The sequence below is a fragment of the Streptomyces sp. NRRL F-2580 genome, assembly GCF_000720115.1.
Taxonomy (GTDB): domain Bacteria; phylum Actinomycetota; class Actinomycetes; order Streptomycetales; family Streptomycetaceae; genus Streptomyces.
Map to the genome: position 1 here is coordinate 1 of NZ_JOIR01000026.1, position 57,358 is coordinate 57,358.

The following is a 57,358-nucleotide window of genomic DNA, read 5'->3' on the forward strand; positions in this document are numbered from 1 at the left end:
TCAGCGGTCAGGCCCCCACCCTCCGGATAACGCATACCACCGGCATACCGCAGGGATCATGAACCGTCACCACCCGACGACAACCCGAAAAGCTCAGTATCCAATGCCTACAAGATCGCGTATGTGGCGCAAGTGCCAGGATGGGAGTCATTCGAGAGCTTGCTCACTAATCGCCGCCGGAACACGATTGGGCACGCGACAGCACATCACGACCTCCAGACAGGCCGCATCTTCAGCGATGAGAGCCCCTCCGGGATGACGTATCTCGAGTTCCTCAGCGAGGTCCTCGGTGTCTTCGAAGCACTATCGACCCTTGCCCAGGTGCTCAGGGCCAGCCGTGCTTCCTCGCCAGACTTCGACTCCTGACGCGAAAGATCATTCCGTTAGGAGTTCGAGTAGTGAGCTTCACCTACTGATGGCGGAAGCGAGACCGGCCGGTCCCGGCGACCTTGATCGCGAGGTTCTGGCACAGCACCATTTCGAAGCTTCAGCGGCACTCGCGGTTCGCCAGGCACTCTGGTGCACTATGAGCTCGTAACGCGATCACGAGTCGGGCTTGTTGAGGCGTCTCCAGCAGATGAGGCTGCAGGCAAGGGAGACGAACGTGTCGTGGAGTTCCGTGCGCCGTTCCCATCGGACGGCGAGTCGTTTGAACTGGTGGAGCAGGGCGAAGGTCTGTTCAACGACGTAGCGGAGCTTGCCCATGCCCTTGATGTTCGGGGCGCCCTTGCGGGAGATGACGGGTAGGATCCGGCGTTTGCGCAGCTCATCGCGGTTGGGATTGGAGTCGTAGCCCTTGTCTCCGAGCAGGGCGTCCGGCCGTCTGCGGGGCCGGCCGGGCCGGCCCGCCACTGGCGGGATACCGTCGACCAGGGCGAGGGTCTGGTTGACGTCGTTGACGTTCGCCGCGGTGGTGATGACTTTGAGTGGGGTGCCGCGTCCGTCGCAGATCAGGTGATGTTTGCTGCCTGTCTTCCGCCGGTCGACCGGCGACGGGCCGGTGTCAGCGCCCCCTTTTTCGCGCGGATGTGTGAGCCGTCCACGCAGGCCCTGGACCAGTCGAGGCGGCCGGCCGCGTTCAGTTCGGCGAGCAGGATCCGGTGGAGCTGGTCGAAGACCCCGGCCTTCTGTCACCGCTCCAGGCGCCGCCAGCAGGTCTGCCCCGAGCCGAACCCAAGCTCAGGGGGCAGGAGTTGCCACGCGATGTCGTTGCAGAGGACGTACAGGATGCCCTGCAGACACAGCCGGTCAGCTACCGGTCGCGGCGCTGGTGACCTCGCCGGCCAGGGCGGCAGCAGCGGCTCGAAATCCTGCTTTCAACGTCGTGATTCCTGGCGCGTATCGGTCGCCCAGTTTTCTCCGATGCTGTCCGAAATTCACTTACGGAGACGGGGTGAGCCGTATCGGTTCTGCAACAGATTCGCGAACATATGCCAATCACCCGGCGGTCGTCGCGCCTCGTCGACGGTGTGGCGCAGAAGCGATCTCATCCATGCCGACACAGACGTCCGACGCCGCGGCAACCCACAGGCCAGGCGCCCCACTTGGTTCTCCTGGAAGAAACCCAGCTCCAGACCGCGTTGCGGTCCGTCGCCATGATCTGGTGACCCGGCTCAGTCGTTCAGGCGCCGCTTGCCGAACTGGCCCACCACGGCAGGGTCGCGGTGGTCGAAGAACAGGAAGGACCCGGTGTCCAGAGTGGCGATGGCCGCCATCTGGTCGTCGGTGAGCTCGAAGTCGAAGACGTCGATGTTCTCCGCCATGCGCTCGGCGCGGACCGACTTGGGGTTCGCGACGACGCCGCGCCGGGTCAGCCGGGGGAGCGCGGCCTGCGCCCCCGACTTCCCGTGCTTCGCACCGATCTCGCTCAGCAGCGGGTGCGCGAAGAGGTTATTGCAGCCTTCGGCGAACCCGCCCCAGGACTGGATCTGGACCCTGTGCTCGAGCATCACTTCATGGTCGGCGGTGCGCTGGAAGAACGGGTGCGTCTCGATCAGGTCGACGAGCCGATCGGGGTAGAAGTTGGCGACGCCGTCGCCCTGGTGAGGCCTTCGCGGGTCCTCTCATGGCGCGCCACTGGCCGTACACGTCGCCGTAACAGCGGGAAGTTCATCTTCACCGTGGGGTACTGGGGGGCACCCACGCGGGAGACGGTGCCGCCGGCGCGGACGACGCCGAAGGCGGTGTCCAGGGCGGTTCCGGGCCGACGCATTCCAGCACGGTGTGGGTGCCGTCGCCGCCGGTCAGCGCTCGTACCTTCTCGATGCCCTCGGCGCCGCGCTCGGCGACGATGTCGGTGGCGCCGAACGCGCGGCCCAGGTCGGTGCGGTCCTTGTGCCGGCCCATGAGGGTGATCCGCTCCGCGCCGAGGCGCTTGGCGGCGAGCACGGCGGACAGGCCGACCGCGCCGTCGCCTATGACGGTGACGGTGGTGCGCTCGTTCACGCTGGCGGTGACCGCGCAGTGGTGGCCGGTAGGGAACACATCGGAGAGCGTCAGCAGGGAAGGCAGCAGGGCGGAGTCCTCGCCGACGGGGAGCTTGACCAGGGTGCCGACGGCCTGCGGGACGCGCACGGCGAGGGCGTCGGTGGGCTGCTGGATGCGCGGGTCCGGGACGTTCTCGACGCGGACGTCGCCGGCACCGTAGATCAGGCACCGCCGGCGGTGCCGGCGCGCTCGGCGGGTACCCGGTCCAGCAGCACGGTCAGCCCAGGGTTGCCGCCGGCGCGCCCAGGAGGAGCCGTAGCGCTGTCTCCGGATGGTGTGGGGCTGGGGGAATCCCACGCCATGCGTGGGGCCGTCCGGCAGGCCTTGACCGGGGTCGGAGGCGCGCGGAGACTGGACGTAGTACGTGTGCATCGTAGGTGTACGCCGGTACCTCCCGTCTCATGGACGCCGGCGGCGGTGGGGTCGCGGCTCCGCGACCCGAACCCTTACCCCGAGCCGGTGGCCCCGCACGGGCGGCGCACCGGCGCAGTCACAGAGGGGAGGCCGCGCGATGGCCCTCCACAGACTCCAGCACCACCCCACGGGCCCGGTCCGCACGCGCTTCTGGGCGGAGACCGCCCTGGGAACCCTGTCCGGGCTGCTCTTCCTGGTCACGCTGGTCTGGCGCGACTGGATCGAGCTCCTCTTCGGCGTCGAGCCCGATGCCGGGAGCGGCGTGCTCGAGTGGCTCATCGTGGCCATCACGGCCCTGGTCACCGTCCTGTGCGCCCTCGGCGCGCGGATGGAGTGGCGCAGAACCCACCCAGCCGGCGCGCACGCCTTGCGGTAGCGGAGCCGGGCTGAGGCGAGAGGAGGATCGCCATGCCTGAGGACGCGAGGGAGCTCATCCGGAAGGCGCCGCTGAGCTTCGTCGGTACGGTCACGCAGCTCGGCGACGCGCGAGTGGCGGACGTACCGGTCGACGAACGGACCGCCGTGGTCCAGGTGGACGCGGTGTTGCACGCACCCGACGCCTTCAAGAAGCTCGCCGGCAGCGAGGTCACCGTCCAGCTGTCGGCGGAACTCGACCCGCCGGCCGTCGGCGACGCGGTCGCGTTCTTCACCAACGGAACGGTCTACGGACGGGGGCTCGCCGTCCAGGAGATCGGACGGCTGCCCGCGGACGCGGTCCAGCCGCACCTCTCCCGTGCCGCCAGAACCGCCGACGCGATGCCGTTCTCCGCGCTGGAGCGCGACATCGAGGATGAAGACATGGTCACGCACGCCGACGAAGCGGACGCGGTCGTGATCGGCGTCGTCGTGGGCTTGCAGCAGGCGGGCAGCAGGCAGGCCGGCGGTGAGCGGGCGCGCGACGAGCACGTCTCGGAGCACACCCCCAACTGGTGGATCGCGCAGCTCGACGTGGGTCACGTGGAGCAGGGGCAGGTCACCGAGGGGCGGATCAACGTGCTCTACCCCAACAGCCGGGACTTCCGCTGGTTCCAGGCGCCGAAGCCGCATGCCTCGCAGGAGGGGATGTGGTTCCTGCACGCCACCGAGGGCGCCCTGGCCGAGTGGGCCCCGTTCCAGATCGTCCACCCCGATGACTACCAGCCGGTGCAGAAGCTTCAAACGCTGCAGGCACGGAGGTGAGCGGACATGCCCACGCTCAAAGTCGTCAACATCACTCCCGTCGCGCTGAGCGGCAGCCGTTCCCAGGACGCCGAGCCCGACCTCGCCGTCAATCCTGAGCACCCCAACGAGGTGGTCGCGACCGCGTTCACCCCCGACCCGATGGGAGGCTCCCTCGCCCCGATCTACGTGTCGACCGACGGCGGCGACACCTGGATGCTGAGAAGCGTCGTCCCCGGCGGTACCCCGAGGCTGGGCACAGGGGACATTTCGGTCAGCTTCGCGTCCAAGGGAGGCGCCCTCTACGCGGGCATCCTCAACGCCCAGGCCTCCCTGCAGAACATCCTGCGCATGCAGATCCTGCGTTCGCCGGGCATCTCCTCGGCGGCGCCCATGGAGGTCCTCCTCTCCCGTGACAGGCCGGACCAGCCGTCGGTCGTGGCAGGGAGCTTCCAGGACAACGGAGTCACCCGCGACCGCGTCTACGTCGCCAACAACGACTTGGGGCTCCGCCCCAGGTCCGCCGCCGTGGACGTCTCCGACGACGCCCGCTCGGCACCGGCGCCCGCCGGATTCGCGCGCAACCGCGTCGAACAGCGCACCCCGGACGGCCAGGACGGGCCGCCGGTACGGATCGCACTCCACCCTGACGGGACGGTCTACGCGGCGTTCGAGAGCTGGCAGAACGCCACCGACGGCGGGGGCGACATCGTGAACGTCACCTTCGACGTCGTGGTCACCCGTGACGACAGAGGAGGCGTCGGGGCGAACCCCTTCCAGGGCCTGAAGGACGCCGACGACTCGGCCATCGGCCAGCGCGTGGCGACGGAGCGGTTCGAGACGTTCAACGCGTTCATGGGCCAGGAGCGCCTCGGCGGCGATCTCGCGATCGCGGTGGACCCCACGGACGCGGCCGGCGTCCGGGTGGCCTGGTGCGACCGTGTCGGCGCGACGGCGGGGGTCGGCTGCATCCTGCACGTCCGCCACTCGACGGACTTCGGGCAGACCTGGTCGGACGACGTCCGTACCGTCAGCAACGCCAAGAACCCGGCGCTGGCCGTGAACACGGACGCTTTGCTCGGACTGGCCTACCAGCAGTTCAGTCAGGGGCAGTGGGCGACGGTGCTGGAGCTGACGGCCGACGACTGGCAGACCCCGCCGGAGCGCCACGTGCTGCACCAGGCGCCGGCCAGTGTACCCACGGCGCGCTTCCTGCCGTTCCTGGGCGACTACATCCGGCTGCTCACGGTCGGCCGCGACTTCTACGGGGTGTTCTCGGGCAACAACACGCCCGACCACGCCAACTTCCCCGAGGGTGTGACGTACCAGCGTCACGCCGACTTCGTGAGCCACCAGTTGCTCGACCTCGACAACGTGACGCGGGTATCCCCGTCCATCGACCCGTTCTTCTACCACCGGACCGCATAGGCCCGGGCTTGGCTGAGGCGCCCGCCACACGGGCGCCTCAACCACGTACGGCACGGCGCTAGATGATCTAGGTGCGAGCGGTCAGGCAGAACTGCACGAGCCCGGCGTCGACTTCGAGGACGATCTTCTTCATCTCCGCCCACGGCGGGTGGAAGCTCTTGCCCCACTCGACCGTGAAGGCCAGGATCTTGCCCTTCTGCGAGTCGACGATGTGGCGCGCGTAGGCGTAGTCGTCGCTGGTCCCGCAGGTCGGGTACAGGTCGAAGGCGGACTGCGGGGTGTACTCCTTGCCCCGTACGCCCTTCAGCGCCTTGCAGAACTGCTCGGCGAGCACGGCGGAGTCGTCGGCGTCGGTCTTCGCGACGAACTCCGCGTAGAGCAGGTCCTGCTTCAGTCCGCGCTTGCCGTCGAAGGCGGGGTTCCGGAAGTTCCTGGTCGGGTCGATGGACTGGTTGTTGTCGTCGCCCCACACGTAGAGCATGTCCTGGGTGTAGCTGTGCACGTCGACGAACCAGCGGGTCCGCGGGAACTCGTCGAGCAGCCAGCGGACGTTGCGGGTCTCGGGCTCCGAGAAGGCACTGGGTCCCTGGTACACCTGATCGAGGTCGGCCGGGTCGGCCGAGACCCGGACCGGGGCGTCCGGGTGGAAGGCGGTCTCGAAGTCGAATAGGTGGTCGTAGTTGCGGTTGATGTCGACGCCGATCGCGGCCGGGTCGCCGCCGGACTGGACCGGATTGCGGTTCCTGCGCCACATCGGTTCGACGGTCTGGCTGTAGTGCCGACCGTCGGGATTGACGAGCGGGAACACGACGACGTCGAGTCCGTCGAGGATGCTGTGCACCTGGGTGGAGGTGAAGCTCGTACCGCCGTAGGCGAGGCCCGTACCGCCGCTGTGCGCGTGCAGCAGGTCGGCCGCGAGGTTGACGAGGATTTCGCAGCTGCCCCATTCCCGGGCATGTGCGCCGCCGATCAGTACGATGGCGTCGTTGGCCCCTCGCTCGGTGGTGCCGATCCGCAGAGCCTGGGCGGCCCGGCCCTCGAAGGTGAGCTCGGGCAGGTCGATGAGTTCGCATTCGCCCGGGAACGCGGCGGCCAGGCTGGTCACGCCGGACGCGACCTCGGTGATATTCAGGTACGGCATGGCGTCCCTCCTAGGTGTCCTTCACCTTGAGGGCGAGTCCCTGCGGAACCGCGTCCTCGGGAGCAAATCGGTCTCCCTCGCCGACCTCGGCCTGACGGGCGCGTCCGGTGGCGGCGGCGTCCTCCAGGGTCGTGACCGTCACGCCCTCGCGTACGAGGGCTTCGGCCTTCTCGGGGGATACGTAGGCGTCGAAGCTGAGACTGCCGTCCTCGTCCTGGCCGACCCGTCCGCCGACGTCGGGACGGGTATCGCGAAGCAGCGCGCGCAGGGTGTCGGGGTCCTTCGCCGTGACCCGGACGCGGAGGATCGTGTACTCCTTGGACATGACGGGCCTCCTTCGGGCGCCGTCGGCCTCACATCAGCGGTGCCAAAGCTGCCGGGACGGCGCGCACGCTGGCGTATACGCGGGGGGAAACACGTACATGTATGTCTGATGTGTACCTCGTACCCTCAGCCTGCGCTTCCGCCGTAGAACGAGTCAAGCGGCGCCTCGGGCATCCGGCTCAGCAGGCAGTCGAGGCCCGCGATCAGCTCCTGCTCGTCGTCGTAATCGGCCAGTCGCGGGACGAGTGCGCGCAGCCGCGGGTACTCGGCGGCGGGCATCCGGTGCAGGCCCAGGCGCAGCATGAGGTCCGGCTCCTCGGGGTTGTCGACCGCCTGGCGCTTGTCCACGAGGAGGCAGCCGAGGATCCAGGCCACGAAGGCGCGGTAGATCGTCAGCGTCGTGGCGTCGTCGAAGCCGGCGCGGCCGAGTACCTCGAGGATGTGCTCGGTGAGCTTGAGCACCGGCGCGGGGCGCCGGGCCACCGGTACGCTGAGCGGGCGCGTGGCCACCACGGGCAGTATCTCGGGGTGGGCGTGCACCGTGGCCGCGAAGGCGCGGGCGATCCGGCGCAGTTCGGCGCGCCAGGACGGGTCGCTCGATGTGATCTCCCGGTCGGTGGAGATCCTTTCGGCCAAAGTCCGCAGCCGGTCGTTGACCTCGGCGAAGAAGGCCTCGACCAGGCCGTCGAGCAGGGCCTCCTTGCCGGCGGTGTACCGGTAGATAGCCATCGGCTCCACACCGAGGTCGGAGGCGAGGCGCCGCATGGTCAGCCGGGCGAGCCCTTCCCGGTCGACCAGGGCGACGGCCGCGGTGAGCACCAGCGGGCGGCTCAGATGTCCCCGCCTCTCCGGGGTGTCCCGCTCAACCATGTCAGCACTCCCCTCGCGGGCGGCCTGCGAACGTAGGGATATCAACTAAATATAGTCCATAATTGTACGGAATATCCGGCTGCTGCTCGCCGGTGTCTGGGCACGGTTTGGCGCTCCAGCTGCAGATCGAGATCTTGAGGTCCGATCCGGTGCGCGTCCAGCGCTCCTGGACAGGTGGCCCCACTGTGCCGGGCACGGCCCTCCAAGGCCCTTGTCGCACCGAAGGGAAACGACGTTCCGGGCGGGTCGGCCACCAGGGGCCTGGCCCGGCAATTGCCCGCCCCAAGGGGCGGTGTTCGAACTCACCGGAGCAGTCCTGGCCTGCCGCCACGCACATCGGCTGCTGCGGGACCCGGACGCGGAGCGACTGGCCATGCACGCCGTCAACGGCCTGATCGCCGGCCGCCAGGCTGCCGGTCACGACTGAAGCGGTATCGTCGCCTGGCAGATCGCCGGGCGCCACCCGGATGCGCTCGATGGCCTCACCGAGTCGCCCGCAGAACAGGTGGCCGGAGGGTCGGGACCTGGATGCTGCTCACGTCGGCTGTTCGTCGAACGCGGTTGCCCGGTAGTAGCTCAAGCTCGCGGTCAGCGCCCGTCGGTCGCAAAGCACCGCGAGATAGTCGGGGTACGTCTGGTCGACAGAGGACTAGTTCCTCGGCAAGGAAGCCGCACGCGCGATCGCGCAGCACGTCGCCGCGCCGATGACCTACGTAGAGCTGGAAGGCGTCTCGCACTGGATCCCCGACACGGCGGCGGCACAGTTCAACGCCCTGCTACAGCAACACATACACACGACTGGCGCGCCGATCCAACGTGAGGCGTTCCCGCAGAGGGGTGTACCGCAAGACGGAGTCGTCTCGATGGCGGCGGAGGGGCGGCACGTAGCGCTCAACCCGGGGAGCGGCTTCCGGGGCGACCGGTGTACTCGTCGAGCGACAACTCCGTGAAGCCGTGGAGACCCGTGCGCAACTGCTCGACAGACGGGAAGGGAACGGCATCTCCGCTCACTGAGGCGCAGGGGGGCGCGTCGGCCCGTTTCGTCAGGAATGCGTGCTGCCGCTGGCGGTGTGCCAAGGCACGAATGCGTTCTTCAGCCCCGCGAGAGCCGTGCGCAGCTCCGGGTAGTGACGCAGCAGCACGGTGACCATGCTGTTGTCGTCGATCCAGGCCATGCCGGCCTTGGAGTACACCTCGGGGGTGTAGTAGTCGGTGAAGAAGCGGTCGCTGTTCAGCCGGCGCGAGGCCATCAGGATGAAGATGCGAAATGCCGTGTCGCTGAAGGCGAATCCGGTCGGAGGCCTCTCCGCATACATCCCGATGGTCAGGTCGACCTTTTCGAGATCTCCTTGGCCCACACGGCGTTGTCCGTCAGGTCCTCGAAGCTCGCCGCGGGCTTCAGCCGCAGCAGTCGCCGGATTCGTTGTAGCGGGGGACGCCCAGTTCCCGGTTGCGCAGGATGTCCGTGGCAGCGAGGTCCTGCCGTTTTCCGTCGGGGCGCTCGAAGTCCTGCACAACTTGGGGAAGTTGTGCAGGGTCACCAGTCCCGGGTGGAGGGTGCCGAAGCTGTAGAACAGGTTGGCCATCCCTTTGGTCTTCAGTACGTTGAGTGCCTCGGGCCCGGCGAGGTCGCGGAAGGTGCATTCGCTGAGGGTGGAGTCGTCGGTGACGGAGCGCAGGTGCCAGTTGTCGCGGATGAGCGGGTGCATACGGTAGACGGCCGCGAATTCCTCCGTGAGGGCGTACGGGACGCCGTAGTGGTCCGTCTTGGTACCGGGGATGCCGCTGATGGTCTCGCTCTCCGAGATCCGGCCGTAGAAGTTGTGGACGCGCTCGCCCGCGATGCCCCACCAGTTGGACCGCAGGGCCGTGACGGTGGTGGGGTGGCTGATGACGGCCGGCGTCCACTCCACCGTATGGATCTTGGCGAGGAGCGCGGCGTTGACGAGCCGGGCCCGCTGGAACAGCTCCTCGTCGTCCCAGGACGGGTAGGCGGCGTGCAGGTGGTCGCAGATCGCGTTGTGCTCGTGGGCGAACAGATTCTGCATCATGACGAGGCCCAGCCAGAAGCCGGGAACGCGCGACGGATCGCGAGAACCGTCGGACGGGCGCGGGGTCGGCTCGTCGTCGAAGAGGTGCAGTTTGCCCGTCTTGCCGGTGCGCACCTGGAGCTGTTCCGCCTCGTTCGTCCCGTAGATCTGGGACGCGTCCCACCAGTGGGACGAGACGTTGATGCGGATGTCGGGAGTCCCGGCGGGTGACGAGGGTCCCGGGTCGGGTCGTCCGGTGTCCGCATGATCCGCATCGGGTGTTCCGGCCACGGATCGTCGTCCATGAGGGGTACTTCCCAGGGCCGTTCCGTGGGACTGGTTCCGTGACTGAACCAGTTGTGGACCATGAACTGCAGCCAGGCGGCCACCAGGGAGTTGACCGACTCGGCCGGGATCAGCTCGTGGCGGGTGAGGAGGGCGCGGCTGACCTCGCGCGGGTTCGGCCGCGACAGAACGCTCTCGGGCGTAGCCGGGGCGATCTTGTCCAGTGGGATGTTCCGGCCGAAGCGAGTCCCCGCCATGCCCATGCGCGGTTCGTCGAGGTCGTTGTGGCTGCCGTCGGCAGTCCGGTTGACCCGGTGGCTCTCGGAGGGCGGCGCGGGGTCGGGAAGGTTGACGGAGGGCAGTTGGGAGGTGTCGTGGAGGTTCTTCTGACGGAGTTTGACCCGCAGCCCGAGAAGGACCAGCAGGCCGGGCGTGACCGCCAGGTTGTTCCATCCGGTGCGTCGGTCGACGAACTCGGCGATGCGGGTGATGATCCGCCAGGGTACGGATGAGCGGTATCCAGAGCCGGATCGCCGGGGGACGGCGCGTCGTTGCGTACTCATCGTGGTGCTCCTCGGATTGGGTCCGGTCAGGTCGGGTGTCGCGATGCGGCCGCGGCGGTTCGCGTGCGCGACGCGTCGCCGAGGATCACGTCGCTCGCCTTCTCGCTGATCATGTAGATCGGAAGGGCGATGAAGAAGCCGGGAATTCGGGGGAAGACCGAGGCGTCGACGATCCGCAGGCGGTCCACACCGCGTACCCGGAATAGGCTGTCCACGACCGCCGAGGGATCATCGGCCCCGGCCCATCCTGCAACTGCAGGACGCGTGATGGCCCCATGCCTCGTCCTGTACCAAAGCGGCGGACGCTCTCGGTGTCGCCGACCTCCTCGCCGGGCCACAGCTCCTTGCGGATCACGGAGTCGGCACTGCGGTTCATGCTGCGTACGAACTTCACGGCGGAGACCATTGCGTCGAGGTCCCGAGCCTCCTCGTCCGTGCCCTTGGCGAAGTAGTGGAAGTTCACCAGCGGAGTGTCCCGGGGGTCGGTGGAGCGCAGTCGCACCCGGCCGTTGGTGTTGTGGGTCCGGCTCTTGAGGATGGCCCACGTGAAGCGGTCCCGGTGGCGTGTCAGTTCGCGTGAGTAGCCGGGATAGTAGCCGCGGAAGTCGAAGGGGCCGCCGAAGATGAACAGATCGGGGGTGTCCAGCGACGGGTGGGACTTGCGGGTGATGCCGACGACGGCGGTCGTGTACAGGCCCTCGCCGCACTGCCAGGCCCGGTAGCAGCGGTCCGGTTCGGCTCCGGGCTCCGGCGCCTGGAAGTCGCAGTCCTTGATGACCGGGAACTCGCGGTCCACGCCGATCTCGTACCGGTCCTGCAGGTTCGCGCCCACGCCATGGAGCGGGACGCGTACGGGAATGCCGTGCCGTTCCAGCTTCTCACGCGGCCCGATGCCCGAAAGCATCAGCAGCTGAGGCGTGTTGAAAGTCCCTGCGGCCAGGACCACCTCACGGGCAGCGAGCGCCCTGCGCGGGACCGGCAGCGCGAGAGCGTCGTGGGCGGCGGGGTCGGCGCGGTAGGCGTGCGGCTGGTCCAGGTAGTCGACACCCGGTCGCCGCCCCGTCCTCGTCCAGCACGACCCGCGTCACCAACGCGTTCGTCTGGACGACCAGGTTGTCCGGGTGGCTGCGCTGTACGGCCCGCACGCGTTCGCGGGCGGCACTGCGCCGCCCGTCGGCCGTGGAGATCGGGATCTGCCACAGCCCTTGCAGGCTCTCAGTCTGCACGCGCCAGTCATTGGGATCGACGAAGGATCCGAGCCCCTCCAGAGGGGAGAGCGGCCGGCCGATGAAGTCGGTGAGCGTGTCCTCTGCGGCGGACAGGATGACTGTCAACAACTCCTTGTCCTGGATGACCAGTTCGGGGTTGGCGAGGTGGGTCGGCAGCCAGCCGTCGAACCCGTGCCGCGAGTTGTTGCGGTACCGGGCGGCGGCGAAGGGGAGAAGCTCCAGGAAGGCGGCCAGCAGCCGATTGCCGGGGGGCTCCTTGGGCCGGGGGCGATACGTGCAGCGCTCCAGCCGCTCGAAGTACCGGCGCATGGCTGTGCTGCGCCATGACGCGTCGCCGGTCTCCCGCGCGATCTCGTCCCAGTCGCGGTTGTACGGATAGACGGTGATCAGCGCGTGATGCGCGGTGCAGCCGCCGACCGTCCCGGCCCGCGGATAGAGGATGCCCTCGCCCGGCACGAGCTTGCTGTCGCGCTGGTGCTGCTGTTCGTCCGCGTAATGCCGTACGAAGTGGTCCCAGCGCTGGACGGGGTCCTCGGAGGCATCGGCGTGGAAGGCGGGCACCAGGTAGTTGTCGTTCTCCCCGGCACCGCCCGCGTCGAGCAGCAGGACGCGCATGCCCGCGGCGGCGAGGTTGGCCGCCAGAGGTCCACCGCCGGCGCCCGCGCCGACGACGATGTAGTCGAAGCCCGTCTCGGCCGGCGGGGCACCGGACTCCGTCGTCACTTTCCTTTCCTCTTCCCGAAGCCGGCCGCGCTGGCGGCCAGGGTCGTATTGACGGCCGAGATGAGCGCGTCAGGGCGGCGGTGCGGGGCGGCAGTTGGCCGCGGATGCCGAGCAAGGCGGCGGTTGCGGTGTCACTGCCGTGGATCAGGACGCCCTCGCGAAGGTCTTTCTGGAGCCGCTGGCCGTGGTTGGTGAGCAGATCGAGACCGAGCAGGATCGTACGGATCCCGAAGAGCCGGAAAGCGTAGACAGCCGCCGGACTGAGGTCACGCTCGGGGTCGAGGCGCCGGATGAGCACGGTGGGCGTCAGCAGTCCGGTGACGCCGTTGAAGAGCCGGATGCCGGCCAGTGCGTAAACCGAGGCCGGACGGCGGGCAGCGCGTTGCTGGGCCATGGTGTCTCCCTGGAGTGCAGCCGCTTCTGCGGCACAACTGGCCCCCGGGAACGAACTCAAACTACCCCAAACAATACTAATGGGATGGCCGTGCGCGTGCACCCTGAGGCCGACCGACCGACCGACCGACCGACGCGGCCGCGGCCTGCCGCGTGCGCTACCCATTCGGCGGCTTACGCCTGATCATCACCGGCGACCACGATGTGGCGTGTCGACCGAGTGGGAGCCCCCATATGCCCGAGGTAGTGAAGCGGTGGCCGCAGAGGGTGCGGTGGTGGGTCGCGCCGGCACTGGTCCTGTTGATGATCCTCTTCATCGCCGCGGGCCGGGTGGACGCCGGTCTCGGCCGGATCGAGGCACCGGGATCCCCGTCCGCGACCTGGGGCAGCCTGGTCTCACTCAACCCCAGCTCCGGGGAAGCCCGCTCGGAGGCCGGCACGGCCTGGTGCGTCTGGTTCAGCACTCTCCCCGACCGGCAGAAGCCGCTCATCACCCAGGACACGGACAAGGGCTCCGATCCGGGGCCGCGCGTGCAGTCCTGCCTCGACGCGTTCACGAGCGAGGGGCACGGCCAGGTCGTCAGGCCACCGACCGGGGGAGCGGAGGCGCGACTACTGATCCGCTGGTATGTCGGAATCGACGCGGTTCTCGTCCTGCTGTACGTCCTGTTGCTCTCCCGGGCCCTGATTGGCCTCCGCGCCCGGATCCCTCAGCCGGTGGACCCGGCGAGCGCGTCTCAGCCCGTGGACCCGACGAGCGTCTCTCTGCGCTGGGCCGCCGCGCCCTCCCGGCGTCGGCTCCTGATCGGTGCTCTGCTGCTGACGGAAGCGGTGGAGGACGTAAGTCAGTGGAAGCTGTCCGAGAACGACCTGACACCGGATCGGATCGATGACCTCTACCAGGTGGTGGGCTGGTCGGCCCTCTTCAAATGGGTCCTGGTGGGGCTGGCCGCGCTGCTGCTGATTGTGTTGATCGTCCGGACCCAGGTGCTGGCGATGCTGCCCTGGCGGGAGAACCTCGCGGTCCTGCGCGTGCAGGTCTTCGTTTCCGCCGTGCTGTTGCTGCTCATGGCCGGAGTCGGGATCAATCAGGTGCCGGACATCCTGCTGAGCCTGCTCGACCACATGCCCACCGCGGTCGCCACACCGGTCGCGGTCTTCACCCTCTCGCTCCTGCTCTGGCGCAGCGTGCACCGTACCGCCCTCACCCAGGACAAGGCGCTGGCCCCGGTCAAGCAGTGGTGGGTGCTGGGCTCGGCACTCGTCTTCGCGGCCCTGGGTTTCACCCTCGCCCGCGGCCTGCTGGGACTCGCGATCGTCCTAGGCTTCGTCTTCCTCCTGTCCTGGATCGGAGGTGCGACGTTCGGGTCCGACGCGCGCCGCGCCGCCGCGGCGGCCGCGGCCACGACGGCGACGCAGAAGCGCGCCGACATGATCACGGGCAGGCGACGGAAGAGTCTGAGGACCACTGCACGGCTGCTCGCCGCGCTGCCGCTGCTGGTCCTCGGAGTGTTCGCCGTACGTTCCGCCGTGGCGCCGGCCATCGTGGGACCCCGCCGCTGGTCGGCGGTCGTCCTCATTCTGCTCGGACTGCTCGCGGCCGGGGCCGGCCTCGTCCTGCCGTACCTGTTGAAGCTGGCTCACTGGAAGCGGTGGCGCTGGGCGATGCCGCCGTCGAAGAATCACGGCAGATACGGGCTTCATCTCGTACTCTCCCTCGTCTGCGGGCTGTTCGTCGCCGTCTCGATCGCCACGCTCGTCTGGGACCGGACGTGGAACCTGCCGATCTGGGCGGGGCCGATGGCCGTGCTGTCGGTGTTCCTAGGTGTGGCGCTGGTGGGGCTGAACGAACTGCAGCGGTGGTCCGAACGGGCCACACCGGTCACGGGCTTCCGGGCCCTGACGCTGGAACGCACCCCCGTCTTCGTCCTGTTGGCGGCCTGGTTCCCGATCGCCTCGGTGGTCGACCAGCACGGCCATCACCAGGTGCGCATCCGGAAGGTGGAGGCCGGGTCACCGGTCCTGTCGAACGGCATGGACCTGGACGTGGCGTTCCAGAGATGGGCCGCTGCCAACTGCGCGACCTGCCGTCCCCCGCCGATGTGACGGGTGATCCGAAGACCACCCCGTCCGTGCCACTGGTGATCGTCGCCGCATCGGGTGGCGGTGTCCGTGCGGCTTACTGGACCAGTTCCGTGCTCGACGAGCTGTTCCCCCCGGGGCCCGTCCGGTCGGCTGCCGGGTCCGGGTGCACCCCGTCGGACGGACGGGCCCCGGTCTTCGCCGCCAGCGGCATTTCGGGCGGCAGCCTCGGAGTGATGTCGTGGATCTCACGGACCTCACCCGATGTCCCGAGCCAGATGCAGAGCCCCAAGGTGGTCTTCGGGAACGACCACCTTTCCGGAGCGGTGGCCTGGCTGACGTACGTCGACCTGCCGCGGGCGTTCATCGGATTCGGCGGGAAGGACCGGGCAGCCGTGCTGGAGCAGTCCTGGGAGCACCGGCAGAAGGAGCTGAAGGACCCGTTCTACGCGACCTGGCAGACCTCCACCGCTACCTGGACACCGCTGGCGCTGCTCAATGGCACCGCGGTCGAAAGCGGATGCCGAGTGCTGACCTCCCCCGTCCAGCTCGGCGCCTTCGACCGGCCTGTCGGGGCGACCTCCTGTACGCAGCGCCCCGAGCAGCCCCTTCGGCCCGGCGCTCGTCAGGAAGAACCCCAGGTGGGCGGGCCTACCCTGATCGACCTGCGCGGCGGATTCCTGTGTGGGAAGCAGGACGTCAAGCGGTCCACCGCCGCGCTGCTGTCCGCGCGCTTCCCCTGGATCACGCCCTCCGGAAGACTCATCAACGGCACATGCGGGTACCCGGGAGCCGGGCTGTCCGTGGTCGACGGCGGCTATGTCGAAGGGACCGGCAGCATGACCGCCGTCGATCTGCGTGAGCAGCTCGACCGGGTGATCGCCTGCCACAACCAACGGGCGAAGGGCGGCCCGGCCGTGGCGGGCTGCAAGGCCGCCGGCGGCGCCGTCGCGGCCCGCCCGGTGGAGATGGTGCTCGTCCAGATCGACAACGGCTACAACAGCGTGGCGACGGCCCCCGCGCCGGGCCGGCCGCGGGAGCTCCTGGTACCGCTCCAGGGCAAGGCAGCAGCGGTGAACACGACGGACGCGAACGTACGCCAGCGGGCCTTCGAGGCGTTCGGCTGCGCCAATTATCTGCCGTTCGCCAACGTGCGGGGCCCCGGCACGCAGGCACCCCTGGGCTGGGTGCTGTCGAAGAGCGCCCAGCAGGACCTGGACGACCAGTTGAAGAGGCTGAAGAACAAGGAAGCGGGTAACAGGCTGACGTTTAGCGGTCAACGTGCCGACACCGCGGCGGCTTGCAGGTCTCACGGACAGGTCGTCGACACCCGGTGACGTGACACCGGACCATCGCGGAGAGCGCCTTGAGAGTGCACCGCCTGCTGCGGACTCGTCGGTCCCGGCCCGATCGAACGGGCCAGGACACTGCCCTTATACGTGTCAGAGAATGCGCCACGCGACGGCGTAGGGCTGGGCGAACCGGGTGATCCGGTGGGCGATGACGACGGCCTCGGCCTCACCGGCGGGGTCCGTCCACACGAGGGTGATCTTCAGGGTGTGGCCCGCGGGGGACGTACTGACCTTGAGCTCATCGGCACCGTTGATCGGCGGGGCGGGGAACCGGATCGGTCGGTTGCCCAGATCGCCGTACCTGAAGGGGACTGCAGGACCAGTCTCACCCCGGGAGCCGTGGCCGGTGATGGCGCCGCCCATCGACGCCGACGTCCCGTCGCCGAGGACCGAGCCAGCCACATGGGTGCCGTGCCCGTCGGGGTCGTCCGTCCGCGCGGGGCTCGTACGTCCCAGGGCGACCAGGCGCTTGACCCGGCCGGTGAAGGCAGGGTGCACGTTCGTGGCCGAACTCTTGTCGAAGCCGGTGTGCCAGGTTGATCGGCCAGGGAGAGCGGAACAGGCACGGCTTCCAAGATCATGGAGTTCTCGACGCCCCGTGACCTGCCTGGAAGACCGTGCCTGCCGAAGCATCATCGCTGATCCCGTCTGCCCTTGACCAACTCCGCGAGCATCCAGAGGTCGCGCCGGAAGAAGTGCCCGGGCTGCTGGACCGCCTCGCCCAGGTGCCTGATCCTCGTAATCCCCGTGGAGTGCGCCACGCTCTGGTCGGCGTCCTCCACGTGCTGGAACACGTCGGCGTGCGGCTCGCCCCCCTGTTCCCCAAACGGCCCCTACCTGCGGAAACGACGGTTCGACGACTGCTGGCCCGGATCGACGGCGACGCACTGGACCTGGCGGTCGGCCGCTGGCTCGCCGACCGCCGCAACCGAGCCGAGGGCCGGCTGCGTGGCTTGGCGGTCGACGGCAAGAGCCTTCGAGGAGCGGCCAGGGCCAACGGCCGCAAGATCCACCTGCTCGCAGCCCTGGACCACACCACCGACCTGGTCCTGGCCCAACTGGACGTGCAGGAAAAGACGAACGAAATCACCTGCTTCCAGCCGTTGCTGGAGACCATGGCCGACCTGGCCGGGGTGGTCGTCACCAGCGACGCCATGCACACCCAACGCGAGCACGCCGACTACCTCCTCGGCCGCGAAGCCCACTACATCGTGATCGTGAAAGGCAACCAGAAGAAACTCCGGAAGCAGCTCAAATCCCTTCCGTGGACAGAGATCCCGCTGCAGGGCCGCGTGAGGGGCACCGGCCACGGACGCGCGGAGATCCGACGGATCAAGGTGGCCACGGTCAACAGCCTGCTCTTCCCCGGAGCCCGGCAGGCCGTCCAGATCAAGCGCCGCCGCACCGACCGTAAGACCGGCAAGACCACTATCAAGACCGTCTACGCCGTCACCAGCCTCACCGCTGAGCAAGCCGACCCCACTCACCTGCCGACCCTGGTCCGTGGTCATAGCGCTAGTGTCACAAGATCTGTGACACGCTTGCACGACACCTGTTGCACTCGATAGCCTCCGAAGCGTAGGGCATCTGAGCTGCACTTATTGAGACTCATTCAGCCACGCAGAGCCGCGCTCCCCGACGGAAGCAGCGTGGCCCGGGTGACCGTGGACCCGTCGATGTCCACCGGTTCGAGTACGGCCGTCGGGGCCAGTACGCCGGTCCGGCCCACGTCCCAGACCACCTCCTTCAGAACCGTCTGTCGCTCGACTGCCGGAAGCTTGAAGGCGATCGCCCAGTACGGGAACCTGCTGCCGAACCCGGCCGCGGCCTGCTCGGCCGCGTCGTTCGCCTTGATCACCACCCCGTCGATGCCGAACGGCAGGGCGGGCCGCAGCGCGGCGATTCCGTCGACCTTCCGCTGCGCCTCGGCGAGGGTCGCGACCACGTGCAGACCGGCGGGTGTGCCGGCCGTCGTCTGGACTCCGGCCTCGGCGACGGCGGCCAGGACCTCGGAGTGCGTGGCCCCGGAAGGCACGAAGTCGACCCCGTCGAGCTCGACCGCCCCGTATGCCCAGAACGTCATCGCGAGCCGGTACGGACGGTCCTTCGCGCGCAGGGTGCCGGCCGTGCCGTTGCGCGGGTTCGCGAAGACCTGCGCGCCGTGCGCGCTGCGGACGTCGTTCGCGGTCTCGAACTGCGCCTGCGTGAACAGGACCTCGCCGCGCACCTCGAACGTGGCCGGCACGGGCAGCCGCTCGGGCAGGCCCTCGATGGTGCCGATGACGTGGCTGACGTCCTCGCCGTGCGTGCCGTTGCCGCGGGTGATGATCTGCTCCAGCCGCCCGGCCCGGTAGCGGGCGGCGACGGCCGCTCCGTCCATCTTCGGCTCGACCGTGTACCCGCCGGCGGGCGGGTGGCCCAGGCGGCGCTGGAGCGAGGCCTCCCACGCCACCAGGCCGACCGGGTCGAAGACGTTGTCGAGGCTGAGCAGCCGGGTGGTGTGCGCTATGTCGCCGACCGGGGCGGCGCCGTCACCGACCAGGCCTGTCGGGGAGTCCCGGGCGACCTCGTCCGGGTGCTCCGCTTCCCAGGCGAGCACGGACAGGCGCAGCCGGTCGTAAGTGGCGTCGTCCAGCGGGGTGTTCTCGCCGCCGTAGTAGGCGTGGGAGGCCTCGTGCAACTGTCGCAGCGCGGCACGGTAGTCGGCCTGGTCGGACACGCCGGACGCGCCGGGCATGCCGGACGCGCCGGGCATGCCGGACGCGCCGGGCATGCCGGGCATGCCGGGCGCGCTGGGCATGCTGGACAACGCCTCATCGGCGGGAAGGATCGTCATGAGGATGATCCTCTCGCAGGGGTCTGACAACGCCCCTCGGCCGTGACCGCGGGTAGTGCACGGGCGGGCGAAGTCGTCCGAAACCGACGAGCCGACCACGGAATCTACGGGTCCGCCTCCGGGGCAACGGCGCGGACAGGCTAGATTGCACCGGGCCGGGAGCCGCCCCGGACGTCCGCCACCGGCGGCGACAGGTCGGCGCCCTGCCGTAGTTGCCCCACGGCCGCAAGGCCGTTCCGGGCATATGGGACGAGAACGGGCAGGAGTGGGCTGGACATGGCGCGACGCGAACGCGCGGAGACGGGCCGGGGCGTCATCTCCGCCACGCCCGCGGTTCCGGGCTCCGAGATAGCCGCGGCAGCCGACGGCGGGCTCGCGGCCCGGGGTTGGCTCCGCCTGGGGCGGGACGGCCGGCTGACCGCCTACGCGAGCTGTGCCGAGGGCCTGGTGCGCTGGACCGAGTCGGCCCCCGGCTCGGACGTCTGGCACGGGCCCGACCTGTTCCCCGTCGAGGGGTGGGCGGGCCGGTTCACGCTGGCCCAGGACGCGGGCGGTTTCGTCTGGTTCGCCGGCACCCGCTACCGGGACGACGCACCGGGCGGCCGCGAGCTGGTCATCGCCGCCCAGTATCAGACCGGCCGCCCGCTCAGCGACTGGCGCGCCCTGGGCAATCCGTTCCCGGAGCGGGAGCAGGAGGGCGAGCCACCGGTCCCGCCGGGAGACCCGATGGTGCTGCCCGACGGCGCCGGATCGCTCCACGTCGTCGCCACCCGGTTCGGGGTCGGCGTACGGGGCCGTACCCGGGGCGCTGACGGCAAATGGGGCAATTGGGTGGACTATCAGGGCAAATGGGCGCGAGGTGCCGTCGTCCCCCTGGTCACGGCCCACGGCCGGGCCGAGTTCCTCGCACCCTTCCGGGGCGGCGCCGCGTACTGGGGCCAGGACGGCCCCGGCAGCGACTTCAGGTGGCTCGGACGCCTGGAGGCCGACGCCGTCGAAGGGACGTACAGCGCCTACGAGACGGGCCCCGGCACCGGCACCTACTTCTGGCGCCACCCGGCGGACGGCGGCGTGATCGCCTACCGCCCGATGGCCCCCGCCGGAGCGCCACGCGTGCCCATGCCGCTGGGCGGGGCGGGCGGCGCCGGCCCGGTGGGCATCGCCCGTACGCGCATCAACGGCTACGACTGCACCGTGCTGCTGCAGCGGGGTGCCGAGGGGTGTCCCGAGATCGCCGCCTATCCCACGGAGGGTGAGCAGTACGGCGCGTGGTGGGCCCCCGTGGGAGACCGGTGTGCCGGACTGCCGGCCATCGCCCTCGACGCCCGTGGTGCGGTCACGATCGCGATGATCGACACGAATGGCGGGCTGCGGATCGCCCGTCAGGACCTCATGGACGCGGGTCTCGCCTTCGAGCCCTGGTGCCGCGTGGGGTGACCTACCTCACCGGGCATGAGGGTGTTCCGACAGGTGACGGTCCGTGCTTTCGCGCGTCACCCCGAACCGGAGGGAGTTGGTGCGCCCTCGGCGTTGTGACGGATATCGCTCATTCGCAGACGTGAAGCTTCGGAAGCCTTGCGCGCTTGTGAATAGTTGCTCGCCGTTGCGCAGTTGCCCTACGCTGCGCACACCCTGTGAGGCTCGTATAAGTGTGCGGGTCGAGGGTGGGGGAGGGTCGAGTGCGCGGGGAGCGGTGGGTGACCAGATTCAGGGGCGGGTCTGGCGGCGCGCCGTGGCGATTCCCGGCGCGCTGTGAGAAGTGTGTCTACCAAGGAGTTTTCTGAGTGGCAGGTATGCCCCGCCTGAGCGTCGTCGTGCCCTTTCAGGACGTCGAGATCTACCTCGAGGAGTGCCTCGAGTCGATAGCCAGGCAGACGTTCCGCGACCTTGAAGTGATCATGGTCGACGACGGCTCGACCGACTCCTCGACCGCGATCGCCGCGGACTTCGCCCGCCGGGACCCGCGGTTCCGGCTGCTGCGGCAGGAGTCGATGGGACCGGGCCACGCCAGGAACGTCGGCATCCGCGCCGCCCACCCCCAGGCGGAGTTCCTCGCGTTCGTCGACGGCGACGACGTGATACCCGAGTACGCCTACGAGTTGCTCGTGCGGACCCTCGAATCCTCCGGCTCCGACTTCGTCTCCGGCAACGTGCAGATGATGAACTCCACCAAGAGGTGGCAGTCCCCGCTGCACAAGGCCCCCATGCGCAGCAGCAAGCGCGGCACGCACATCACCAAGCTGCCCGACCTCATCTATGACCGCACGGTGTGGAACAAGGTGTTCCGGCGGTCCTTCTGGGACTACCACTACATCGCGTTCCCCGAGGGCGTGATGTACGAGGACTCCTGGGTCAACATGTTCGCCCACTTCCGGGCCGCCAAGGTCGACATCCTCACGGACATCGTCTACTTCTGGCGCCGCCGCGAGGGCGGCGCCGCACCCTCCATCACCCAGCGGCACACCGAGTTCAGCAACCTCCGGGACCGCGTCGCCGCGGTGCAGTCGGTCAGCCGCTTCCTCGCCGGACACCGTGCGCGCTCCTACTCCGACCACAAGCGCAAGTACGATCTCGCCTGTCTCAAGTCGGACTTGATGCTGCACCTGAAGGTGCTCCCGGACGCCGACGAGGAGTACCGGGACGCCTTCATGCGGTGGGGGAACGAGTTCCTGGACGAGGCCGACGCGGACATCATCCACGAACTGCCCGCCGACGCCCGGGTCAAGTGGCTCCTGGTGCGCGAGGGGCGGCTCAAGGAGCTGCTCGACGTCGTCGAGTTCGAGCGCAAGGGCGGCCCCCTGCCCGTGCAGCGGCGCTTCCACCGCTACCTCAACTACCCCTACCTCGGCGACCGTTCGATCGGGATAGACAAGAGCGCCTACCGGCTCGACAAGGAACTCTCGCTGCACGGCTCGCTGTCCGGCGCGCGCTGGGACGACTCCGAGCACCTGACCCTCGAGGGGTCCGCGTACGTCCGCTTCATCAACGTGCACAAGCGGCACATGTCGATGAAGGCGATCGCCCTGCGGAACAAGAAGCAGGGCAGGGTGGTCGTCGCCAAGGCGAAGACCACGTACTACCCGCAGGCCACCGAATACTCCCAGCAGAGCCGCTACTGCTACGACTGGTCCGGATTCCAGGTCCGCTTCGACGTCTCCCGCCTCAAGCGCAAGGGCGAGTGGGTGGAGGGGACGTGGGACGTGGCGGCCGGCGTCCTCAGCCGCGGGCTCTTCCGCTACAAGGGCATAGCCCGGGGCGGTGCGGGCAGTGCGGCCAATCCGCCCTACCAGTATGTGGAGAAGAACACCCGCGTGGTGCCGCTCTTCCTGCAGGGCAAGCTCAAACTCCGGGTGGAGAGGGTGCGTTGCCGCATCACGCGGCACCGGGTCGTCGGCGACCACCTGGAGCTCCGAGGCGTCTACCTCGGTCCGAAGCTCCCCGAGTGGGGCAAGTTCCGGGTCACCAGCATGGGCGGCGCCGGCCGGCACGACGCGTGGGTCCAGTTCCAGCCGGGCGGCGAGGGATGGTTCACTTTCGTGACCCGCATCCCGGCCAAGGCCCTCGTCCCCGGTCACCGCACCACCTCCTCCGACGGGGTCCCGGAGTCCTGGAACACCGGGGCCAACGGCTGGAAGACCACCCTGCACGTCGAGGGACGCAAGGCGGCCATCTACCCCGTCATGGCGGAGGACGCCACCGACGGCCACTACCGGATGCCGGCCGCGCTGCAGACCGAGCGCGGGGACCGCGAGGTCTTCGTGCACCGCAACGGCTCCGGCTACGTCGTGCTGTTCGAGCGCGACACCCTGCCGCTGGCCAAGTCCGCCACCTGGCGCCCCGACGGCTCCCTGGAGGTCACCGTCGGCTACGCCGCGCAGGACAAGCTCGACTCCGCCGAGTTCGCCGCGGCGCACATCGTCGTACGCTCCCGGGCCCACGGCGCGGAGCGCGTGGTCCCCATCACCTGGTACGGCGAGGAGTTCCGCTTCGTCGTCACCCCCGCGGCCATGCGCAACCTGGCCGGGGAGGTCCCGCTGGCCGCCGGCCGCTGGGACTTCTTCCTGCGCCGCCAGGACCCGTCCGCCGTCACCGCGGAGAACCGTTCCAACGACCTCATGGTCAAGATGACGCAGGAGCTGATCCCCGCCTTCCCCAGCGAGATGACCAGCAACGAGCGGCGCTACGAGCTCCAGGCGGAGGCCTACGACAGGCTCTCGCTCCTGGTGCACTCGGCGATGCCAGACGAGGCCCGCGGCCCGTACCGGCAGAAGCTGATGCGCACCAAGACCTACCCGGAGGCCCGCCGCAAGCCGCTGACCCGGGCCGTGCTGTTCGACGCCTTCAAGGGCACCCAGTACTCCGACAGCCCCCGCGCCCTCCACGAGGAGATGGTCCGCCGCGGCGTGGACCTCGAGCACCTGTGGGTGGTGCGCGACGACCAGGTCGCCGTACCGCCCACCGCACGCCCCGTCCGCATGTGGTCGCCCGACTGGTACGAGGCCATGGGCCGGGCGAAGTACGTCGTCGCCAACAACCACCTGCCCGACTGGTTCGAGAAGCGGGACGGCCAGACCGTCGTGCAGACCTGGCACGGCACCCCGCTCAAGCGGATCGGCCACGACATCGAGGCCGTGCACTTCGCGGACAAGCGGTACCTGGAACGCGTGGAGAAGGAGGTGCGGAACTGGGACATGCTGGTGTCCCCGAACAGCTTCAGCACCCCGATCCTCAAGCGGGCCTTCCAGTTCCCGGGCGAGATGGTCGAGAGCGGCTATCCGCGCAACGACATCCTGCGCCGGGCGGACTCCGGCCGGCGGGCGGCTGAAGTGCGCCGCCGCATCGGGCTCCCGCCGGGCAAGAAGGTCATCATGTACGCGCCGACCTGGCGCGACGACCAGTTCTACGCACCCGGAAAGTACAAGCTCGACTTCCGCATCGACCTCGACGAGGCCAAGGCGCAGCTGAGCCACGACCACGTCCTGCTCGTGCGGCGCCACCCCAACGTGGTGGACCCGGTGCCCGGCGCCGGCGACGGCTTCGTCTACGACGTGTCCGACTACCCGGACATGGCGGACCTCTCGCTCATCACCGACGTGATGATCACGGACTACTCCTCCCTGATGTTCGACTTCGTCAACACCGGGCGGCCGATCCTCTTCTTCACGTACGACCTGGACCACTACCGGGACACCCTGCGCGGCTTCTACTTCGACTTCGAGCAGTCCGCACCCGGCCCGCTCGTGTACACCTCCCCCGAGCTGATCGGGGCGATCCGCAACATCGACCGCATCCAGCACGGCTACGCCGCCCGCTACCGCTGGTTCCAGCAGGAGTTCTGCGATCTGGACGACGGCTACGCCTCGGCCAGACTGACCGACCGCATCCTGATCGCCGGAGGAGACCTCGACCCCGCGCGGGCCCAGGCACCGGCCGTCGGCGCGGCGGGCGGCCGCGCCGCGGGCCAGGGGGACCCGGCGGGCCACTCGGGTCAGCCAGGTCCCTGGAACGGGGGCACCCTCGGCCAGGTGCCGCGCCAGCCGGTGAGAAGAATGGATTCCGAGCATGTCTAAGGCAGCAGCCCAGAACGCGCGCCGCGTCTTCACCGGCGTCGACACCTCCGGGGCGGTGCCCATCGAGTACCGGTTCTCCCACGCGAGGAACGGCAACCGCCATCTGGTCGTGGTCTTCGCGAACTTCACCGCGCCCGGTGAGTACGGCTGGTCGAACGGCGTGCTCGACAAGGTCCGGTCGAACATCCTCTGGGTCCGCGACCTCTTCGACGGCGCGAACACCTACTACCTGTGCAAGGGGATGGACTTCTCCCTGGAGCAGTCCGTCGCCGGGCTCATCTCGCGGGTCATGAACGCCCTGTCCCTCTCGCCGGACGAAGTGACCATGTTCGGCAGCTCCAAGGGCGGCAGCGCGGCCCTGTTCTTCGGATTGAAGTACGGTTTCAGGAACATCGTGGCCAGCGTGCCCCAGTTCCTGATCGGGACGTACGTCAAGGAGGGCATCCCCGGCGCGGCCCAGGTGATGATGGGCGAGGTGACGGAGCAGAACGTCCGCACCCTCGACTCGGTCCTCCCGGACCTGGTGCGCAGCGGCGCCAACCACGCGGCCAACATCTACATGATCACGTCGCCCCAGGACGAGCAGTACAAGCGGCAGGTGGAACCGTTCCTCGGGCTGTTCCAGGGGCGGGAGAACTTCAACTTCGTCTACAACGACTCCTCCCTGATCACCGACCACGGCAAGGTCACGCTGCGCAACCTGCCCACCATCATGGGGCTGCTGAACCTCCTCGTCGACGGAATCACCCCGCGGTTCGGCATGATCCGCAACGGCTTCGAACAGCCGGAGCGCGACACCTCGGCCATCGACGCGTACCTGACGCAGACCTCCCAGGTGAGGGCCGACGACTCCTTCCCCAAGCCGGTGGTGCTGACGCCAGGGCCGGAGGAGCGGGTGCCCGCCAACACCGTCCGCTTCACGGGGACCGCCCAGGGTGCTGTGCGGGTCAGCTTCTGGCAGGACGGCAAGTACCAGGGCGCCTCGCCCGTCGCCGCCGACGGCACCTGGGTCTGGGAGCGCACCAGCCCGTGGCCCATGGGCCGACACGTCGTCAGGCTCTTCGGCGCGGACGCGAACAACTACCAGACCGAGCGCACCGAAGTGGTCTTCACCGCCGTGGAGCACGCTTCCGAGCCCCTGCCCGAGTACGTACCGGCGCCTCCGCCGCCGCCGAGGCCGGCCCAGCCCCTCGCGCTCTCGGTGACGGCCCCGGCGGCGCACCAGCAGGTGCAGGGCCCTGCCGTCGGCTTCGCCGGCTACGCCCCCGGCGCCGTGCGCGTGGACTTCCAGGAGGGCGGCGTGACCCTGGGCACCTGCGAGGTGAGGGCCGACGGCAGCTGGGTGTGGGAGTCGGGCTGGGCCTGGAACGAGGGCGACCACTTCGTCGAGGCCATCGCGGTGGACGCCGTCGGCAACGCCTCCCCGTGGACGGCCGTCCCCTTCACCTCGGTGAACGGCTACTCCGTGCCCGCCCAGCAGGGCAACTACTTCAACTCGCGCTACTGACGCCGGGATCGGCGGAGGGAGCGGAGGGAGCGGGCGACGGATCGGCGGCGGGGCGGCTCACCCGCATCACCAGCGGCCGGTGGTCGGAGGCCTTGGTCTCCACCACCTCGCAGCCGGTGCGGGGCAGCTGCGTGAAGAGGTAGTCGATCTTAGTGCCGTCCTTGTGCGTGGCGCGCCCCTTGCGGGAGTCGCCCTTCTGATCGCACTCGCGGTACGTGTCGTAGGCCTCCGACGGCCAGATCCAGGCGGAGGTGTTCCGGCCGCCCACCGGCGGCGGAGCGTTGAAGTCCCCGCCGAAGACCGTACGGGCGTCGGTCGCCGCGGTGGCGACCAGCGAGCTCAGCTGGTCGTCGCGGAAGTCCCAGTCGGGGTGCTCGCCGTCGCTCTCCCGCAGCGACAGGTGCGCGTTGCACACCCGCAGCCCCTGCGCAGGGACCCGCGCGCACAGGATCCCGCGGTGCAGGCCCACCGTCGGCTGCTCGGTCGGGACCACCTCCACATCGGTGAGCCGGGAGGCGGCCAGCAGCCCGTAGCCGGCCTGGCCGCGCCCCTGCCCGGTGCAGTCCACGGAGGTGCGCCGGCCCGCCGCGTCCACGTCGGCGTACGGTTCGAAGACCGAGTGCCACTCCGGGCCCAGGCGCACGGCCGAGGACAGCAGGTCCTCCGAGCACACCTCCTGTAGCAGCAGGACCCGTACGCCGGAGTCGCCGACCAGGTCGCGCAGCTGCTGGAACTTGTCCTTCGGGCTGCCGGTCTCCTCGCAGCTCCACTGCCGCACCCCGCACATGTTCCAGGTCGCCACGGAGACCTGGTCCCCGCTCCCGGCGCCAGGGACCGGAGCCGGAGCCTGCGCGGACGTACACGCCACCACCGAGGTCAGCAGGCTCAGGGTCGCCACCGCGCGGCCGAACCGGCGGCCGGACGGCCTCCGCCCGGTCTCCATATGTCTTTCCATGCGGACATCATTGAGTATCCGCCGGTCAGACCGTGCATCGGCCCGGGTGTGAAGGGCTGGGGGACGCGCAGAGCTCGCGCACCGTGGACATGTCGCTGAAGGGGAGCAGCTCCTCGCCCACGATCTGGTACGGCTCGCTGCCCTTTCCGGCGATCAGGACGACGTCCTCGGGACCCGCGGCCGACAGGGCGAACTCGATGGCCCGTCGGCGGTCGGCGAAGCGCTCGAAGGGGGTGCCGGTCGCCACGAGGCCCTGGGCGACCTGGTCCAAAATGGCCTCGGGGTCTTCGTTGCGGGGGTTGTCCGAGGTGAGGACACAGAGGTCGGAGTGGGTTCCGGCGATCCTCCCCATGTCGGCCCGCTTGGTGGTGTCGCGGTCCCCGCCACAGCCGAAGACGGTGACGACCCGGCCGCGCGCGAAGCCGCGGATGGTGGTCAGGACCTTGTCCAGGGAATCCGGCGAGTGGGCGTAGTCCACGATCACGGAGGTGCCGAGCGGGGTCCGGAAGCGTTCGAACCGGCCCGGTACGGGAGGCATCCGGTCGAGTGCGTCGACCAGGGCGCCCAGGTCGTGGCCCAGGACGTGACAGGCGGCCACGGTGGCCAGCGCGTTGGCCACCGAGAACTTCCCCGGAACGGGGATCGACGCCGGATACGCGCGCCCGCCGTGGTGGAGGGTGAACCGTGTGCCGGAAGCGCTCACGGCGAGGCCGGTGGCCCGGTAGTCCGCCGGGGCGTCGATCGCGTACGTGGTCACGGCCCCGGGCATCATCGACCGGATTCCGGCGCCCACGGGATCGTCGGCATTGACCACGGCGTGCCGGCACAGGCCCTGGAACAGCCGGAGCTTGGCGTCCCGGTAGTTCTCCATCGTGCCGTGGTCGTCCAGATGGTCCTGCGTCAGGTTGGTGAAGACGCCGACGTCGATGAAGGTCCGGTCGACGCGGTGCGTCAGCAGGGCCATCGAGGTGGCCTCCAGGACCACGCTGCCGGCGCCGCGGTCGCGCATGCACCCCAGCAGGTACTGGAGGTCCGGTGACTCCGGAGTGGTCAGCACCGAACGCGGCATCGGGATCAGCTCGTCCCCGATGCGGCTGCCGGCGGTCCCGATGACCCCCACCTTCGCGCCCTCGGAGATCCGCAGGGCGGACTCGACCATGTACGACACGGACGTCTTGCCGTTGGTGCCGGTGATCGCGACCATGTCCATCTGCCGCCCGGGCTCGCCGAAGTAGCGCGAGGTCACGACCGCGGCCGCCGTCCGGGTGTCGGGCACCCGTACTGCGCAGGCACCCGGCGGCCACACCGATGCCGGAAGGGCGGGTTCCCGGCCGTCGACGAGCACCGCGGCCGCGCCGCGGGCGAGTGCGGGCGACACGGCGTCCGGTCCGCCCTCCCGGTGCCCGGGGACGGCGATGAACAGAGAGCCCGGCATCACCCGATCCGCGTCGAACGTCGTCGCCGCGGTGATCGACGTCGTCTCCGGGTCACCCCGGAGTACGTGGTGCTCCTGCCCGGCCAGCAACTCGCTCAGCTTCACAATGTTCCCTTCGAGGGGGCTCGGCCCGGGCGTGCGGCCGTAGCCGGGCGGCAGCGCCGGCGGCATGCCGGGAAGCTGCGGTGGTGACGTGGAGCGGGGCGGGCGATCGTCCGACGGGAACAGTCCGGCGGGAACAGTCCGGCGGGAACAGGACGACGAGGTGGCTCGGCCCGGCGGGAGAGCCGCGATCACCGCGTGGAACAGCGGCGGGCCGAGCGGAGGAGGAAGGAGAGGAAGCGCTAGCCGTGGCCGTGCAGGGCGACCCGACGGGTCTCGGGCGCCTCGACGCCGGCCGCGGCGGCGGGGTCGACGACGACCGGGCCCGGCCCGGAGGCGGCCCGCCGCGCGCACTGCCTCGTCGAACCCATGCGACCCATGGCCCGAGTGTACGGCCGATCGGACGACGCGAAGCCCACGTCGGACACGCCAGGACAAGGGCCTAGGGTGGGGGCGTGGCGACGGACGGGAGTGCGGGTGTGAGCGGTGACCGGGTGCTGTACGGGTGCATGGGCCTCGGCGGGAGCTGGGAGCCCGGTGCGTACGGGCCCGGCGACATCGATGCCGCCGAGGCGGCGATCTCCGCCGCGCTCGACAGCGGGATCACCGCCTTCGACCACGCCGACATCTACCGGCACGGGAAGGCCGAGGCCGTCTTCGGCGAGGTGCTCGCCCGCACGCCGGGGCTGCGCGAACGCATCACGCTCCAGACCAAGTGCGGGATCCGGCTCGGCGACGCGGACCGCCCGGGGATCTACGACCTCCGCGGGGAGAGCATCACGCGGCGGGTGGAGGAGAGCCTGACCCGGCTGCGCACCGACGTGATCGACGTCCTCCTGCTGCACCGCCCCGATCCGCTGGCGGACGTGGACTCGATCGCCTCGGCGCTGACGTCCCTGCACCGGCAGGGCCTCGTACGGCGCTTCGGCGTGTCCAACATGGGCGCCGCGCAGATCGCCCACCTCCAGGCGCGTCTCGACGTGCCGCTGGTGGCCAACCAGCTGGAGATGAGCCTGCACAGCCGCGACTGGGTCGAGGCCGGAGTCCTGCTCAACACGCCCGGGTCCGCGGCCAACGGCTTCCCGTTCGGCACGCTGGAACACTGCCGCGACCACGGCATCCGCCTCCAGGCCTGGGGCGCGCTGGCGCAGGGCCGGTTCACCGGCCGCGAGCAGACGCCGGCCGAACGGGCCACCGCGGAGCTGCTGGCCGGGCTGGCCCGGCGCAAGGGCACGACGCCCGAGACGGTGCTGCTGTGGTGGCTGATCCGGCACCCCGCCGGGATCGCGCCCGTCATCGGCACCGCCCGCCCCGACCGGATCCGAGCCTGCCGCGACGCGGCCGTGCGGGAGCCCGACCTCACGCACGAGGAGTGGTACGAGCTCTGGATCGCGGCCCGCGGGGTCCCGCTGCCCTGATCTCCGTACGTCTCCGTACGCCGGCGCGGGGGTTATCCCCACTGGGGCCGACATGCCTGCCGGATGGGACGCCGACGCGAGATCACCAAGGCTTGCGCCATGACGACTTACCCGAAGAAGGCCCTGCTCCTCACTCTCGCCGCGGCCTCCGTGGCCGCCGGTCTGACCACCGCGGGCGCCGCGAGCGCCGCGCCGGCGGCCGCCCGGCCCACGCCGGCCGCCCCGCAGCTCCGTTGGCACGCCTGCGCCGATCCGGAGGTCCCCGCCGGCCAGGAGTGCGCCGAGCTGCCGGTCCCGCTCGACTACGAGGACCCCGACGGCCGGCAGCTCACCGTCGCCGTCTCCCGCATCCGCAGCGACCGCCCCGAGGCCCGCCGCGGCACGCTCGTCGTGCTCCCCGGCGGCCCGGGCGGATCCGGCGTACAGCGCCTGAAGCAGAAGGGCGACGCGCTGCGCCGGGAGCTCGGCGGGGCGTACGACCTCGTCGCCTTCGATCCGCGCGGTGTGGGCGCCAGCACCACCGCGACCTGCGGACTCGCCCCTGAGGACCGGTACCTCACGAGCCTGCGGTCCTGGCCGGGTCCGAACGGCGAGATCACCGAGAACGTGGCCCGCTCCCGGCGGATCGCCGAGGCCTGCGCCCGCAACGGCGGCCCGGAGCTGCGCAGTTTCACCACCGCCAACCAGGTACGCGACATGGACCGTTTCCGCGAGGCGCTCGGCGAGCGCAGGCTCTCCGCCTGGGGCACCTCGTACGGGACGTACGTGGGGGCCGTGTACGCGCAGAAGTACGCGCAGCGCACCGACCGCTGGGTCCTCGACAGCAGCGGCGACCCCGACCCGAAGCGGGTCGCCCGCGGCTGGCTGGCGAACATGTCGCAGGGCGCCGAGGACCGCTTCCCCGACTTCGCGGCCTGGGCGGCCCATGCCGGCCGGGACCGGGACGGCCTGCGACTGGCCGCGCGGCCGGAGGAGGTCGAGCCGCTCGTCGTCTCCCTCGCAGCCGCGCTGGACCGCGCACCGAGGGAATCGACGACCCCGGGCGTGCCCCTGACCGGCAACGGGCTGCGCCAGGCCCTGCAGAACGCCCTCTACAGCGACTCCGCCTTCGCCCCCTTCGCCCGGTTCGTCAGGGAGGCCGGGGACCCGGCGCAGAAGCCCGTCCTCCCGCGCGAGCTCGCCCAGCCCATCCCGGACCCGGACGCCGCGCTCATGGTCGCCGTCATCTGCAACGACGTGGCGTGGCCGCAGGCGTCCACGGCCTCGTACCAGCGCGCGGTCGACGCGGACCGCGCCCGCCACCCGCTCACGGCCGGCATGCCGGTGAACGTGCTGCCCTGCTCCTTCTGGAAGGACGCCCCTGCGCAGAAGTCGACCCGGATCACCGACGACGGGCCGTCCAACATCCTCATGCTCCAGAGCCGCCGCGATCCGGCGACCCCGCTCTTCGGGGGTCTGAGGATGCGCGAGGCCTTGGGGGACCGGGCCCGCCTCGTCACCGTCGAGCAGGGCGGCCACGGGCTGTACCTCGGCAACGGCAACGCGTGCGGCAACCGTGCCGTCACGGAGTTCCTCACCACCGGCAGGCGCCCTGCCCGGGACACGGACTGCGCGAACTGAGGACGGCGGCCCGGCACGGCTACCGCCTCCCGCGCGCGGTCGCAACCCGACGGCGCCACGATGGGGGGAGAGCCCGTACCGCGCAGGAGGGTGGAGACTGCCATGACGACGCACAAGCTGGGACCCGACATCACCGTTCTCGCGGACTGCCTGGAGGTTCCGGGCATCGGCTTCCTTCCCGTCAACGCCTTCGTCCTGCACTCCGAGCAGCCGGTGGTCGTCGACACCGGCCTCGGACTGCCGGACCGGGACTTCGTCGACGCCCTCGGTTCCGTGGTCGATCCCGCCGACGTGCGGTGGATCTGGCTGACCCACCCCGACCGCGACCACACGGGCGGCCTCTTCGCCCTGCTCGAAGCGGCTCCCCGGGCGCGGCTGGTCACCACGTTCCTGGCCGCCGGGATCATGTCCACGGAGCGGCCGCTGCCCCTGGACCGGGTGTACTTCCTCAATCCGGGCCAGACCCTGGACGTGGGCGACCGGACGCTGCACGCGTTCCGGCCGCCGCTATTCGACAACCCGGCCACCGTCGGCTTCTACGAGGACCGGTCGCGGACCTGCTTCAGTTCCGACTGCTTCGGCGGCCCGATGCCGACCGCGGACGTGGCCACGGGCACCGACGTCGGGGCGGTGCCGGCCGAGGACGTGCGGGCGTCCCAGCGGCTCTGGGCGAGTGTGGACAGCCCCTGGGTCCAAGTGGTGGATCCGGACCGGTTCCTCGCCACCGTGGAGCCGCTGCGGGCGATGGACCCGCAGACCATCCTGTGCACGCACCTGCCGCCGGCGGTGGGACAGACCGCGCAGTTCGTCGACACCCTCGCCGCGCTGCCCGGCATCGATCCCTTCACGGGGCCGGACCAGGCCGCGCTGGAACAGATGCTCGCGAACTTCGAACCCGGAGGCCCTCAATAGCCTTTGAATCACAGGGAGACGGAAGGTTATACCCCGCTGAACATCAGCTGAACATCTGTTACTGTGCCCGCGCTTGGTGTTCATCCATTGATCCGTCCTCCCCTCGCACGCCTCGCGTCCGAGGATGCTGCGAGGTGTCGCGTCCGTGCACAGCACTCCGTTCTCCCCGACCGAGGCCAGGTCCGCACGAGCCCGCATGGGCCTGTCCCCTACCCAGGTGGCCCACTTCATGGCCACCTGCGGCGCACCCGTCCACCCGCAGCTGGTCCTGGCCTGGGAGCACGGCTCCGAAATCCCCACCGACCGCCAACTCTTCGCCCTGGCAGACGTCTTGTGGTGCGAAGCGACGGCGCTGATGGGCATCGAACCGCGCACCCTCGCCGAGCACCGCCTGGCCCGCCGGCTCACCGTGGAGCGGCTGGCGTACCGCATAGGCATGGACCCGACCGAGTACCGCGCGGCCGAAGCGGCGCAGCACTGGCACGGCGACGCCTGGCAGACCAGGGCGCTCGTGGACGCCCTGGGCCTGTCCTTGCGCAAGCTCATCGGGATCATGGGCCGGGTGGACGAGCTGGCGGAGCACCTGAGATCGGCCGTCACCGGGCGGTGGAAGGCGTACGTGGACCCGGTGGCGGAGATCGTCGTGGTGGACGCGACCAGCGTGGGGGACGCGCTGCGCACGATGCACGGGGAGTTCTCGCGGTTCTCGGAGCGGTACATGGGACACCTCGTCGCACGCAACGACGACGCCCGGCTGAAGGAGATCGCGGCGGAGCGCGCCGCCTACCTGCGCCGACTCGTCGACCATTTCTGGGAGTTGATCGGCGAGGAGGGCGAAGCCTCCCCGTTCCCGCTGGGCGGGCGCTGACGGGCCGCCGACCGTCTGCCGTCTGCCGCCGGCCGCCGGCAGATCGGAGCGGACCGGGAAGGGCGCACTCGCCCCTCCCGGCCCCCGCCGTGCCCGGGGCCGGGAGCCCGCCTCAGCGGGCGGGATGCGCCCCGAACTCCGCCTCCGGTGCCTCGTCTTCCCCCATGCCCTCCCAGTCGATCTCCCTCGTGGTGCGGCGCGTGAAGACGTTGAAGAGCAGGTTCAGCGCGATCGCCGTGAGGGCGCCCAGCGTGATCCCGCTGTCGAGGACCGCCCGGAGGTCGTCCGGCATCCGGGCGAAGAACGGCGCGACCGTGGTCGGCAGCAGGGCGGCGCCCAGACTGACCGCCAGGATCAGGGTGTTGCGCTCCTCGCGCAGATCGGCCTTCCCCAGGATCTGCACCCCGACCGCGGCGACGATGCCGAACATGGAGACCGCCGCCCCGCCCAGCACCGGGTGCGGGACCGAGGCGACGAGGCTGCCCGCCTTCGGCAGCAGCCCCAGCACGACCATGAACACGCCGGCCGCGACGACCACGTACCGGCTCATCACCTTGGACATGCGCACGAGCCCGATGTTCTCGGCGAACGCCACGTACGGGAACGAGTTGAGGACGCCGCCGAGCACCGTCGCCGCGCCATCGGCGCGCAGCGCCCGGGCCACCGTGTCGGCGTCGACCTTCTTGCGGGTGATCTCGCCGATCGCGTAGACGTCCCCGGTGGTCTCCACCATGGTGATCAGGACGACGACGAGCATGGCGACGATCGGGAGCAGCTCGAACCGCGGCATGCCGTAGTGGAAGGGCGTGGTGACCCCGAACCAGTCGCTCTCCCGCACCGCCGCGAAATCGGCGTCGCCGAAGAGCCAGGCGACAGCCGTGCCGACGACGAGCCCGAGCAGGACCGCCAGGCTGCTTAGGAACGGCTTGCCGATCCGGGCCACGGCCAGGATGAACAGCAGGGTGCCCAGTGCGTAGGCGAGGTTCTTCGGATCCCCGTACGCGGGGGTGCCGATGAGGTGCGCACCGCCGGCGGCGTCCTGCAGGGCCACCGGGATCAGCGTGATGCCGATGATCGTGAGGATCGTGCCGATGACGACCGGCGGGAAGTACTTCACGAGCTTGCTGAAGAGCGGCGCGAAGAGGAAGGTCGCCATGCCCGCCGTGGTCACCGCCCCGTAGACGACGAGGAGCCCGGCGGTACCGCCGCCCGCGCCGGTGCCTATGGCGATCATGGGCGAGACCGCGGTGAAGGTGACGCCCTGGACCAGGGGCAGCCGGGCGCCGACCTTCCAGAAGCCGAGGGCCTGGATGATCGAGGCCAAGCCACAGGTCAGGAGGTCCGCGTTGATGAGGTGGACGAGTTCCTGGCGGGAGAGGCCCAGCGCGTTGCCGAGCAGGACCGGGACGATGACCGCCGCCGCGTAGAACGCGAGGACGTGCTGGAAGCCGTACAGGGCGAGCCGGGGGATCGGGAGCAGTTCGTCGACTGGATGCGTGTGCGTGCGCGTGTGCGTCTGCGTCTGCGTCTGCGGTCGACGGGGGGACTGACGGGGCATTCGTGCCATCTCTGCCTTGCCTTCGCGAGGTAGGTGAATGAGAAGACAGCCGCCCTCCAGTCCTGGGTGCCAGGACGAGGGCAGGCCGGCTCGTACCGAGCCGACGCCGGGCGGTGTTGCCGACGGCGCGTGGCTCTGCACTGCGTATTCATGTCCCGGGTGGGGGAGTGTCCTTCGATCGACGCATCGGATCCGTCTTTGATCTTTGGATCCGAAGGGGGGATCGACCGAGGGCGCTCACCATAGCCAAAGGCGGTGTTTCCTCGCGAGTAACCTCCCGCCCGCCCTCAGCGGCGCAGCCGCAGGTCGGCGACGACGGGCCGCCCGGGCCCGCGACGCCGTGCTGGTGTGCACGTACAACCCCGGCGCGCACAGCGCCCGGCGCGCCCTGACCGACCGGCTCACCGCGACAGGCGTCCCCGTCATCGCCGTGGCGCTGCGCAACCCTTATGACATCGTCCGTCTTCCCGACGTCACGGCGAGCCTGGCCGTCTACTCGTGGAGCGACGCCGAACCGGGCCGCAGCCCGGGTTCTCGCCGGGGCGGCAGCCGCACGGGGACGCCTCCCCGTCGCCGTTCCAGCGCTATTCCCGTTCGGTCACGGCCTCCAATACCCATCCGTACTTGCGGGTACTGGGGCCGAATGGCGCCGGATTTGATAGTTCTGGACTGGTCCGGTGTGAGAATGCTGCGGGAAGGACACGGCATGTTCGATCTACTGCGCCCGGAGACCGTCGTGTGCCCCTTCTGCAAGGCCACCGCCGCCGACGGCGCGGTGCGGACCCTGCGGACCGGAGCCTGTTCGCTCTCGGTGACCTGGCACGCCGGCAACTGCCCGCACTACGCGGCCGACCGGATCCTCGCCGAGAAGGAGAGCTGAGCCCGGGCGGGGGGCGTCAGGCCACCGCGCCGCTCGGTTCCGCCTCCGCCTCCCGGGCCGCCCGCCGGCGCACGGCGTCCTCGTCCGTGTCGGCGTCGTAGGAGATCAGCTTCGGCAGCAGCGCGGCCAGCACCGCCACCGAGGCCACGCAGGCCAGACCGCCGCTCCAGAAGGCCGGCCGGGTACCGGTCCATCCGGCCATCGTGCCCGCCCGGACCTGGCCCAGCTGCGGGCCCACGCTGTACGAGAGCACCTCGATCCCCGCGAGCCGGCCCCGCAGTTCCTCGGGGATCGTCTGGTTCCAGATCGTGGTGCGCGCCAGCCCGCTCAGCATGTCGCCGGCGCCCGCCACCGCGAGGCACAGCAACACGACCCAGATGCCGCCGGACGCGCCCGCGGCAGCGATCGCCAGCCCCCAGACCGCCGCCCCGGCCACCACCAGCAGCCCGTGCCGCCGGATCCGGGACACCCAGCCGCTCGTCAGCCCCAGCACCAGGGAACCCACCGCCCCCGCCGTGTACATCAGCCCCAGCGCCCACACCGCGTCAAGCTCGTCCGCGAGGAAGGGGAAGATCGCGTTCGGGAAGGCGAAGAGCATCGCCGCCAGGTCGACGGCGTACGTCCCCAGCAGCACGGGCCGGCTCCACGCGTACCGCGCGCCCTCGGCGATCCCGCGCAGCGACGGGCGCTCGGCGCCCCGTACCGGCGGCGCCGGACTGAGCCGCAGACACAGCAGCACGGAGACGAGGAAGCCCACGACGGTGATGGCGTAGGCCGAGGCGTATCCGGCGTACGCGACGACCAGACCGGCCAGCGCCGGACCCGCGATCGCGCCGAACTGGTAGCGCAGCCCGTTGAGGGCGGCGGCCGCGGTCAGCTGGTCGTGCGGCACGATCCGCGCCATCAGCGAGTCCATGGCCGGCCGCTGGAGCCCGGCCAGCGCGGACACCCCGGCCGCGACCACGTACAGCGGCCACAGCAGCGGATCGGGCAGGGCCGCGTTCACCAGCAGCACCAGCGCGAGCACCCCGAGACCGGCCTCGGTCAGCAGGATCATCCGCCGCCGGTCGACCGCGTCGGCGAGCGCGCCCCCGTACAGCCCGCAGACCACCAGCGGAACCAGCTCCACCGCGCCCATCGCGCCGACGGCCAGCGGCGAGTCCGTCAGGTGCTTGATCTGCAGCGGCAGCGCGATCATGGCCATGAAGGAGCCGAAGTACGTCACCGTCCCCTGGTAGAACAGCAGCCGGAAGTCACGGCCGGACCGGAACGGGGCGAGGTCGGGCACAAGGGCGGCCAGGCGGGAAGTGCTCACGAGAGGCCATCGTCGACGGGCGCCCGCGCCCGCGCAAAGGATTTTCCCCGCTCAGGCGCCGGACACCGGCCGCCGGAGCGCCGGAGCGCCCGCGGACCCGCCCCGGACGGGCGAATCGAGGGCCCCGCCCGTGGCAAGGCGGGCCCGCGGTGGCATCCATGGACCATGCCGCCGGTGTCACCGTTCCTGCGTACGGCCGCGTCGTACGCCTGGCGCCTGCTGGTCGTCGGCGCCGCCGTCTACGCGGTCTTCGCCGTGCTGGGCCGCTTCCACGAGATCGCCGTGGCCCTCTTCCTGGGTCTCGTCGTCGCGGCCCTGCTGTGGTCGCCCACCGGGCGCCTCGCCCGCACGGTCCCCCGCACGCTCGCCGTCGCCGTGACCCTCGTCGGCAGCGCGCTGCTGGTCCTGGGCGTGCTGACGCTCGTCGGCGAGGCCGTGGCGGGGGAGAGCACGACCTTGGCCCGGGAGTTCCGCCAGGGACTCGCCGGCATCGAGGCGTGGCTGGAGCAGCCGCCCTTCCGGCTGAACCCGCGCGCGCTCTCCGACGTACAGTCCCGGATCGGCGCGTACCTCTCCAGCCATCGCTCCACGCTGCTCAGCCAGGCGGTCAGCGGCGCCGGGCGGCTGGTGCACGTCCTGACCGTCCTCGCCCTCGCCGTCTTCTGCTCGGTCTTCTTCCTGCACGGAGGCGACCGGCAGTGGACGTGGTTCTGCGCGCAGCTGCCCGAGCCGGTGCGCGGGCGGGTGGCGATCGGCGGGCGGGCGGCCTGGCGCACCTTCACCGGCTACACCCACGGCATCCTGCTGGTCGCGGCGACGAACGCCGTCCTCGTCGGGGTGTCCCTGTACTTCCTCGGGGTCCCGCTGGCCGTTCCCCTGGCGGTACTGGAGTTCTTCGCGGCCTTCATCCCCCTCATCGGCTCGCCGGTCGCGCTGGCGGTCGCCGCGGTGGTCGCGCTGGCCGCGCAGGGGCCTCTCGTCGCGGCGATCGTGGTGGCGCTGATCGTGGTCATCGGCCAGATCGAGGGCCATGTGCTGCATCCGCTGGTGATGAGCCGGGCGGTGCGGCTGCACCCCCTCGTGGTGGCGATCTCGGTGGTCGCGGGGGCCATCGCCGCCGGAGTGGTCGGCGCGGTGGTCGCGGTCCCGCTGGTCTCGGTGGTCTGGTCGGTGCACTCGGCCCTGCGCGCGGCCCGTCTTCCTGCACAATCGCCTGATGAGCCATGAAGACCCCTACCTCTGGTTGGAAGACGTATCCGGCGAGGCCGCCCTCGACTGGGTCCGGGAGCGCAACGCCGAGACCGTGGAGGCGCTGACCGGCACCCCCGGGTTCAAGGTGCTCGAACAGGAGATGCGGGAGGTGCTGGACGACGACGGCCGGATCCCGTACGTCGTCCGTCGGGGCCGCCACCTCTACAACTTCTGGCAGGACGCCGACCACGTACGCGGGCTGTGGCGGCGGACCACGCTCGAGGAGTACCGCACGGAGCGGCCGGCCTGGGAGGTGCTCCTGGACCTGGACGCACTGGCCGAGGCCGAGGACGAGAAGTGGGCCTGGGCGGGCAGCAGCGTCCTGGCCCCCGAACACCGGCACGCCCTCGTCATGCTGTCGCGGGACGGCGCCGACGCCTGCGTCGTGCGCGAGTTCGACCTGGAGACCCTGGCCTTCGTCGAGGACGGGTTCACGGTCGAGGAGGCCAAGACCCGGATCGGATGGATCGACCACGACCGGATCTGGATCGGGACCGACTTCGGCCCCGGCTCGATGTCCGCGTCCGGCTACCCGCTCCAGGTGCGCCACTGGTGCCGCGGCACCCCCCTCGAAGAGGCGGAGCCGGTCTACGAGGGCCGGCCCTCGGACCTGTCCGCCACCGGATGGCGCGACGACACCCCCGGCTTCGAACGTGACTTCGTCCACCGCCAGATCGACTTCTGGAACAAGGAGCTCTTCCTCCTCCCGGAGGACCCCGCCGGCCCGCCGGTGAAGATCGACGTGCCGGACGACGCGGGCGCCTCCGTCCACCGGGAGTGGCTGACCGTCACCACCAAGAGGCCGTGGCTCGGCCATCCCGCGGGAAGCCTGCTCGCCTTCGACTTTGACGCCTTCCTGGCGGGGGAGCGGGACGCCGAGGTGCTGTTCACCCCGGACGAGCGCACCGCGCTCGCCGGATACAGCTGGACCCGCAACCACCTCATCCTCAGCACCCGCGCCGACGTCTCCTCGCGGATGGAGCTCCTCACCCCGGGGCCCGGCGGCTGGCAGCGGGCCCCGCTGCCGGGCGTACCGCCGCTGTCCACCGCCTCGGTCACCTCCACCGACCCGGACGTGAGCGACGAGTACTTCCACCACGTCTCCGGCTTCCTCCAGCCGTCCACCCTCTACCGGGGCACGGCGGGCGGCGACGGCGAGAGCGTCAAGCAGAGCCCGGCGCTCTTCGACACCGCCGGCCTCGCCGTGCGCCAGTACTTCGCGACCTCCGCGGACGGGACACGGGTCCCGTACTTCGTCGTGGGACCCGAGGACCGCCCCGGCCCGGGCCCCACCCTGCTCTACGGGTACGGCGGCTTCGAGATCTCCATGGTCCCGCAGTACAGCGCGCTCACCGGACGGGCCTGGCTCGCGCGGGGCGGCACCTACGTCGTCGCGGGCATCCGGGGCGGGCACGAGTACGGGCCGGACTGGCACCGGGCCGCCCTCGGCGCGAACCGGGTCCGGGCGTACGAGGACTTCGCCGCCGTCGCCCGGGACCTCACCGCGCGGGACATCACCACCCCCGCCCAGCTGGGCATCGAGGGCGGCAGCAACGGCGGACTGCTGATGGGCGCGATGCTCACCCGGGACCCGGAACTGTTCGGCGCGGTCGTCGCCCACGTGCCGCTGCTGGACATGCTCCGCTTCCACAAGCTGCTCGCCGGCGCCAGCTGGATCGCCGAGTACGGGGACCCCGACAGCCCGGCCGACCGGCCCCACCTGGAGCGGATCTCCCCGTATCACCAGGTCCGGGAGGACGGGCCGGCGTACCCGCCGCTGCTCCTGCTCACCTCCACCCGCGACGACCGCGTCCACCCGGGCCACGCCCGCAAGATGGCCGCCCGGCTGCGCGAGTTCGGGCATCCGGTCCTCTTCCACGAGCACCTCGGCGGGGGCCACGCGGGCGCCACCGACCACCGGCAGACCGCCTTCAACGAGGCCCTCGTCCACACGTTCCTGTGGGAGCGGCTGACCCCGTCGAACTGATTCGGGGCCGGGGCCGGGGCCGTGCCGGAAAACGCCGTACGGCGGTTCAGCCGGCCGGTCCTGCCGGTGGGCCGGGCGTCAGTTCTTGGCGTAGAAGCCGAAGGTGTCGACGAGCAGGTCCGTGGACTGGTAGCCCATGTTCCAGAAGTCGATCACGTTGTTGACGCCGGAGCTCGCCTGGACCAGGTTCGGGACGGTCTTGCGGTAGGTCCAGTTGAGGTTGGAGGAGTTCGGCGGCGTCGGCCAGGTCTCCCAGCCACCCTCGTAGGCGGCCCACGAGTTGGGGTCCGGGGAGACCGTCAGGAAGCCGGTGCCCTCGGGGTTGGTGACGGTGGCGTTGGTGACGAGCGCGGTGACGTTCGTGTCCCCGCCCGCGACCCGGCCGTAGATGTAGGAGCGGCCGTCGAGCGGGCTGCCCCACTCACGGGTGTCGAACCAGCGGCTCGGGGCGGTGCGGATGAGCGCGCTCTCGCTCTCGGGGCTGTAGTAGCCCACGACGTCGACGATCACGTGGGTCCCGGCTCCGGCACCGTTGCGGATGCTGATCTTGCCGTCGGGGCCGATCGGGACGATGACCGAGTTGGCGATGGTCTGGCCCTGGCCGAAGTTCAGGTTCGACGAGGTCGGGGCCGCGCCGCCGGGGTAGACGGTCAGGTGGCCTTCCATGTTCGGCTCGTGGACGGTCACGTTGAGCGCGACGGCCTTGGCGCTGGCCGGGACGCCCCCGCGGCCGTGCACCTGCGTGCTGAAGCTGCCGTAGCCCGGGACCTTGCCCGTGCCCGTGCCGAGGCCCTCGCGGGTGTCGACGATACGGCTCGGGTTGAGCGAGGTGTAGCCGCTGGCGGCGGACTTGGAGAAGTAGCCGGTGACGTCGGCGATGAGGTCGAGCTCGCCCGCGCCGTGGTTGTAGATGTCCACGTAGCCGTTCTGGCCGACCGACGCGATCACCATGTTCGGGACGGTCTGTCCCGGGGTGTAGTTGACGTTCGAGGTGGTCGGCACCTCGCCGCCCTCGGCGTACACGCGGACGTGTCCGTCCTTCGAGGGGTTGGTGACGGTGACGTTCAGGGCCACGGCGGTCACACCGGCCGGGATCTGGGCTGCGCCGCCGACCTTGATGCGGGCGGTCCCGAAGGCGGGCACCTTCTTCGCGGGCGCGCCGATGCCCGCGCGGGTGTCCAGCAGGCGGGTCGGGGTGTGCGGGGTGAACTCGTTGCCCGCGGTCGGCAGGACGATCTGGTTGGTGCCGCGGACTCCGCTGCCGTCGACCAGGGAGACCTTCACGGTGTAGACGCCGGCCTTGGCGTACACGTGGTTCTCGGTCAGGTTGGTGGGGCCGTTGGCGCCCACCTGTATCTGGCTGCCGTCGCCCCACTCGACGAGCACGCCGAGCGCGGTGCCCGGGTCGCTGGTGACGGCGAGCCTCAGCTCCACGCCGTGCGCGCTGATGGTGTCGGCCTCCAGGGAGACCGTCGGCTCGGCGGCGGCGCCCGCGGCCTGCTGGCCGCTCTTGGCGGCCGGGTGGACCGTCTTGGCAGCGGGGCTGGAGACGGTCCCTTCCTTGTACGCCTTGGCCGCGATCTTGCTCAGATCGAGGTCGGGAACGGACACCCCCCGGTGGTCCGTCCCCTTGGTTCCGTCCTGGCCCGTCGCGTTGGCGACACCCGGGACGAGTCCGACACCGGCCGCGACGATTGCGGCGGTGGAAAGCATGAGTCGGCGATTACGCACCGGCCCCCCCATTTTAGTTTTTGAACGCGATCAGGTTTGAAGCTCGCTCAGAGTACATAGGTGCGCTGCTTCCCGCGAGCCCTTTCTGATCACGCCGTCGCGTTGTGTCAATGCCATGACATTTCAATCCGGGGAGTCCGTGCGGAGGGCCTCCACCCGCTTCTCGATCGCGGTGATCAGCGCCTCCACCCGGGCCAGGAAGATCTGCTCGTCCGTCACCTCGGCGAGCTGCGTGCTCAGTCGGGTGATGTTCGGGAACCCCTCCGCGTCGACCAGGCGGTACTCCCGGCTCCAGGAGGACTCGTCGGCCGCCCTGACGTCCGGGTCGAACAGCAGGTAGGCGGCGCGCTGGCCGACGTACGCGAGGAGCGAGTCGCCGACCATCCGGTAGTGGACGGCCGCCTCCGCGCCGTCGAGCCCGGCCTCCATGACGGCGCCCAGGATGAGCTCGACCACCCGGAACTCGTTGGGTCGCCGGGTCGTCCGGCTGGCCATCGTCGATCCGACCACCGGGTACTTCAGCGCCACCTCCAGGGAGCCGTCGGCGAGTGCCCGCAGCCGGCCCTTCCAGTCGAGCCCGTCGGGGATGCTGTCGAGCACCTCGCCGAGCGTGCGGTCGGCGACGGACAGCAGCAGCTCGTCCTTGTCGCGGAAGTGCCGGTAGATCGCGGTGGGGTCGGCGCCGAGCTCCTCGCCGAGGCGCCGGACGGTGAACGCGTCCGCGCTGCCGCGGGCCGCGATGCGCAGGCTCGCTTCGATGATCGCGTCGGGTGTGAGCTGGCTGCCCGCGCGCTTGGAGCGGGCGGGTGCGTCGGATGGCTTCGGCATGGTGGGGCCAGTGTAACGATGTGGAACAGAGGCTGCGCAACACCGTTGACAACAATGTTGCGCTCCCGTTCACTCCTCCTCAACAAACAAGCCGTGCGGGTCTGCCCGCCGAGCCGGAGGATGCGTCGATGTCCAAGAACAGGCAGCGGGCCGACACCGTATTCGTGGGCGGGAAGGTCTTCACCGCGACCGGGCCGGCCCCCATCGACGCCGCGGTCGCCGTCGGGGGCGGACGGATCCTCGCCGTCGCCGACGAGGCCGCCGTCCGCTCCCTCGCGGACGCGGACACCGAGGTGGTCGACCTCGCGGGCGGACTGCTCGTTCCGGGGTTCCAGGACGCCCACGTCCACCCCGCCGTGGCCGGCGTCCAGATGCTCAGCTGCGACCTGAGCGAGGAGCACTCGATCGACGGCTACCTGGCCGTCGTCGCCGCGTACGCCAAGGAACACCCCGAGGCGGCCTGGATCCGCGGCGGCGGCTGGTCCATGGACGTCTTCCCCGGGGGCACGCCGACCCGCGCCATGCTCGACACGGTGGTGCCGGACCGGCCCGTCATGCTCACCAACCGGGACGGCCACGGAGCCTGGGTCAACACCCGCGCGCTCGAACTCTGCGGCGTCGACCGCACCACCCCCGACCCGGTGGACGGCCGGATCGAGCGGGAGACCGACGGCACCCCGGCCGGCACCCTCCAGGAGGGCGCCGTGGACCTGGTGGCCCGCCACGTGCCCATCGCGACGCCGGACGAGGCGCACGCCGGCCTGCTCGCCGCACAGGAGCACCTCTTCTCCCTCGGCGTGACCAGCTGGCAGGACGCCATGATCGGCGCCTTCCCCGGCAACCCCGACAACTACGGCGTCTACCTGCGGGCGGCGCACGAGGGCTCCCTGCGCGCACGCGTCGTCGGCGCCCTGTGGTGGGACCGCGAACGCGGCCTGGAACAGATACCCGACCTGGAGGAGCGCCGCCGCACCGGACAGGTGGGCCGCTTCCACGCCACCAGCATCAAGATCATGCAGGACGGCATCGCCGAGAACTTCACGGCCGGCCTGCTGGAGCCCTACCTCGACGGCTGCGGCTGCGCCACCGCGAACTCCGGGCTCAGCTTCATCGACCCGGAACTGCTCACCGAGGCGGTGACCCGGCTCGACCGCTCCGGTTTCCAGCTCCACTTCCACGCGCTCGGGGACCGCGCCGTGCGCGAGGTGCTCGACGCACTCGCCGCGGCCCGGGCGGCCAACGGCGCCAACGACAACCGCCACCACCTCGCCCACCTGCAGATCGTCCACCCCGACGACATCGGGCGCTTCGCGAACCTGGGAGCGGCCGCGAACATCCAGGCCCTGTGGGCCGCGCACGAGCCGCAGATGGACGAGCTGACGATCCCCTTCCTCGGACCCGAACGGGCCGCCCTCCAGTACCCCTTCGGCGACCTGCAGCGGGCCGGCACCCGCCTCGTCGCCGGCAGCGACTGGTCGGTGAGCAGCCCCAACCCGCTGTGGGGCATCCACGTCGCCGTCAACCGCGCCGTACCCGACGAGGCCCCCCACCCGTCCGGGACCTTCGAACCCCTGCCGCCCTTCTTCCCCGAGCAGGCGCTGACCCTCGCCCAGGCCCTGACCGCCTACACCGCGGGCAGCGCCTGGGTGAACCACCTCGACGAGGTCACCGGAACCGTCGAGGCGGGCAAGTACGCGGACCTCGTCGTCCTCGACCGCGATCCCTTCGCCCACCCCGGCGCGGAGATCGCCGACACCCGGGTGCTCCGGACCTACCTCGACGGCGAACTCGTCTTCGCCGCGACGCACTGAGCACCGACACACCGGTCACGGACTGCCGGCGGACCGGGCAGTCACCGGCCGGGCCGCCACCGGCCGAGCAGCACGAACCCCACCACGCTCACCCCTCAGGGAGCCAGACGATGTCATCAGCCACATCGGGATCGCCGCACCACCGAAGCAGCCGGATCCGCCACGCCCTGGCGACCGCCCTCGCGGCGGGCGCGTTGCTCGTCACCACCGCGTGCAGCGGCACCACGGGCGGACAGCAGGACGGAGCCACCGCCTTCGAGCTCACCGACGCGACGCCGGCCGCCGCCGGCCCCGTCGACTCCTTCACCTGGTCGATCTTCGCGGAGCCGACCACCATCGACTACGCCTACTCCTTCGACTACCCGCCCAACCAGATCCTCGCCAACGTCTGCGAGAGCCTGCTCCGCTGGAACCCCGATCTGACGACCTCGCCGAACCTGGCCTCCTCGTACATCAACCCCACGCCCACCACCTGGGTCTACCAGATCCGCCCCGGCGTGCGCTTCCACGACGGGACCCCGCTCACCGCCGACGACGTCGTTGCCTCGCTGCGCCGCAACCTCGACCCCGAGACGGCCAGCGTCTGGGCCAACACCTTCCGGAACGTGAAGTCGGTCGACCGCACCGGGCCGATGGAGGTCACCGTCACCCTGGCGCAGCCCGACTCCACCTTCAACAAGTACCTCGCCGCCAGCCCCGGCACCGTGGAGTCCGCCGCCACCCTCGCCAAGTCCGGCAAGAACTACGGCAATCCGCAGACCGGCGTGAACTGCACCGGCCCGTTCTCCTTCGGCTCCTGGACCTCGGGCCAGTCCCTCACGCTCAAGCGGTTCGACGACTACTGGAACCCCGCCCTCAAGGCCAAGTCCGGGCAGGTGAAGTTCGTCTTCCTGACCGACGCGACCACCCGCGTCAACGCCTTCCAGAGCGGTGAGGTCGACGGCGGCTGGATGGTCCCGCCGACCGCCTACTCCCAACTGCGCGACACCCAGGCCGGGACCCTCTACTTCGGCCGCAACACCACCGTCGCCGACGAGGTGGTCGGCAACCTCAAGGGCCCGCTCGGCGACGCCCGGGTGCGCCGGGCCCTGCTGATGGCCATCGACCGCGAGGGCATCGTCAAGGCCGGCGCCGGCGGGGTCGGCGAGGTCGCCGACTCGCTCATCACCGACAACCTCTGGAACGAGGGGCCCGCCGCGTCCCGCGACGCCATCCTCAAGGAACTCCCCACGTACCCGTACGACCCGGCCAAGGCCAAGGCACTCGCCGCCGAGGCCGGAGTGAACGGCCAGAAGGTCGTGATCGCGACCAGCCCGCTGGACTCCCAGACGACCATCATCACGCAGGCCGTCGCCCAGGCCGCCACGGCCATCGGACTCAAGCCGCAGATCGACTCCGTCTCCGCGGAGAAGTACACGACGCTCTTCACCGACCCGGCCGCGCGCGAGGGCATCGACCTCTTCCTCACCTTCTGGTACACCTCCATCACCGACCCGCTGGACATGTACGGCTCCCTGCAGACCGGCGCGTTCGGCAACTACGGCAACTGGTCCGACCCCGCCTTCGACAAGGCCGTCGACAAGGCTGTCGCGAGCCACGACCCCGTCGAGCACATGGCCGCCAACGCCGAGGCCCAGCGGATCGCAATGCGAGAACTGCCCTGGCTGCCCCTCTACACCCAGCCCGTGAGCGTGTTCCTCGGCAAGCGGATCACCGGCGTCCAGCCGTCCATCGCCTACCTCTACCGCCCGTGGGCGGCCGAGATCGGGGCGAAGGGATGACCGTCGCGGTGGCACGGGCCGGACGCGTGCTGCGCAAGCTGGCCGGCATGGCGGCGACCCTGCTCGTCACCTCCTTCCTCGTCTTCTCCTCGCTGTTCCTGGCGCCCGGCGACCCCGCCTCCTTCCTCATCAAGGGGCGCAGCCCCAGCCCGCAGGAACTCGCCGAGATCCGCCGCCAGTACGGCTTCGACGAGCCGTTCCCGGTCCGGTACTGGAACTGGCTGGAGGGCGTCCTGCACGGCGACTTCGGCCGCTCCCACCTCTTCCACCAGGACGTCTCCTCGGTCATCTGGTCGCGGCTGCCCGCGTCCCTGCTGCTGATCGGCGTAGCGGCCCTGATGATCGCGGTCGTGGGCATCGGATCCGGCGTGGTGGGCGCGCTGCGCCGGGGCTCGCGGACCGACCGCACCCTGATGCTCCTGGTGACCGTGGGCGCCGCGGCGCCCGCCTTCGTCGCCGCGCTCCTGCTCAGGTCGGTACTGGGCGTGCAGCTGGGCTGGTTCCCGACGATCGGGAACGGCGCCGGAGTCCTCGACCGCCTGCACCACGTGGTGCTCCCGGCCGCGGCCCTGTCCGTGACCTTCGTGGCGCTGGTGACCCGCGTGACCCGCTCGGCGATGCTCGACGAACTGCGCCGCGAGCACGTCGAAGTGGCCCTCAGCCGGGGGACACCCCGCCGGACCGTCATCCGGCGGCACGTCCTGCGCAACGCCCTGGGACCGATCGTGACCGTCTCCGGGCTCCTGGTCTCGGGGATGCTGGTCAGCACCGCGATCGTGGAGAGCGCCTTCGGGATGTCCGGAGTGGGCTCCCTGCTGGTGCAGTCGGTGGACCAGCTGGACTTCCAGGTCGTCCAGGCGATCGTCCTGCTCGTGGTGGCCGCGTTCGTCGTGGTCAACGCCCTCGTCGACCTGGTGCACCCGCTGATCGATCCGCGCATGGCGGCGGCGGGGAGCGCACGATGACCGCACCCACCGCGAACCCCGAACCGGCCGCACGGACCGCCCGGGCCGCGACGGCCGCACCGGCGGCCACGGGCCGTCGCGCGCTGACCCGGCTCCGGACCCTCGGCGGCAGCCGGCTCCAGCAGACCTGCCTGCTGCTCCTCGTCCTGTTCGTCCTGGTGGCGCTGCTCGCGCCGTGGCTCGCACCCCAGGACCCGACCTTCGGCCGCCTCGGCGACACCCTCCTGGACCCGAGCACCGACCACTGGCTGGGCACCGACCAAGGCGGCCACGACACCTTCTCGGCGCTGATCGCCGGTACCCGCACCAGCCTTGCCGGACCCCTCGCCGTGGTGCTCTTCTCCACCCTCCTCGGCACCGCGGTCGGCCTGTTCACCGCCTGGCGCGGCGGCTGGACCGACACCGTGACCGGCCGGGTCCTCGACGTCGTCTTCGCCTTCCCCGCGCTGCTCCTGGCGATCCTCGCGGTGGCCCTCTTCGGCAAGGGGATGACGGCGCCGGTCCTCGCCATGGCGATCGCCTACATGCCGTACACCGCCCGCCTCGTCCGCGGACTCGCCGTCCAGGAGAAGGCCCGCCCCTACATCGCCGCCTATCAAGTGCAGGGCCACTCCGCCCTGTTCGTGACGGTCCGCAGGATGCTGCCCAACATCGCCCCGACCCTGCTCGCCCAGTCGACGGTGAACTTCGGCTACGCCCTGCTCGACCTCGCCGCCCTCTCGTTCCTGGGGCTCGGCGTACAGCCGCCGACCCCCGACTGGGGCGCCATGATCAACCAGGGGCAGGCGGCCGTGCTCCAGGGGCAGCCGCTGTCCGCGATCGTGCCGGCCGTGGCGGTCGTCCTGGTGGTCGTCGCCTTCAACGTCGTCGGGGAGAACCTCGGCGACCGGCTCGCGGGGAGGGACTCCTGATGACACTGCTCGCATACGAAGGCCTGAGCGTCACGCTGCCCGCCATGGCCCGCCCCATCCTGGACGGCGTCGACCTGCGGGTCCGCGCCGGGGAGGTCGTCGCCCTGGTCGGCGAATCCGGCTCGGGCAAGTCCGTCACCGCCCGCGCCGCCCTCGGCCTGTTCCCGGCGGACGCCGAAGTCGGCGGCCGGGTACGGGTCGACGGGACCGACCTGGTCGGTGCCGACGCCGCGGCACTGCGCGACGTACGGACCAACAAGGCGGCGATGATCTACCAGGACCCGCGGGCCGCCATCAACCCGGTACGCCGCGTCGGGGACTTCCTCACCGAACCCCTGCGCCTGGTCCACGGCTGGTCCAAGGCCCAGGCCGACGCCCGGGCCGCCGAACTGCTCGACGCGGTGGGCCTGCCCGACCCCGCCCGGCACCTGAACCAGTACCCGCACGAGCTCTCCGGCGGAATGCTCCAGCGCGTCGTGATCGCCGCCGCCCTCACCGCCGAACCGCGGCTGCTGCTCTGCGACGAGCCGACCACCGCACTCGACGTCAGCACCCAGGCCGAGATCCTCGCCATCCTGGGGCGCCTCCAACGCGAACGCGGCCTCGGCCTCCTCCTGATCACGCACGACATCGAACTCGCGGCCGCGGTCAGCGACCGGATCTACGTCATGTACGCGGGCCGGATCGTGGAGACCGCGCCCGTGGGGGAGCTCTTCACCTCGCCCCGCCACCCCTACACCGCCGGCCTGCTCGGTTCCTCACCGCCGCTCGACGGCCCGCTCGGCCGGCTCACCCCCATCCCGGGCGCCCCCATGGGCCTGCTGGAGTCCGCTCCCGGCTGCGCCTTCGCACCCCGGTGCCGCTTCGCCGAGCCCGGCCGCTGCGACCAGTCCGCGCCCCTGCCGGGGCGGCACGGCCCGGCCGAGGTCGCGTGCCACCGCACGGCCGAACTGGCCGCGGCCCTGCCGGCGCCGTCCCTCGCATCCCGCCCGGAGGACAGTTGACCACCGAACCCACCGCCCCCCTCCTCCAGGTGAGCGGCCTGCGCAAGACCTACCGGACCGGCGGCGCCGAGGTCGTCGCGGTCGACGACCTGTCGTTCACCCTCCGGGCGGGCGGGGCCCTCGGCATCGTCGGCGAGTCCGGCTCCGGGAAGACCACCACGGCCCGGATGCTGATCGGCCTCGAACGCCCCGACGCGGGCCGGATCCTCGTCCAGGGCGAGCCGCTGGCCGCGTCCGTACGGGGCAGACCGGCGCGGCTGGCCCGGGCCAAGGCCGTACAGATCGTCTTCCAGGACCCCTACCTCTCGCTGGACGCCCGGATCAGCATCGGCGCGACGATCGACGGCGTGCTCCGCCTGCACGGAACCCGTGACCGCGCGGTGCGGGCGGCCCGGGTCCGGGAGCTGCTGGCCCAGGTCGGCCTCGGCGACCGCGAGGCGGCCGCCCTGCCCCGCCGCCTCTCGGGCGGGCAGCGCCAACGCGCGGCGATCGCCCGGGCGCTGGCGGTGGAACCCGCCGTCCTGGTGCTCGACGAGGCGGTGTCGGCCCTGGACGTCTCCGTGCAGGCGCAGGTGCTCAACCTGCTGTCGGACATCCGGCGCGACACCGGGATCGGGCTGGTCTTCGTCAGCCACGACCTGGCCGTCGTCCGCTACGTCTGCGACGAGGCCCTCGTCATGTACCGCGGCCGGACCATGGAACACCGCCCCGTCTCCGAGCTCCTGACCTCGCCCCGGGACCCCTACACGAAGCTGTTGCTGGCCTCCGTACCCCGGCCGGGCTGGGACCCCGACTCGATCAGCCGGCGCCGGCGCCGGCTCGATCCGTTCACGAACGGGGGCCACCGGCCGGCCGCGGCGACGTAACCGAACCGTTCGGTAGGGGCGGCCGGGGAATCCGTACGGGGGATTTCCGGTGCCGGTCGTCGCCGGACGCCGGGTTGTGCCCCACCATCGGCGGATCGACCCCGGCCCGGGAGGACCCCATGAGCACCCCGTACGCGTCCGCAGCTCCGTACTACGCCCGCTACCGGCCCCCGTACCCGGCGGAGTTCTACGAGCTGCTCGCGGACCGGTTCGCGCTCGACGGGTCGCAGACCGTACTGGACCTCGGCGCCGGGCCCGGCCCGATCACCCTGGCCCTGGCTCCGCTGGCCGATCAGGTCTACGCCGTCGACCCGGATCCGGCCATGCTCGCCGAGGGGTCCCGGCTCGCCGAGGAGCGGGGCCTCGCGAACACCTCGTGGCTGGTGGGTGACGCCGCCGGCATCGGCCGGCTCTGCCTGCCCCGGATCGACCTGTGCGTCATCGGCCGGGCCTTCCACCTGATGGACCGGGACCGGGTGCCGGCCGATCTGGACGCCGTGCTCGCGCCCCGGGGCGGGATCGTCCTCGTCGACTCCGTGCCCCGGCCCGGTGTCCCGCGCCCGCCCTGGGCGGCGGTCGTCGAGGAGGTGTGCGCGCGGTTCCTCGGAGCCGGTCCCGGCGGGGCGGACGAGTGGGACGACGAGGACCGGCCGGGCGGGGCGGAGGACGCCGAGGACCATCTCGCCAAGTCGCCGTTCTCCCGCGTCGAGACCGTCACGTGGGACCAGACCCTGCGTCACACCGTGGACGAGGTGATCGGCCTCCGATACTCCTGCCCCTCCTCCTGCCCGGCCCTGTTCGGCGACCGCAGGGCCGCCTTCGAGTCCGAGCTGCGGCAGGCCCTGCTGGACCACGACCCCGGTGGTGTCCACAGCCGGACCGTCCGCGTCCGGGCCGCCATCGCGACGAGGCGCCGGCCGTGACCGTCGGGCCGGCCGTGACCGTCGGGCCGGCCGTGACCGTGGGGCCGGCTCACGGGGAGGGCCGGCTCAGTGGGAGGGTTCGGCAGCGGACGAGCGGTGGGCGAAGCGGTCGGCCGCGCGCCGGCCGCGGCGTTCGAGGGGCAGCGCCCCGGTGGCCGCGGCCAGTCCGAAGGGCGGCATGCCGAATTGACATCCTCTCCGCCCTAAAGGGCGGTGATTCCCGCCTGCCTGCCGGTGGTCACCGGCTGGGGCTTCGGGTGGGTTCCTGCTTCTTCGCGCTGTGCCGGGACGAGTCCCGGTCTTACCCGCGCTCCGCAGGCCGATTCCGCCAGTCCGGCGGTCTTGGCGACGTTGACCGCCGCATTGATGTCCCGATCGAGGACAGCCCCGCAGGCCCCGCACGTCCACACGCGGACGCTGAGGGGCTTGGGGCCGTCCTTGACGCCGCAGGCCGAGCAGACCCGAGACGTGGGCTCGAACCGTCCGATGCGTATGAAGGTGCGCCCGTACCGGGCGGCCTTGTACTCCAGCATCGCGATGAACGTCGACCATCCGGCGGCGTGTACGGATTTGGCCATACGGGTGCGGGCGAGTCCCTTGACCACGAGGTCTTCCACTGCAACCGCTTGGTTTTCACGGATGATCTTGGTGGAGAGCTGGTGGTGGAACTCGCGCCACGCATCGGCGGTCCGTGCGTGGGCGCGGGCGACCTTGATACGGGCCTTGGCCCGGTTCGCTGATCCCTTCGCTTTGCGGGACAAGTCCCGCTGCGCCTTCTTCAACTTCTTCCCGGCCCGGCGCCCTGAGGGACGGAGCACTGCGCAAGATCAGAGGTAGATCGCCTCGTACGACGCCTCGGGCGCGATGTAGGACTTGTGCCACAGACCCACGTGCCCGTGCAGCTTGGACTCGCGTTCCTTGCGGTTGATGATCGACCATGCCTTGTGGTGGAGCATGTCCGGGGCGGCGGCGTACGCGTAGAGCTTCTCCTTGGACTCCCAGTACTGGACCACGTAGTACGCGCGCGGCGAGGCGGTCAGCAGGACGTGCCCGAGCAGGCCCCGGCTCTTGTCCCGGGCCAGTTCGCGGAGCATGCGCGGCAGCGCCAGCACCACGGGCGGCCATTGGTGCACGGCCCGGAAGCGGTTGATGCGTATCCCGATGAGCAGGACGACGACGTTCCCCTCAGCTGCTGCGGTGGTACGGCCCGGTAAGGGTTTCGCGAACCCGCCGGCCTCCCGATCGCCTTATTGGATAGCGTTGCTGTCCAATTGTCAGGTGGTTGGATCGTGACACTGCCCAAAGGAAGGCTCAAGAGTGCGGCTCGCGGAGTTGAGTGAGCGGAGTGGTGTGGCCATCGCGACGATCAAGTACTACCTGCGCGAAGGGCTGTTGCCGTCGGGCCGTCGCGTCAGCGCGACGACCGCCGACTACGACGAGGACCACCTGCGGCGGCTGCGACTGGTCCGCGCGATGATCCAGGTCGGCAAGGTCCCGGTGGCGGCGGTCAGGAAGGTGCTCGAGCACGTCGACGACGATTCGCTGGGCCGGACCACCCGGCTGGGCGCGGTCCTATGGGCGCTGCCCCAGGACGACGGACCGGACGAGGGCGCGGAGGGCGACGCGGACGAGGCCGTGGTCGCCGCCCGCGCCGAGGTGGATCTGCTGCTCGACATGCTGGGCTGGACGACCGCCCGGGAACTGGGGGCGCTTTCGCCCGTCCACCGCTCGCTGGTGGTGGCGGTGGCCACGCTCAACCGGCTCGGCTACCCGTGGGACGCCGAGCTGATGGCCCCGTACGGCCGGCTGATGCACCAAGCGGCGGTGCGGGACCTGGACTTCGTGGAGACTCACCCCTCCGAGAAGGAGAAGGTGGAGACCGCCGTCGCGGCCACCATCCTCTTCCAGCCGGTGCTCAGGGCACTACACCGCCTCGCCCAGGAGGAGGAGTCGGCCCGCCGCTACGGCCTGTCGTGACCCGCGGCGCACCGGGCCTAGGTGTATTGCCCCGTGAGGTTGGGGACGCGGCTGGCGGGTGGTTTGCCTGCGAGCGCGGTGTGTCCGCGGTGGTGATTGTAGGTATCTGCCAGCCGGGGAACGCGTCGCGTCGTTCCTTCTCTGAGCGGTAGGGGCGGGCGTAGGCCCACTCCTCCAGCAGGGTGCGGTTCAGCCGTTCGACCTTGCCGTTCGTCTGGGGCCGGTAGGGCCGGGTTCGCTTGTGGGTGATCCCGGCTGTCGCCAGTGCGTCCCGCCAGGTGTGTGACTTGTAGCAGGAGCCGTTGTCGGTCAGGACGCGTTCGACGGTGATCCCGCAGGCGGTGAAGTAGGCGTGGGCCCGCCGCCAGAAGACGGTGGCGGTTTCCTTCTTCTCGTCCGCGTGGATTTCTGAGTAGGCGAGGCGGGAGTGGTCGTCGACGGCGGTATGGATGTAGCTGTATCCGGCGCCGGACTTGTTCTTGCGGCCCGCCGGACGGCCGAGGGTCTTGTGGCCTCCGCCGTCGGGGATGTTGCCGAGCTTTTTGATGTCCACGTGGACCAGTTCGCCGGGGCGGTCGCGTTCGTAGCGGCGTATGACGCGGCCGGTCGCCCGGTCCGGATGGGTCAGGCGGGCCAGGTGGTAGCGGGTGAGGACGCGATGGACCGTGGAGGGTGCCAGCCCCAGCAGGTGGGCGATGCGGGCCGGGCCCCAGCGGCGCAGGACGCGGACCTTGATGATCCTGCGTTCGGTGCGGGTCGGTGTCCGCCGGGGACTGCGGTGGGGGCGCGATGAACGGTCGCTCATGCCGGCCTCGCCCAGGCTTCGGTAGCGGGCGGCCCACCGCTGGGCGGTGCTGGGTGAGACCTGGAAGCGTTCAGCGGCCCGCCGAAGCGGCCAGCTGTCCTCGACCACGCAGCGGGCCAGGCGCAGGCGCCCGGTCTCGGTCAGGGGTGCATTACGGTGGGGCATGAGGGCCTTCTGTCGTTCGGTGGAGATGTCGCAATCCACACCGAACCCGGAAGGCCCTCACCCGTTCAAGATCCCTCAGCCGAGACCTGCGTCACCCGTCCACAACCTCCCGGGGCAATACACCTAGGGCACGATCCGCAAGCGCGTCCCCGCCTCCGGCGCGGCCAGTGGTCGGGCGTGGTCAGTTCCCGATCCAGATCCCAACTCGCTGAAGACCTCCGCGTGCGGCGATTCGGCAGCGGCGTCGGCCGCGGTGGAGCTCACCCCCGTCGTGACCTTGTCGGGGGTGCTCAAGTACGCCTGGACGTTGCTGCTCGATGCTGCACCTGGGGCTCGGTCCTGGGCTGCCGGAGAACGAGCGACCTCGGCCTCACGGGGACCGCGGCCGGAGGGCGGCGATCTCTACAGGAACAGGTGCCTCCAGGTGAGTGTGGTGCGAGTGGTCGATGCAGTGCGAAGGACGCCGTCCTGGGGGTGACCCACAGGACGGCGCCCCTTGCGAAGCGACTTCGGTCAGGTCAGCGCGGCGTCTTCGAGCCAAGGGCTCCTGGTGTCTTCGGGAGCCAGTCGAGGGAGCCCGCTGCCTCCTTCGGATCCGGTTCGCGCATGTGCACGCGCCAGCCGTCCTCGCCCGTCCTGCCCGTGAGCTGGACCAGGAACGCCTTGGTCTGGGCCGTGTCGTGGAAGTACACCACGACGGTCTGGCGCACCGACCCCTCGTCGTAGAACTCCGCGGTCACCGTGCCTCCGGCCCCCTTACTGAAGGCCTGGATCCAGTTCTGTGCGGTCTCGCGGGCCTCGTCCTTCGCCTCATCGCCGTCGGCGGCGAGCGCTTCCAGCTCGCCAGCCTTCCCGTCGGCGATCCGCCAGATCAGCTTCTGGGCGATCTGCAGGGAATCGGCGGTGGGATAGCCGACCACGCCCAGCGGTTCGTGGTTGCCGTAGTCGGTCGCGTACTGCAGCCTGTCCTCGTCGGCGGCGGCACACCCGGCGAGACCGCCCCACGCCAGAACGGCCACCAGGGCTGCGCGCACGGCCGGAGCAGACCTCATCTCGTCCCTCTCGGGCGGATCGCGACGATTGAGGCGATCGGCTTGGGGGTGCGCTTGTTGCGGGCGATGGCGTCGTCCAGTGTGGTGCGATCGGGTCCACCGTGCTGTGCCATGTGGATGCGCCCCCCATAGTTGGCGGTGACGACGGCGGCGTGGTCATAGGCGACGTCGCCCCGGTACTGGAAGAAAAGTATGTCGCCCTTGCGGATGTCGTAGACGTTGTTGATGTAGTAGCCGCCACGGTATCCAACCAGATGACGCTCCAAGTTGTCGGCCCCCGCCCATGTCCAGCTGGCCTTCACCGTCCAGCTGGCCCAGCCCGAATTCTTGAACCAGGCGCTGTCACTCCTGTACCATCCGGACCGCATCTTCAGGCCGCCACCGTAGTAGAGGGCCTTGGAGACAAAGTTGGTGCAGTCGTAGTAGTACTCCCTCTTGATGCCCACGTTGTTGTAGGCCCAACTGCCGGTTCCCAGACCATTGACGTACGACGCTGGGGCGAAGGAGGCCGTGCGGACGCCGCCGGCGGGTGCCTCGCCGACGGGGAAGCCGTCCTCGCCGAGCGTGAGCGCCCCGGTGTTGTCGACCGGCGGCTCTGCGACGTCTGCGGGTGTGGCGAGCACCTGGGTGGCCGCGGTCGCCGTCGCCGACAGGGTCTGACCCGCCTGAGCGTCGTCGGACTCGCTCTGGAGCTTGACGGTGTCGCCGGATACGGAGAACAGGAACCGCTTGCTGTTCTGACTCTCGGACACCTGGTCGGCGCCATCGATCCGGACCGTTGTCGTCTCCGAGACGGTGGTGCGCAGCAGCAGGCGTCCGGACGCTGCGTCGGTACTCGTCACCGTCTCGGTGAGAGCCGTGGAGATCCCCACGTAGGCCAGGTTCCTGGTGGCCAAGGCTTCACGCGCGCCGACCAGACTGGCCTCCTGCGTGCCGAGCAGATCACCGAAGACCGCTCCATGCGGGGATTCGGCGGCTGCATCGGCGGCGGTCAGGCTCGCAGCGATGGTGATCTTGTTGCGTGCGTTGAGGTACGCCTGGACGTAGTCCTTGTAGCGCGTGGCTCCGCCGGCCACCGAGGCACCGTGAACCAGTGCGGATCGTGAGACAGGGCCGCTGCCGACGGCGTTTTTCGCCGTCACCGCGACCTGGTAGGAGGTGGCGTTGTTGAGCCCGGAGAAGACGGCACGCGGTGCCGAGCCCTCCCACGTGCCGACCACGGTGCCGTCGCTCTTCTCGGCCTTGGCCAGGTAAGTGATGTCATGGGTCGCACCACCGTCGAGGGGAGCGTTCCAGGTGGCGACCAGGCTGGTGTCACCCGGGGTGGAAACGATGTCGCTGACGGCGCCCGGGGCGGTCGGCGGCAGGTACTCGACAGTCAGCTTGGGACGTTGGGCGGGGTCCGCCGCGGCACCCGAGCGGTATGCCGCCGCGGCGGCTGTGCCGGAAACGGTGAGGGCCGCACCCTCGTTGCCGCCGCGATCGGTCCAGGACTGCACCAGCGGGCCGAAGTCGATGTCGGCCAAAGCGGTGTCGACGGTGTACGTGTCCTCGCCCGCGGCGGTGAGAAGGTCCTTGCCGCTCTGCGCCGGGGTCCACTGCGTGGACAGTTCGTACACGCCTGGCTTCTGTGCCACGCACTGCGTGGTGCAGTCGGCCCTGGTCAGCGACAGCTTGGCCGAGGAGACCCGCGCACCCTTCGGCAGAGCCGAGAGATCTGCCTTCAAGTGGGTGGCCCACAGGTGGCCGTCGACCGTACCGATCCGCAGTTCGCCGGCCGGCGGTGTGGCACAGCCCGGCGTGTCGCAGTCGGTGGCGGTCGACACGCTCGCGATTGCCGTGTCGG

The 57,358-nt window shown here is 70.4% G+C and carries 46 protein-coding genes and 7 pseudogenes (1 of these 53 cut by a window edge); 27 read left to right on the forward strand and 26 right to left on the reverse strand.

Going from position 1 to position 57,358, the window contains the following annotated elements:
- Positions 1-543: 543 nt before the first annotated feature.
- The 3 genes and pseudogenes from IF88_RS0125670 to IF88_RS40800 all read right to left on the reverse strand — a co-directional run bounded on the left by IF88_RS0125670 (position 544) and on the right by IF88_RS40800 (position 2,859).
- Positions 544-1,298 (reverse strand): annotated as a pseudogene (locus IF88_RS0125670) (IS5 family transposase).
- Positions 1,299-1,613: 315 nt separating this feature from the next.
- The gene (locus IF88_RS40795; protein ID WP_051837538.1) at positions 1,614-1,949 is read right to left on the reverse strand and encodes an aldo/keto reductase; all 336 of its coding nucleotides are present in this window, start codon (positions 1,947-1,949) and stop codon (positions 1,614-1,616) included.
- A gap of 166 nt (positions 1,950-2,115) precedes the next feature.
- Complete coding sequence (locus IF88_RS40800) at positions 2,116-2,859, reverse strand: zinc-binding dehydrogenase (protein WP_051837539.1); 744 nt, start codon at positions 2,857-2,859, stop codon at positions 2,116-2,118.
- 139 nt (positions 2,860-2,998) lie between these two features.
- On the opposite strand from IF88_RS40800, the gene IF88_RS0125685 reads away from it, so the two are divergent.
- The 3 genes from IF88_RS0125685 to IF88_RS0125695 are packed head-to-tail and all read left to right on the forward strand — an operon-like array spanning position 2,999 to position 5,487.
- Positions 2,999-3,277, forward strand: coding sequence for an ABC transporter permease (locus tag IF88_RS0125685; RefSeq protein ID WP_030717079.1), 279 nt, complete (start codon positions 2,999-3,001; stop codon positions 3,275-3,277).
- 32 nt (positions 3,278-3,309) lie between these two features.
- The gene (locus IF88_RS0125690; protein ID WP_030717090.1) at positions 3,310-4,080 is read left to right on the forward strand and encodes a hypothetical protein; all 771 of its coding nucleotides are present in this window, start codon (positions 3,310-3,312) and stop codon (positions 4,078-4,080) included.
- 6 nt (positions 4,081-4,086) lie between these two features.
- The gene (locus IF88_RS0125695; protein ID WP_030717100.1) at positions 4,087-5,487 is read left to right on the forward strand and encodes a hypothetical protein; all 1,401 of its coding nucleotides are present in this window, start codon (positions 4,087-4,089) and stop codon (positions 5,485-5,487) included.
- Positions 5,488-5,554: 67 nt separating this feature from the next.
- Here the strand turns inward: IF88_RS0125695 and IF88_RS0125700 are convergent, their stop codons facing one another.
- From IF88_RS0125700 to IF88_RS0125710, 3 genes are all read right to left on the reverse strand, one after another.
- Positions 5,555-6,628, reverse strand: coding sequence for a M14 family metallopeptidase (locus IF88_RS0125700; RefSeq protein ID WP_030717102.1), 1,074 nt, complete (start codon positions 6,626-6,628; stop codon positions 5,555-5,557).
- A 10-nt stretch (positions 6,629-6,638) separates the two neighbouring features.
- On the reverse strand, positions 6,639-6,953 hold the full coding sequence (locus tag IF88_RS0125705; protein WP_030717104.1) for a hypothetical protein: 315 nt from the start codon (positions 6,951-6,953) through the stop codon (positions 6,639-6,641).
- Between the two features lie 125 nt (positions 6,954-7,078).
- The gene (locus IF88_RS0125710; protein WP_030717107.1) at positions 7,079-7,822 is read right to left on the reverse strand and encodes a TetR/AcrR family transcriptional regulator; all 744 of its coding nucleotides are present in this window, start codon (positions 7,820-7,822) and stop codon (positions 7,079-7,081) included.
- A gap of 292 nt (positions 7,823-8,114) precedes the next feature.
- On the opposite strand from IF88_RS0125710, the gene IF88_RS49105 reads away from it, so the two are divergent.
- Positions 8,115-8,249, forward strand: a complete 135-nt coding sequence (locus IF88_RS49105) for a hypothetical protein (protein WP_267884528.1) — start codon at positions 8,115-8,117, stop codon at positions 8,247-8,249.
- 616 nt (positions 8,250-8,865) lie between these two features.
- On the opposite strand, the gene IF88_RS49110 is transcribed toward IF88_RS49105, so the two are convergent.
- Complete coding sequence (locus tag IF88_RS49110; protein WP_267884529.1) at positions 8,866-10,143, reverse strand: peroxidase family protein; 1,278 nt, start codon at positions 10,141-10,143, stop codon at positions 8,866-8,868.
- A 2-nt stretch (positions 10,144-10,145) separates the two neighbouring features.
- Positions 10,146-10,400: pseudogene (locus tag IF88_RS49115) on the reverse strand (peroxidase family protein); the annotation flags it as partial.
- 111 nt (positions 10,401-10,511) lie between these two features.
- Here IF88_RS49115 and IF88_RS48225 point away from each other — a divergent pair.
- Positions 10,512-10,649, forward strand: coding sequence for a hypothetical protein (locus IF88_RS48225; RefSeq protein WP_234323699.1), 138 nt, complete (start codon positions 10,512-10,514; stop codon positions 10,647-10,649).
- A 77-nt stretch (positions 10,650-10,726) separates the two neighbouring features.
- On the opposite strand, the gene IF88_RS49120 is transcribed toward IF88_RS48225, so the two are convergent.
- From IF88_RS49120 to IF88_RS45700, 3 genes are read right to left on the reverse strand one after another with little or no spacing between them, the layout of a single operon-like run.
- Positions 10,727-10,879 carry a hypothetical protein gene (locus tag IF88_RS49120; RefSeq protein WP_267884531.1) on the reverse strand — a complete coding sequence of 51 codons (153 nt, stop codon included), beginning with the start codon at positions 10,877-10,879 and terminating at the stop codon, positions 10,727-10,729.
- Entirely contained in the window at positions 10,810-11,646 is an 837-nt protein-coding gene (locus IF88_RS48230) for a GMC oxidoreductase (protein ID WP_051837540.1), read from the reverse strand. Before IF88_RS48230 ends, IF88_RS49120 begins: the two co-directional genes overlap by 70 nt.
- A 1-nt stretch (position 11,647) precedes the next feature.
- A complete protein-coding gene (locus IF88_RS45700; RefSeq protein WP_051837541.1) occupies positions 11,648-12,652 on the reverse strand; it encodes a GMC family oxidoreductase N-terminal domain-containing protein in 1,005 nt (334 codons plus the stop codon).
- A 139-nt stretch (positions 12,653-12,791) separates the two neighbouring features.
- On the opposite strand from IF88_RS45700, the gene IF88_RS46720 reads away from it, so the two are divergent.
- The 3 genes from IF88_RS46720 (at position 12,792) to IF88_RS0125735 (ending at position 16,464) form a co-directional block, all read left to right on the forward strand.
- Positions 12,792-13,229 carry a hypothetical protein gene (locus IF88_RS46720; protein WP_158754568.1) on the forward strand — a complete coding sequence of 146 codons (438 nt, stop codon included), beginning with the start codon at positions 12,792-12,794 and terminating at the stop codon, positions 13,227-13,229.
- A 50-nt stretch (positions 13,230-13,279) separates the two neighbouring features.
- Positions 13,280-15,151: a hypothetical protein gene (locus IF88_RS0125730; protein WP_030717110.1), complete on the forward strand. Its 1,872-nt coding sequence runs from the start codon at positions 13,280-13,282 to the stop codon at positions 15,149-15,151.
- 212 nt (positions 15,152-15,363) lie between these two features.
- Positions 15,364-16,464, forward strand: a complete 1,101-nt coding sequence (locus tag IF88_RS0125735; protein ID WP_158754569.1) for a hypothetical protein — start codon at positions 15,364-15,366, stop codon at positions 16,462-16,464.
- A 105-nt stretch (positions 16,465-16,569) separates the two neighbouring features.
- Here IF88_RS0125735 and IF88_RS47370 read toward each other — a convergent pair whose 3' ends face one another.
- Positions 16,570-16,977 (reverse strand): hypothetical protein, encoded by a 408-nt coding sequence (locus tag IF88_RS47370; protein WP_030717116.1) that lies wholly within the window; start codon positions 16,975-16,977, stop codon positions 16,570-16,572.
- A gap of 119 nt (positions 16,978-17,096) precedes the next feature.
- Here IF88_RS47370 and IF88_RS44080 point away from each other — a divergent pair, with 119 nt between their 5' ends.
- Complete coding sequence (locus tag IF88_RS44080; RefSeq protein ID WP_234323693.1) at positions 17,097-18,047, forward strand: ISAs1 family transposase; 951 nt, start codon at positions 17,097-17,099, stop codon at positions 18,045-18,047.
- 77 nt (positions 18,048-18,124) lie between these two features.
- On the opposite strand, the pseudogene IF88_RS0125750 reads toward IF88_RS44080, so the two are convergent.
- Positions 18,125-19,216: pseudogene (locus IF88_RS0125750) on the reverse strand (NAD-dependent DNA ligase LigA); the annotation flags it as partial.
- Positions 19,217-19,591: 375 nt separating this feature from the next.
- On the opposite strand from IF88_RS0125750, the gene IF88_RS0125755 reads away from it, so the two are divergent.
- From IF88_RS0125755 to IF88_RS0125765, 3 genes are all read left to right on the forward strand, one after another.
- On the forward strand, positions 19,592-20,752 hold the full coding sequence (locus IF88_RS0125755; protein ID WP_030717122.1) for a hypothetical protein: 1,161 nt from the start codon (positions 19,592-19,594) through the stop codon (positions 20,750-20,752).
- 356 nt (positions 20,753-21,108) lie between these two features.
- The gene (locus IF88_RS0125760; protein WP_063754842.1) at positions 21,109-24,885 is read left to right on the forward strand and encodes a bifunctional glycosyltransferase/CDP-glycerol:glycerophosphate glycerophosphotransferase; all 3,777 of its coding nucleotides are present in this window, start codon (positions 21,109-21,111) and stop codon (positions 24,883-24,885) included.
- The gene (locus IF88_RS0125765; RefSeq protein ID WP_030717126.1) at positions 24,878-26,392 is read left to right on the forward strand and encodes a hypothetical protein; all 1,515 of its coding nucleotides are present in this window, start codon (positions 24,878-24,880) and stop codon (positions 26,390-26,392) included. Before IF88_RS0125760 ends, IF88_RS0125765 begins: the two co-directional genes overlap by 8 nt.
- On the opposite strand, the gene IF88_RS0125770 is transcribed toward IF88_RS0125765, so the two are convergent.
- The 3 genes from IF88_RS0125770 to IF88_RS46725 all read right to left on the reverse strand — a co-directional run bounded on the left by IF88_RS0125770 (position 26,376) and on the right by IF88_RS46725 (position 29,264).
- Positions 26,376-27,347: an endonuclease/exonuclease/phosphatase family protein gene (locus IF88_RS0125770; protein ID WP_078893139.1), complete on the reverse strand. Its 972-nt coding sequence runs from the start codon at positions 27,345-27,347 to the stop codon at positions 26,376-26,378. The two genes, IF88_RS0125765 and IF88_RS0125770, sit on opposite strands and share 17 nt — an antisense overlap.
- Before the next feature lie 25 nt (positions 27,348-27,372).
- On the reverse strand, positions 27,373-28,887 hold the full coding sequence (locus IF88_RS0125775) for a UDP-N-acetylmuramoyl-L-alanyl-D-glutamate--2,6-diaminopimelate ligase (RefSeq protein ID WP_051837543.1): 1,515 nt from the start codon (positions 28,885-28,887) through the stop codon (positions 27,373-27,375).
- Positions 28,888-29,126: 239 nt separating this feature from the next.
- Positions 29,127-29,264 carry a hypothetical protein gene (locus tag IF88_RS46725; RefSeq protein WP_158754570.1) on the reverse strand — a complete coding sequence of 46 codons (138 nt, stop codon included), beginning with the start codon at positions 29,262-29,264 and terminating at the stop codon, positions 29,127-29,129.
- A gap of 75 nt (positions 29,265-29,339) precedes the next feature.
- Here IF88_RS46725 and IF88_RS0125785 point away from each other — a divergent pair, with 75 nt between their 5' ends.
- The 4 genes from IF88_RS0125785 to IF88_RS0125800 all read left to right on the forward strand — a co-directional run bounded on the left by IF88_RS0125785 (position 29,340) and on the right by IF88_RS0125800 (position 33,702).
- The gene (locus IF88_RS0125785; RefSeq protein ID WP_420711003.1) at positions 29,340-30,302 is read left to right on the forward strand and encodes an aldo/keto reductase; all 963 of its coding nucleotides are present in this window, start codon (positions 29,340-29,342) and stop codon (positions 30,300-30,302) included.
- A 99-nt stretch (positions 30,303-30,401) separates the two neighbouring features.
- Positions 30,402-31,922 carry an alpha/beta hydrolase gene (locus IF88_RS0125790; protein WP_030717141.1) on the forward strand — a complete coding sequence of 507 codons (1,521 nt, stop codon included), beginning with the start codon at positions 30,402-30,404 and terminating at the stop codon, positions 31,920-31,922.
- Positions 31,923-32,024: 102 nt separating this feature from the next.
- On the forward strand, positions 32,025-32,834 hold the full coding sequence (locus IF88_RS0125795; protein WP_030717143.1) for an MBL fold metallo-hydrolase: 810 nt from the start codon (positions 32,025-32,027) through the stop codon (positions 32,832-32,834).
- A 145-nt stretch (positions 32,835-32,979) separates the two neighbouring features.
- Positions 32,980-33,702 carry a helix-turn-helix domain-containing protein gene (locus IF88_RS0125800; protein ID WP_078893145.1) on the forward strand — a complete coding sequence of 241 codons (723 nt, stop codon included), beginning with the start codon at positions 32,980-32,982 and terminating at the stop codon, positions 33,700-33,702.
- Between the two features lie 112 nt (positions 33,703-33,814).
- On the opposite strand, the gene IF88_RS0125805 is transcribed toward IF88_RS0125800, so the two are convergent.
- A complete protein-coding gene (locus IF88_RS0125805; protein ID WP_234323694.1) occupies positions 33,815-35,260 on the reverse strand; it encodes a nucleobase:cation symporter-2 family protein in 1,446 nt (481 codons plus the stop codon).
- Positions 35,261-35,966: 706 nt separating this feature from the next.
- Here IF88_RS0125805 and IF88_RS46730 point away from each other — a divergent pair.
- Positions 35,967-36,140: a hypothetical protein gene (locus IF88_RS46730; RefSeq protein ID WP_158754571.1), complete on the forward strand. Its 174-nt coding sequence runs from the start codon at positions 35,967-35,969 to the stop codon at positions 36,138-36,140.
- A gap of 16 nt (positions 36,141-36,156) precedes the next feature.
- Here IF88_RS46730 and IF88_RS0125815 read toward each other — a convergent pair whose 3' ends face one another.
- On the reverse strand, positions 36,157-37,455 hold the full coding sequence (locus IF88_RS0125815; protein ID WP_030717152.1) for an MFS transporter: 1,299 nt from the start codon (positions 37,453-37,455) through the stop codon (positions 36,157-36,159).
- A 165-nt stretch (positions 37,456-37,620) separates the two neighbouring features.
- On the opposite strand from IF88_RS0125815, the gene IF88_RS0125820 reads away from it, so the two are divergent.
- Entirely contained in the window at positions 37,621-38,682 is a 1,062-nt protein-coding gene (locus IF88_RS0125820; RefSeq protein ID WP_037807016.1) for an AI-2E family transporter, read from the forward strand.
- A complete protein-coding gene (locus tag IF88_RS0125825; protein ID WP_030717158.1) occupies positions 38,672-40,693 on the forward strand; it encodes a prolyl oligopeptidase family serine peptidase in 2,022 nt (673 codons plus the stop codon). The genes IF88_RS0125820 and IF88_RS0125825 overlap by 11 nt, the downstream gene beginning before the upstream one ends.
- Positions 40,694-40,771: 78 nt before the next feature.
- Here the strand turns inward: IF88_RS0125825 and IF88_RS42885 are convergent, their stop codons facing one another.
- Complete coding sequence (locus tag IF88_RS42885) at positions 40,772-42,406, reverse strand: PKD domain-containing protein (RefSeq protein ID WP_037807019.1); 1,635 nt, start codon at positions 42,404-42,406, stop codon at positions 40,772-40,774.
- Positions 42,407-42,547: 141 nt separating this feature from the next.
- A complete protein-coding gene (locus tag IF88_RS0125835; RefSeq protein ID WP_051837550.1) occupies positions 42,548-43,252 on the reverse strand; it encodes a TetR/AcrR family transcriptional regulator in 705 nt (234 codons plus the stop codon).
- Between the two features lie 128 nt (positions 43,253-43,380).
- Here IF88_RS0125835 and IF88_RS0125840 point away from each other — a divergent pair, with 128 nt between their 5' ends.
- The 7 genes from IF88_RS0125840 (at position 43,381) to IF88_RS0125870 (ending at position 51,513) form a co-directional block, all read left to right on the forward strand.
- Positions 43,381-45,063, forward strand: coding sequence for an amidohydrolase (locus IF88_RS0125840; protein WP_037807022.1), 1,683 nt, complete (start codon positions 43,381-43,383; stop codon positions 45,061-45,063).
- 110 nt (positions 45,064-45,173) lie between these two features.
- Entirely contained in the window at positions 45,174-46,844 is a 1,671-nt protein-coding gene (locus IF88_RS0125845) for an ABC transporter substrate-binding protein (RefSeq protein WP_030717177.1), read from the forward strand.
- Positions 46,841-47,809: an ABC transporter permease gene (locus tag IF88_RS0125850; RefSeq protein WP_030717180.1), complete on the forward strand. Its 969-nt coding sequence runs from the start codon at positions 46,841-46,843 to the stop codon at positions 47,807-47,809. The genes IF88_RS0125845 and IF88_RS0125850 overlap by 4 nt, the downstream gene beginning before the upstream one ends.
- Positions 47,806-48,720, forward strand: a complete 915-nt coding sequence (locus IF88_RS0125855) for an ABC transporter permease (RefSeq protein ID WP_051837553.1) — start codon at positions 47,806-47,808, stop codon at positions 48,718-48,720. Before IF88_RS0125850 ends, IF88_RS0125855 begins: the two co-directional genes overlap by 4 nt.
- The gene (locus IF88_RS0125860) at positions 48,720-49,724 is read left to right on the forward strand and encodes an ABC transporter ATP-binding protein (protein ID WP_030717186.1); all 1,005 of its coding nucleotides are present in this window, start codon (positions 48,720-48,722) and stop codon (positions 49,722-49,724) included. Before IF88_RS0125855 ends, IF88_RS0125860 begins: the two co-directional genes overlap by 1 nt.
- Positions 49,721-50,590: an ABC transporter ATP-binding protein gene (locus tag IF88_RS0125865; RefSeq protein WP_030717189.1), complete on the forward strand. Its 870-nt coding sequence runs from the start codon at positions 49,721-49,723 to the stop codon at positions 50,588-50,590. The genes IF88_RS0125860 and IF88_RS0125865 overlap by 4 nt, the downstream gene beginning before the upstream one ends.
- 119 nt (positions 50,591-50,709) lie before the next feature.
- Positions 50,710-51,513: a class I SAM-dependent methyltransferase gene (locus tag IF88_RS0125870; RefSeq protein WP_030717192.1), complete on the forward strand. Its 804-nt coding sequence runs from the start codon at positions 50,710-50,712 to the stop codon at positions 51,511-51,513.
- Between the two features lie 66 nt (positions 51,514-51,579).
- Here the strand turns inward: IF88_RS0125870 and IF88_RS45705 are convergent.
- The 3 pseudogenes from IF88_RS45705 to IF88_RS40825 all read right to left on the reverse strand — a co-directional run.
- Positions 51,580-51,693 (reverse strand): annotated as a pseudogene (locus IF88_RS45705) (DUF4188 domain-containing protein); the annotation flags it as partial.
- A 23-nt stretch (positions 51,694-51,716) separates the two neighbouring features.
- Positions 51,717-52,313, reverse strand: a pseudogene (locus IF88_RS0125880) (RNA-guided endonuclease TnpB family protein); the annotation flags it as partial.
- Positions 52,314-52,346: 33 nt separating this feature from the next.
- A pseudogene (locus IF88_RS40825) lies at positions 52,347-52,682 on the reverse strand (DUF4188 domain-containing protein); the annotation flags it as partial.
- A 148-nt stretch (positions 52,683-52,830) separates the two neighbouring features.
- Here IF88_RS40825 and IF88_RS0125890 point away from each other — a divergent pair.
- Positions 52,831-53,490, forward strand: a complete 660-nt coding sequence (locus tag IF88_RS0125890) for a MerR family transcriptional regulator (protein ID WP_030717198.1) — start codon at positions 52,831-52,833, stop codon at positions 53,488-53,490.
- A gap of 17 nt (positions 53,491-53,507) precedes the next feature.
- Here the strand turns inward: IF88_RS0125890 and IF88_RS40830 are convergent.
- The 3 genes and pseudogenes from IF88_RS40830 to IF88_RS48240 all read right to left on the reverse strand — a co-directional run.
- Positions 53,508-54,460: pseudogene (locus tag IF88_RS40830) on the reverse strand (IS481 family transposase).
- Positions 54,461-54,978: 518 nt separating this feature from the next.
- Complete coding sequence (locus IF88_RS0125900) at positions 54,979-55,494, reverse strand: hypothetical protein (RefSeq protein ID WP_030717200.1); 516 nt, start codon at positions 55,492-55,494, stop codon at positions 54,979-54,981.
- A gap of 14 nt (positions 55,495-55,508) precedes the next feature.
- Positions 55,509-57,358, reverse strand: the 3' portion of a protein-coding gene (locus IF88_RS48240; protein ID WP_234323697.1) for an amidase domain-containing protein. 28 nt of this gene lie beyond the right edge of the window; 1,850 of the gene's 1,878 nt are visible here — the last part of the coding sequence; its start codon lies beyond the right edge, outside the window; it ends in the stop codon at positions 55,509-55,511.

Excerpts from the sequence above, each read along its gene's own strand:
- IF88_RS40795 (WP_051837538.1), bottom strand. The coding sequence starts at position 1,949 with ATGCTCGAGCACAGGGTCCAGATCCAGTCCTGGGGCGGGTTCGCCGAA.
- IF88_RS40800 (WP_051837539.1), bottom strand. The coding sequence starts at position 2,859 with ATGCACACGTACTACGTCCAGTCTCCGCGCGCCTCCGACCCCGGTCAA.
- IF88_RS0125685 (WP_030717079.1), top strand. The coding sequence starts at position 2,999 with ATGGCCCTCCACAGACTCCAGCACCACCCCACGGGCCCGGTCCGCACG.
- IF88_RS0125690 (WP_030717090.1), top strand. The coding sequence starts at position 3,310 with ATGCCTGAGGACGCGAGGGAGCTCATCCGGAAGGCGCCGCTGAGCTTC.
- IF88_RS0125695 (WP_030717100.1), top strand. The coding sequence starts at position 4,087 with ATGCCCACGCTCAAAGTCGTCAACATCACTCCCGTCGCGCTGAGCGGC.
- IF88_RS0125700 (WP_030717102.1), bottom strand. The coding sequence starts at position 6,628 with ATGCCGTACCTGAATATCACCGAGGTCGCGTCCGGCGTGACCAGCCTG.
- IF88_RS0125705 (WP_030717104.1), bottom strand. The coding sequence starts at position 6,953 with ATGTCCAAGGAGTACACGATCCTCCGCGTCCGGGTCACGGCGAAGGAC.
- IF88_RS0125710 (WP_030717107.1), bottom strand. The coding sequence starts at position 7,822 with ATGGTTGAGCGGGACACCCCGGAGAGGCGGGGACATCTGAGCCGCCCG.
- IF88_RS0125730 (WP_030717110.1), top strand. The coding sequence starts at position 13,280 with ATGCCCGAGGTAGTGAAGCGGTGGCCGCAGAGGGTGCGGTGGTGGGTC.
- IF88_RS0125735 (WP_158754569.1), top strand. The coding sequence starts at position 15,364 with ATGTCGTGGATCTCACGGACCTCACCCGATGTCCCGAGCCAGATGCAG.
- IF88_RS0125755 (WP_030717122.1), top strand. The coding sequence starts at position 19,592 with ATGGCGCGACGCGAACGCGCGGAGACGGGCCGGGGCGTCATCTCCGCC.
- IF88_RS0125760 (WP_063754842.1), top strand. The coding sequence starts at position 21,109 with ATGCCCCGCCTGAGCGTCGTCGTGCCCTTTCAGGACGTCGAGATCTAC.
- IF88_RS0125765 (WP_030717126.1), top strand. The coding sequence starts at position 24,878 with ATGTCTAAGGCAGCAGCCCAGAACGCGCGCCGCGTCTTCACCGGCGTC.
- IF88_RS0125770 (WP_078893139.1), bottom strand. The coding sequence starts at position 27,347 with ATGGAAAGACATATGGAGACCGGGCGGAGGCCGTCCGGCCGCCGGTTC.
- IF88_RS46725 (WP_158754570.1), bottom strand. The coding sequence starts at position 29,264 with ATGGGTCGCATGGGTTCGACGAGGCAGTGCGCGCGGCGGGCCGCCTCC.
- IF88_RS0125790 (WP_030717141.1), top strand. The coding sequence starts at position 30,402 with ATGACGACTTACCCGAAGAAGGCCCTGCTCCTCACTCTCGCCGCGGCC.
- IF88_RS0125795 (WP_030717143.1), top strand. The coding sequence starts at position 32,025 with ATGACGACGCACAAGCTGGGACCCGACATCACCGTTCTCGCGGACTGC.
- IF88_RS0125805 (WP_234323694.1), bottom strand. The coding sequence starts at position 35,260 with ATGCCCCGTCAGTCCCCCCGTCGACCGCAGACGCAGACGCAGACGCAC.
- IF88_RS46730 (WP_158754571.1), top strand. The coding sequence starts at position 35,967 with ATGTTCGATCTACTGCGCCCGGAGACCGTCGTGTGCCCCTTCTGCAAG.
- IF88_RS0125820 (WP_037807016.1), top strand. The coding sequence starts at position 37,621 with ATGCCGCCGGTGTCACCGTTCCTGCGTACGGCCGCGTCGTACGCCTGG.
- IF88_RS0125825 (WP_030717158.1), top strand. The coding sequence starts at position 38,672 with ATGAGCCATGAAGACCCCTACCTCTGGTTGGAAGACGTATCCGGCGAG.
- IF88_RS42885 (WP_037807019.1), bottom strand. The coding sequence starts at position 42,406 with ATGCTTTCCACCGCCGCAATCGTCGCGGCCGGTGTCGGACTCGTCCCG.
- IF88_RS0125835 (WP_051837550.1), bottom strand. The coding sequence starts at position 43,252 with ATGCCGAAGCCATCCGACGCACCCGCCCGCTCCAAGCGCGCGGGCAGC.
- IF88_RS0125840 (WP_037807022.1), top strand. The coding sequence starts at position 43,381 with ATGTCCAAGAACAGGCAGCGGGCCGACACCGTATTCGTGGGCGGGAAG.
- IF88_RS0125845 (WP_030717177.1), top strand. The coding sequence starts at position 45,174 with ATGTCATCAGCCACATCGGGATCGCCGCACCACCGAAGCAGCCGGATC.
- IF88_RS0125850 (WP_030717180.1), top strand. The coding sequence starts at position 46,841 with ATGACCGTCGCGGTGGCACGGGCCGGACGCGTGCTGCGCAAGCTGGCC.
- IF88_RS0125855 (WP_051837553.1), top strand. The coding sequence starts at position 47,806 with ATGACCGCACCCACCGCGAACCCCGAACCGGCCGCACGGACCGCCCGG.
- IF88_RS0125860 (WP_030717186.1), top strand. The coding sequence starts at position 48,720 with ATGACACTGCTCGCATACGAAGGCCTGAGCGTCACGCTGCCCGCCATG.
- IF88_RS0125870 (WP_030717192.1), top strand. The coding sequence starts at position 50,710 with ATGAGCACCCCGTACGCGTCCGCAGCTCCGTACTACGCCCGCTACCGG.